At 71.1% G+C, this 54,632-nt stretch carries 58 protein-coding genes and 1 pseudogene; 34 read left to right on the top strand and 25 right to left on the bottom strand.

Going from position 1 to position 54,632, the window contains the following annotated elements; all coding sequences use genetic code 11:
• Both QM611_RS03540 and QM611_RS03535 read left to right on the top strand, forming a co-directional pair.
• Window positions 1-659: Fic family protein (locus tag QM611_RS03540; RefSeq protein ID WP_415078523.1), on the top strand; the 659-nt coding region annotated here is incomplete at its 5' end.
• 87 nt (window positions 660-746) lie between these two features.
• Window positions 747-1,097, top strand: coding sequence for a class I SAM-dependent methyltransferase (locus tag QM611_RS03535; protein ID WP_415078522.1), 351 nt, complete (start codon window positions 747-749; stop codon window positions 1,095-1,097).
• Window positions 1,098-1,163: 66 nt separating this feature from the next.
• Here the strand turns inward: QM611_RS03535 and QM611_RS03530 are convergent, their stop codons facing one another.
• The gene (locus tag QM611_RS03530; RefSeq protein ID WP_415078521.1) at window positions 1,164-1,265 is read right to left on the bottom strand and encodes a MarR family transcriptional regulator; all 102 of its coding nucleotides are present in this window, start codon (window positions 1,263-1,265) and stop codon (window positions 1,164-1,166) included.
• Here QM611_RS03530 and QM611_RS03525 point away from each other — a divergent pair.
• Window positions 1,258-1,962, top strand: coding sequence for an NAD(P)-dependent oxidoreductase (locus QM611_RS03525; RefSeq protein WP_415078520.1), 705 nt, complete (start codon window positions 1,258-1,260; stop codon window positions 1,960-1,962). The two genes, QM611_RS03530 and QM611_RS03525, sit on opposite strands and share 8 nt — an antisense overlap.
• A 191-nt stretch (window positions 1,963-2,153) precedes the next feature.
• Here the strand turns inward: QM611_RS03525 and QM611_RS03520 are convergent, their stop codons facing one another.
• On the bottom strand, window positions 2,154-3,704 hold the full coding sequence (locus QM611_RS03520; protein WP_415078519.1) for an MFS transporter: 1,551 nt from the start codon (window positions 3,702-3,704) through the stop codon (window positions 2,154-2,156).
• Window positions 3,705-3,789: 85 nt separating this feature from the next.
• On the opposite strand from QM611_RS03520, the gene QM611_RS03515 reads away from it, so the two are divergent.
• The 3 genes and pseudogenes from QM611_RS03515 to QM611_RS03505 all read left to right on the top strand — a co-directional run.
• Complete coding sequence (locus QM611_RS03515) at window positions 3,790-4,413, top strand: ABC transporter ATP-binding protein (RefSeq protein ID WP_415078518.1); 624 nt, start codon at window positions 3,790-3,792, stop codon at window positions 4,411-4,413.
• Complete coding sequence (locus tag QM611_RS03510) at window positions 4,410-5,921, top strand: hypothetical protein (RefSeq protein ID WP_415078517.1); 1,512 nt, start codon at window positions 4,410-4,412, stop codon at window positions 5,919-5,921. Before QM611_RS03515 ends, QM611_RS03510 begins: the two co-directional genes overlap by 4 nt.
• 43 nt (window positions 5,922-5,964) lie before the next feature.
• Window positions 5,965-6,710: pseudogene (locus tag QM611_RS03505) on the top strand (IS630 family transposase); the annotation flags it as partial.
• Window positions 6,711-6,751: 41 nt separating this feature from the next.
• On the opposite strand, the gene QM611_RS03500 reads toward QM611_RS03505, so the two are convergent.
• A complete protein-coding gene (locus tag QM611_RS03500) occupies window positions 6,752-8,287 on the bottom strand; it encodes an FAD-dependent monooxygenase (protein WP_415078516.1) in 1,536 nt (511 codons plus the stop codon).
• A gap of 76 nt (window positions 8,288-8,363) precedes the next feature.
• On the opposite strand from QM611_RS03500, the gene QM611_RS03495 reads away from it, so the two are divergent.
• A complete protein-coding gene (locus QM611_RS03495; RefSeq protein WP_415078515.1) occupies window positions 8,364-9,149 on the top strand; it encodes an IclR family transcriptional regulator in 786 nt (261 codons plus the stop codon).
• 7 nt (window positions 9,150-9,156) lie between these two features.
• Here the strand turns inward: QM611_RS03495 and QM611_RS03490 are convergent, their stop codons facing one another.
• Genes QM611_RS03490 through QM611_RS03475 form a run of 4 tightly spaced genes read right to left on the bottom strand, consistent with a single transcriptional unit; the run spans window position 9,157 to window position 13,086 of the window.
• Window positions 9,157-10,629: a phytoene desaturase family protein gene (locus tag QM611_RS03490; RefSeq protein WP_415078514.1), complete on the bottom strand. Its 1,473-nt coding sequence runs from the start codon at window positions 10,627-10,629 to the stop codon at window positions 9,157-9,159.
• A gap of 12 nt (window positions 10,630-10,641) precedes the next feature.
• A complete protein-coding gene (locus tag QM611_RS03485) occupies window positions 10,642-11,592 on the bottom strand; it encodes an alpha/beta hydrolase (RefSeq protein ID WP_415078513.1) in 951 nt (316 codons plus the stop codon).
• A complete protein-coding gene (locus QM611_RS03480; RefSeq protein WP_415078512.1) occupies window positions 11,589-12,476 on the bottom strand; it encodes a fumarylacetoacetate hydrolase family protein in 888 nt (295 codons plus the stop codon). The genes QM611_RS03485 and QM611_RS03480 overlap by 4 nt, the downstream gene beginning before the upstream one ends.
• Before the next feature lie 4 nt (window positions 12,477-12,480).
• Complete coding sequence (locus QM611_RS03475; protein ID WP_415078511.1) at window positions 12,481-13,086, bottom strand: VOC family protein; 606 nt, start codon at window positions 13,084-13,086, stop codon at window positions 12,481-12,483.
• A gap of 219 nt (window positions 13,087-13,305) precedes the next feature.
• On the opposite strand from QM611_RS03475, the gene QM611_RS03470 reads away from it, so the two are divergent.
• The 6 genes from QM611_RS03470 to QM611_RS03445 all read left to right on the top strand — a co-directional run bounded on the left by QM611_RS03470 (window position 13,306) and on the right by QM611_RS03445 (window position 20,128).
• The gene (locus QM611_RS03470; RefSeq protein ID WP_415078510.1) at window positions 13,306-14,844 is read left to right on the top strand and encodes an ABC transporter substrate-binding protein; all 1,539 of its coding nucleotides are present in this window, start codon (window positions 13,306-13,308) and stop codon (window positions 14,842-14,844) included.
• Window positions 14,845-14,920: 76 nt separating this feature from the next.
• Window positions 14,921-15,862, top strand: a complete 942-nt coding sequence (locus tag QM611_RS03465) for an ABC transporter permease (protein ID WP_415078509.1) — start codon at window positions 14,921-14,923, stop codon at window positions 15,860-15,862.
• The gene (locus tag QM611_RS03460; RefSeq protein ID WP_415078508.1) at window positions 15,859-17,811 is read left to right on the top strand and encodes a dipeptide/oligopeptide/nickel ABC transporter permease/ATP-binding protein; all 1,953 of its coding nucleotides are present in this window, start codon (window positions 15,859-15,861) and stop codon (window positions 17,809-17,811) included. Before QM611_RS03465 ends, QM611_RS03460 begins: the two co-directional genes overlap by 4 nt.
• Window positions 17,804-18,649: an ATP-binding cassette domain-containing protein gene (locus QM611_RS03455; RefSeq protein WP_415078507.1), complete on the top strand. Its 846-nt coding sequence runs from the start codon at window positions 17,804-17,806 to the stop codon at window positions 18,647-18,649. Before QM611_RS03460 ends, QM611_RS03455 begins: the two co-directional genes overlap by 8 nt.
• Window positions 18,650-18,814: 165 nt before the next feature.
• Window positions 18,815-19,318: a family 1 glycosylhydrolase gene (locus QM611_RS03450; protein WP_415078506.1), complete on the top strand. Its 504-nt coding sequence runs from the start codon at window positions 18,815-18,817 to the stop codon at window positions 19,316-19,318.
• A gap of 129 nt (window positions 19,319-19,447) precedes the next feature.
• Window positions 19,448-20,128, top strand: a complete 681-nt coding sequence (locus tag QM611_RS03445; RefSeq protein ID WP_415078505.1) for a metal-dependent transcriptional regulator — start codon at window positions 19,448-19,450, stop codon at window positions 20,126-20,128.
• Here the strand turns inward: QM611_RS03445 and QM611_RS03440 are convergent.
• From QM611_RS03440 to QM611_RS03415, 6 genes are all read right to left on the bottom strand, one after another.
• A complete protein-coding gene (locus QM611_RS03440; protein ID WP_415078504.1) occupies window positions 20,109-20,993 on the bottom strand; it encodes a metal ABC transporter permease in 885 nt (294 codons plus the stop codon). The two genes, QM611_RS03445 and QM611_RS03440, sit on opposite strands and share 20 nt — an antisense overlap.
• Window positions 20,990-21,760: a metal ABC transporter ATP-binding protein gene (locus QM611_RS03435; protein WP_415078524.1), complete on the bottom strand. Its 771-nt coding sequence runs from the start codon at window positions 21,758-21,760 to the stop codon at window positions 20,990-20,992. Before QM611_RS03435 ends, QM611_RS03440 begins: the two co-directional genes overlap by 4 nt.
• A 5-nt stretch (window positions 21,761-21,765) precedes the next feature.
• The gene (locus QM611_RS03430; RefSeq protein ID WP_415078503.1) at window positions 21,766-22,698 is read right to left on the bottom strand and encodes a metal ABC transporter substrate-binding protein; all 933 of its coding nucleotides are present in this window, start codon (window positions 22,696-22,698) and stop codon (window positions 21,766-21,768) included.
• Window positions 22,699-22,810: 112 nt separating this feature from the next.
• Complete coding sequence (locus tag QM611_RS03425) at window positions 22,811-23,893, bottom strand: VIT1/CCC1 transporter family protein (protein WP_415078502.1); 1,083 nt, start codon at window positions 23,891-23,893, stop codon at window positions 22,811-22,813.
• A gap of 194 nt (window positions 23,894-24,087) precedes the next feature.
• Complete coding sequence (locus QM611_RS03420) at window positions 24,088-24,546, bottom strand: hypothetical protein (protein ID WP_415078501.1); 459 nt, start codon at window positions 24,544-24,546, stop codon at window positions 24,088-24,090.
• Between the two features lie 174 nt (window positions 24,547-24,720).
• A complete protein-coding gene (locus QM611_RS03415) occupies window positions 24,721-26,556 on the bottom strand; it encodes a DEAD/DEAH box helicase (protein ID WP_415078500.1) in 1,836 nt (611 codons plus the stop codon).
• Between the two features lie 124 nt (window positions 26,557-26,680).
• On the opposite strand from QM611_RS03415, the gene QM611_RS03410 reads away from it, so the two are divergent.
• Window positions 26,681-27,538: an SGNH/GDSL hydrolase family protein gene (locus QM611_RS03410; RefSeq protein ID WP_415078499.1), complete on the top strand. Its 858-nt coding sequence runs from the start codon at window positions 26,681-26,683 to the stop codon at window positions 27,536-27,538.
• Here QM611_RS03410 and QM611_RS03405 read toward each other — a convergent pair.
• Complete coding sequence (locus tag QM611_RS03405) at window positions 27,462-28,289, bottom strand: TrmH family RNA methyltransferase (RefSeq protein ID WP_415078498.1); 828 nt, start codon at window positions 28,287-28,289, stop codon at window positions 27,462-27,464. The genes QM611_RS03410 and QM611_RS03405 overlap by 77 nt on opposite strands.
• A 64-nt stretch (window positions 28,290-28,353) precedes the next feature.
• Between QM611_RS03405 and QM611_RS03400 the strand changes: the two genes are divergently transcribed.
• The 3 genes from QM611_RS03400 to QM611_RS03390 all read left to right on the top strand — a co-directional run bounded on the left by QM611_RS03400 (window position 28,354) and on the right by QM611_RS03390 (window position 30,595).
• Window positions 28,354-29,217 carry a Sir2 family NAD-dependent protein deacetylase gene (locus QM611_RS03400; protein ID WP_415078497.1) on the top strand — a complete coding sequence of 288 codons (864 nt, stop codon included), beginning with the start codon at window positions 28,354-28,356 and terminating at the stop codon, window positions 29,215-29,217.
• A 9-nt stretch (window positions 29,218-29,226) separates the two neighbouring features.
• Window positions 29,227-29,832: a histidine phosphatase family protein gene (locus QM611_RS03395; RefSeq protein ID WP_415078496.1), complete on the top strand. Its 606-nt coding sequence runs from the start codon at window positions 29,227-29,229 to the stop codon at window positions 29,830-29,832.
• Window positions 29,833-29,998: 166 nt separating this feature from the next.
• On the top strand, window positions 29,999-30,595 hold the full coding sequence (locus QM611_RS03390) for a TetR/AcrR family transcriptional regulator (protein ID WP_415078495.1): 597 nt from the start codon (window positions 29,999-30,001) through the stop codon (window positions 30,593-30,595).
• Between the two features lie 93 nt (window positions 30,596-30,688).
• Here QM611_RS03390 and QM611_RS03385 read toward each other — a convergent pair whose 3' ends face one another.
• Window positions 30,689-31,681 carry an EamA family transporter gene (locus QM611_RS03385; RefSeq protein ID WP_415078494.1) on the bottom strand — a complete coding sequence of 331 codons (993 nt, stop codon included), beginning with the start codon at window positions 31,679-31,681 and terminating at the stop codon, window positions 30,689-30,691.
• A gap of 70 nt (window positions 31,682-31,751) precedes the next feature.
• Here QM611_RS03385 and QM611_RS03380 point away from each other — a divergent pair, with 70 nt between their 5' ends.
• Complete coding sequence (locus tag QM611_RS03380; RefSeq protein ID WP_415078493.1) at window positions 31,752-32,312, top strand: CGNR zinc finger domain-containing protein; 561 nt, start codon at window positions 31,752-31,754, stop codon at window positions 32,310-32,312.
• A 23-nt stretch (window positions 32,313-32,335) separates the two neighbouring features.
• Here the strand turns inward: QM611_RS03380 and QM611_RS03375 are convergent, their stop codons facing one another.
• Both QM611_RS03375 and QM611_RS03370 read right to left on the bottom strand, forming a co-directional pair.
• Window positions 32,336-33,220, bottom strand: coding sequence for an alpha/beta fold hydrolase (locus QM611_RS03375; RefSeq protein WP_415078492.1), 885 nt, complete (start codon window positions 33,218-33,220; stop codon window positions 32,336-32,338).
• A gap of 209 nt (window positions 33,221-33,429) precedes the next feature.
• Window positions 33,430-33,603: a hypothetical protein gene (locus tag QM611_RS03370; RefSeq protein WP_415078491.1), complete on the bottom strand. Its 174-nt coding sequence runs from the start codon at window positions 33,601-33,603 to the stop codon at window positions 33,430-33,432.
• Between the two features lie 100 nt (window positions 33,604-33,703).
• On the opposite strand from QM611_RS03370, the gene QM611_RS03365 reads away from it, so the two are divergent.
• Genes QM611_RS03365 through QM611_RS03350 form a run of 4 tightly spaced genes read left to right on the top strand, consistent with a single transcriptional unit; the run spans window position 33,704 to window position 35,301 of the window.
• The gene (locus tag QM611_RS03365; RefSeq protein ID WP_415078490.1) at window positions 33,704-34,441 is read left to right on the top strand and encodes a 3'-5' exonuclease; all 738 of its coding nucleotides are present in this window, start codon (window positions 33,704-33,706) and stop codon (window positions 34,439-34,441) included.
• Between the two features lie 25 nt (window positions 34,442-34,466).
• Complete coding sequence (locus QM611_RS03360; protein WP_415078489.1) at window positions 34,467-34,673, top strand: antitoxin MazE-like protein; 207 nt, start codon at window positions 34,467-34,469, stop codon at window positions 34,671-34,673.
• A complete protein-coding gene (locus QM611_RS03355) occupies window positions 34,670-34,996 on the top strand; it encodes a type II toxin-antitoxin system PemK/MazF family toxin (protein ID WP_415078488.1) in 327 nt (108 codons plus the stop codon). Before QM611_RS03360 ends, QM611_RS03355 begins: the two co-directional genes overlap by 4 nt.
• A gap of 20 nt (window positions 34,997-35,016) precedes the next feature.
• Window positions 35,017-35,301, top strand: coding sequence for a hypothetical protein (locus QM611_RS03350; protein WP_415078487.1), 285 nt, complete (start codon window positions 35,017-35,019; stop codon window positions 35,299-35,301).
• Window positions 35,302-35,489: 188 nt separating this feature from the next.
• On the opposite strand, the gene QM611_RS03345 is transcribed toward QM611_RS03350, so the two are convergent.
• The 3 genes from QM611_RS03345 to glgA form a co-directional block, all read right to left on the bottom strand.
• Window positions 35,490-35,747 carry a type B 50S ribosomal protein L31 gene (locus QM611_RS03345; RefSeq protein WP_415078486.1) on the bottom strand — a complete coding sequence of 86 codons (258 nt, stop codon included), beginning with the start codon at window positions 35,745-35,747 and terminating at the stop codon, window positions 35,490-35,492.
• A gap of 326 nt (window positions 35,748-36,073) precedes the next feature.
• The gene (locus QM611_RS03340; protein WP_415078485.1) at window positions 36,074-36,856 is read right to left on the bottom strand and encodes an ABC transporter ATP-binding protein; all 783 of its coding nucleotides are present in this window, start codon (window positions 36,854-36,856) and stop codon (window positions 36,074-36,076) included.
• Between the two features lie 9 nt (window positions 36,857-36,865).
• Window positions 36,866-38,050 carry a glycogen synthase gene (gene glgA, locus QM611_RS03335; protein WP_415078484.1) on the bottom strand — a complete coding sequence of 395 codons (1,185 nt, stop codon included), beginning with the start codon at window positions 38,048-38,050 and terminating at the stop codon, window positions 36,866-36,868.
• 46 nt (window positions 38,051-38,096) lie between these two features.
• On the opposite strand from glgA, the gene QM611_RS03330 reads away from it, so the two are divergent.
• Genes QM611_RS03330 through QM611_RS03320 form a run of 3 tightly spaced genes read left to right on the top strand, consistent with a single transcriptional unit; the run spans window position 38,097 to window position 40,753 of the window.
• A complete protein-coding gene (locus QM611_RS03330; RefSeq protein WP_415078483.1) occupies window positions 38,097-39,341 on the top strand; it encodes a glucose-1-phosphate adenylyltransferase in 1,245 nt (414 codons plus the stop codon).
• Between the two features lie 35 nt (window positions 39,342-39,376).
• Window positions 39,377-40,018, top strand: a complete 642-nt coding sequence (gene serB / locus QM611_RS03325; RefSeq protein ID WP_415078482.1) for a phosphoserine phosphatase SerB — start codon at window positions 39,377-39,379, stop codon at window positions 40,016-40,018.
• Between the two features lie 42 nt (window positions 40,019-40,060).
• Window positions 40,061-40,753, top strand: a complete 693-nt coding sequence (locus QM611_RS03320) for an alpha/beta fold hydrolase (protein ID WP_415078481.1) — start codon at window positions 40,061-40,063, stop codon at window positions 40,751-40,753.
• Window positions 40,754-41,637: 884 nt separating this feature from the next.
• On the opposite strand, the gene QM611_RS03315 is transcribed toward QM611_RS03320, so the two are convergent.
• Window positions 41,638-42,348, bottom strand: coding sequence for a beta-ketoacyl-ACP reductase (locus QM611_RS03315; RefSeq protein ID WP_415078480.1), 711 nt, complete (start codon window positions 42,346-42,348; stop codon window positions 41,638-41,640).
• A 126-nt stretch (window positions 42,349-42,474) separates the two neighbouring features.
• Here QM611_RS03315 and QM611_RS03310 point away from each other — a divergent pair, with 126 nt between their 5' ends.
• Genes QM611_RS03310 through QM611_RS03295 form a run of 4 tightly spaced genes read left to right on the top strand, consistent with a single transcriptional unit; the run spans window position 42,475 to window position 44,432 of the window.
• Complete coding sequence (locus tag QM611_RS03310) at window positions 42,475-42,993, top strand: DUF4190 domain-containing protein (RefSeq protein ID WP_415078479.1); 519 nt, start codon at window positions 42,475-42,477, stop codon at window positions 42,991-42,993.
• Between the two features lie 43 nt (window positions 42,994-43,036).
• A complete protein-coding gene (locus tag QM611_RS03305; protein WP_415078478.1) occupies window positions 43,037-43,381 on the top strand; it encodes a DUF3099 domain-containing protein in 345 nt (114 codons plus the stop codon).
• On the top strand, window positions 43,378-43,599 hold the full coding sequence (locus QM611_RS03300) for a hypothetical protein (RefSeq protein ID WP_415078477.1): 222 nt from the start codon (window positions 43,378-43,380) through the stop codon (window positions 43,597-43,599). Before QM611_RS03305 ends, QM611_RS03300 begins: the two co-directional genes overlap by 4 nt.
• Window positions 43,596-44,432: an SURF1 family protein gene (locus QM611_RS03295; protein WP_415078476.1), complete on the top strand. Its 837-nt coding sequence runs from the start codon at window positions 43,596-43,598 to the stop codon at window positions 44,430-44,432. Before QM611_RS03300 ends, QM611_RS03295 begins: the two co-directional genes overlap by 4 nt.
• Window positions 44,433-44,497: 65 nt before the next feature.
• On the opposite strand, the gene QM611_RS03290 is transcribed toward QM611_RS03295, so the two are convergent.
• Complete coding sequence (locus tag QM611_RS03290) at window positions 44,498-46,096, bottom strand: ABC-F family ATP-binding cassette domain-containing protein (protein ID WP_415078475.1); 1,599 nt, start codon at window positions 46,094-46,096, stop codon at window positions 44,498-44,500.
• 197 nt (window positions 46,097-46,293) lie between these two features.
• Between QM611_RS03290 and QM611_RS03285 the strand changes: the two genes are divergently transcribed.
• The 4 genes from QM611_RS03285 to QM611_RS03270 are packed head-to-tail and all read left to right on the top strand — an operon-like array spanning window position 46,294 to window position 50,256.
• Window positions 46,294-47,325 carry an iron-siderophore ABC transporter substrate-binding protein gene (locus QM611_RS03285; protein ID WP_415078474.1) on the top strand — a complete coding sequence of 344 codons (1,032 nt, stop codon included), beginning with the start codon at window positions 46,294-46,296 and terminating at the stop codon, window positions 47,323-47,325.
• Entirely contained in the window at window positions 47,322-48,377 is a 1,056-nt protein-coding gene (locus tag QM611_RS03280; RefSeq protein WP_415078473.1) for a FecCD family ABC transporter permease, read from the top strand. Before QM611_RS03285 ends, QM611_RS03280 begins: the two co-directional genes overlap by 4 nt.
• Window positions 48,377-49,429 (top strand): FecCD family ABC transporter permease, encoded by a 1,053-nt coding sequence (locus QM611_RS03275; protein WP_415078472.1) that lies wholly within the window; start codon window positions 48,377-48,379, stop codon window positions 49,427-49,429. The genes QM611_RS03280 and QM611_RS03275 overlap by 1 nt, the downstream gene beginning before the upstream one ends.
• Window positions 49,426-50,256 carry an ABC transporter ATP-binding protein gene (locus QM611_RS03270; protein ID WP_415078471.1) on the top strand — a complete coding sequence of 277 codons (831 nt, stop codon included), beginning with the start codon at window positions 49,426-49,428 and terminating at the stop codon, window positions 50,254-50,256. The genes QM611_RS03275 and QM611_RS03270 overlap by 4 nt, the downstream gene beginning before the upstream one ends.
• 1 nt (window position 50,257) lies before the next feature.
• On the opposite strand, the gene QM611_RS03265 is transcribed toward QM611_RS03270, so the two are convergent.
• The 3 genes from QM611_RS03265 to QM611_RS03255 all read right to left on the bottom strand — a co-directional run bounded on the left by QM611_RS03265 (window position 50,258) and on the right by QM611_RS03255 (window position 53,960).
• Window positions 50,258-51,190, bottom strand: coding sequence for a siderophore-interacting protein (locus QM611_RS03265; RefSeq protein ID WP_415078470.1), 933 nt, complete (start codon window positions 51,188-51,190; stop codon window positions 50,258-50,260).
• Window positions 51,191-51,393: 203 nt separating this feature from the next.
• On the bottom strand, window positions 51,394-52,791 hold the full coding sequence (locus QM611_RS03260) for an MFS transporter (RefSeq protein WP_415078469.1): 1,398 nt from the start codon (window positions 52,789-52,791) through the stop codon (window positions 51,394-51,396).
• On the bottom strand, window positions 52,788-53,960 hold the full coding sequence (locus QM611_RS03255; RefSeq protein WP_415078468.1) for a MalY/PatB family protein: 1,173 nt from the start codon (window positions 53,958-53,960) through the stop codon (window positions 52,788-52,790). The genes QM611_RS03260 and QM611_RS03255 overlap by 4 nt, the downstream gene beginning before the upstream one ends.
• Window positions 53,961-54,055: 95 nt before the next feature.
• On the opposite strand from QM611_RS03255, the gene QM611_RS03250 reads away from it, so the two are divergent.
• Window positions 54,056-54,632, top strand: a 577-nt coding sequence (locus tag QM611_RS03250; RefSeq protein WP_415078467.1) for a siderophore-interacting protein, incomplete at its 3' end; no start/stop codon positions are given.

Genomic DNA, 54,632 nt, shown 5'->3' with positions numbered 1-54,632 from the left:
GCAACGGCCGCACCGGACGCGCCCTCATCCACACCGTTCTGCGCCGCGCCGACGCACTGCGGAACGCGCTCATCCCGATCAGCACCGTCTTCGCCGCAGACACCGACGCCTACATCGCGGGCCTCACCGGCTACCGCGCCGATCCGCCCGCGCTCGATGGATGGGTGATCGGCTTCGCGCAGGCCGCGGAGAAGGCAGCCGGGAACGCGGTGAGGCTCGCGGAGGACATCGCCGCGCTGGACCGGGAGGTGTACGACCGACTCGTAGCCTTCCGTCGTGACCGGGGTCTGAACCCCGCGGCGCCGAGGCGCGATGCCGTCGTGCTGCGCATCCTCGAAACGCTTGCCTCCGATCCGATGCTCACCGCCGAATCCGTCAGCACACGCCTCGCTGTCTCACTGGCCGCAGCGCACCGGGCACTCACCGAGCTGGCCGAGGCGGGCATCCTCGGCCGCACGAAGGACCAGCGGGGCCGCCTGGTGTGCTGGACCGCCGACCGTCATCTCGCGCTCGTCGCGCTCACCGAGCGCAGCAACCGCGTCGGCGGTGGGGACACTCAAGGGCGTAAGCCGCGACTCGGGCCTGCGCTGCCCGACGTGAGCCAGTTCGGTGCACGGCACCCGGCATCCACCACACGACGCGACGCGCCGGGTCTGTGAGGCGACGAGGCGATGGTCGACTACTGGAACCACAACACTGCGTACCACGCGGAGTTTCTCGCCGCAGTGCCGCCGTAGGGCGAGGATGTGCTCGACATCGGTTGCGGGGATGGCTTCCTGGTGGAGAAGCTCGCAACGAAAGCCACGAGCGTCATCGGTCTGGACCCTGACCCACGCGCGATCGACCACGCACGACGCCGCCTGGCCGAGCTACCGAACACCCAGGTCGTCCTCGGCTCGTTCCCCACCGCACCGGAACTGGACGGGCGAAGCTTCGACCTCATCACCTGCGGGGACTGTCAGGAGAATGGTGGATCTGGGACTCGCCCAACCGACAGAATGGGTTCCCCTCGGGCACCCCGGCTACCTGACGCAGCAGGCGGGGCAACCTGTCCGTTCGCGAACACGACCTCGCGATCGACCGCACGGCGGGCGTGAGGTTCGCGTTCATCCCACTCGCGACCGGCGAGCACACGGGAGCTGGCGGCGCGGTGCGATCGCCGTCTACCGCTGCACGTACCCGGCGGACTCCAGGCGGTCGATCAGCTTGGCCACAGTGCTGGTCGGCATCCCGGTCGCGTCGCTGATCTGACTGGGAGTGCGCACGTCCTCACGAAGCACGAGCAGGTGCAGGGTCTGCAAATCCGTCACCAGCAGCCCGTGCGCGCGCGACCTCCTCGTTGCCGAGGACCGCTGCGACCAACTGCCGCTGGAGCGCCTGACGCACGCGCGTGACGGGATCGACGTCACCGCGATCGCCCGCCGTCCCGAGACGCTACGCACCAATCATCCACGGCTTCGCACGGTTGCAGCGGACATTCTCGACTCTGATGCGGTCGAGCCGCTGCTGGCCGGTGTCGATGCGGTCATCAGCACGGTGGGGATCGGAACCTCGAAGCAGCCGACGAAGCTGTACTCCGAGGGAACCCGCAACCTCGTGAATGGGTTGGCCCGTCACGGCGTCTCACGGATCGTGACCATCTCCTCGGAGGTCGCGGACCACTGGGCGCACCAGTCGCCGCTCAAGCTGTGGGTGGTGCTGCCGCTGCTGCAACACTTCCTCGGCGCGACGTATGACGACATGCGGCGGATGGACATCGTGCTATGGGAGAGCGCCGCTCAATGGACGACTGTGCGTGCGCCCTACATCCGGGACAAGACGGGCACGAGAAAATACCGGATCGCTACCGACAAGCCTCTGCAGAGAGGGTTCAGCATCACCGCGCCAGACATGGCGACCGCGTTGCTGGACATCGCCGAGCGACACGACCTCAACCGGAGGTTCGTGTTCGTCGCGAATTAGAACCTCACCGAAGCGTGATGACCAGGAGCCCTTCTCTCACATCGCGCCGTCCGACATTGCCGCGCTGCGCCCGAGCGCAGGAGAACGGCAGAGGAAAGGATGCCGCCCGCGGAATCAAGCCTGCGCAGCGCCAAGCTCATACGCTGGGCCGGACGCGTTTCTCGCCCCGAGCACCGGCCCGCTGCGACTGCTCAGGCGCGCGCGCTGTGGGCAGCGCGCGCCTCCTCCGCACGACTGGGCAGCCCGACGCGCACCGCGATCGCGCCGACGAGGATCACGCCTGTCCCGATGAGGAACGCGAGCACCGAGCCGTCGAGCAGGCTGGCCTTGGCGGCATCCAGAATCTCGTCGGAGAATCGCGGATGCTGCGCCGCAACGTGCGCGGCCGACGCGAACGACGACTGCAGGGCGTGGGTGACCTCGTCGCTCACCAGCGCAGCTTGAGGGCTCGCCGCGATGCGCGCCGCGAAGGCGGCGGCGAACCCGCTCGCGAGCACCGCCCCGAGCAGCGCCTGCATCACTGCGCCGCCCAGGTCGCCTTGCAGGTCGGAGGTCGCCGACGCCATCCCGGCGCGCTGCACCGGCGTGCTGCTGGTCAGAGCGCGGCGAGAGGGCGTCATCACGAACGTCACGCCCAGGCCGATCACGAAGAAGCCGATGCCGAGCAGCGGATACGGGGTGTGCTCGCGCCACAGCAGCATGCTGAGCATCGCGACCAGCAGGAAGCCGTACCCGACGAGCATCGTGCTGCGGGTGCCGAGCCGGTCGGTGGCGCGCGCCGACAGCGGCGCGGCCAGCAGCAGGCTTGCAACCGCCGGCGTCACGGCCAGGCCCGCCTCCAGCGGGTCGTAGCCCATGACGCTCTGCATGAACTGCTCGCCGACGAACAGCGCCCCGCTGAGCGTGCCGACGGCGAGCAGGCCGCCCACGGCGGGGAGCCAGAACAGGCGCTGCCTGCCCACTCGCAGGTCGAACAGCGGGAAACGGGCGCGAGCCTGGCGCCATGCGAACAGCACGAGCAGCACGACGGCGGTCGCCAGCAGCGCCGCGCCGACCGCGCCGCCTCCGGGCGCGAGAACGACGCTCACCCCGAGCACGAGGCTGCCGAGGGCGCCCGCCGACAGCACCCCGCCGATGTGGTCGACGGGGTCGCCGGACTCCCCCACGCGGGACGGCACGAACACGAGCACGAGCGCGAAGGCGACGACCGCGATCGGCACACTGAGCACGAACACCCACGGCCAGGAGGCGACCATGAGCACCGCGCCCGCGACGACCGAGCCGCACACGGTAGCCATGCTGGAGACGCTCGACCACAGCGCGATCACACGGGTGCGGCCCGGCCCCGCGGCCCACAGGGCGGCGATGAGCGAGAGCGTCGTCGGAAACGCCATGCCGCCGGCGATGCCGACGAGCACTTGGCCGACCACCAACGACTCGACCGACCACGACAGGCTGGAGAACACGCCGCCGCCAACGGTGAACGCAATGCCGGCCAACAGCATCTGCTTGCGGCCGTAGCGGTCGGCAAGCGCCCCAAGGTAGAGCACCGAGATCGACAGGCCGAGCCCGGTCGCCAGGGCGACGAGGCTGAGCGCGCTCTGCGACGCGTCGAACTGCGCGCCGACTTCCGGCACGGCGATCGCGGCGACCACGGTGTTGATGTTGCACACCACCGCGGCGAACAGCAGCGCCGTCAGCGTCCACCCGGCCCGTGGCGGCGCATCCTGCCCAAGCTCCATATCGGCCTCCCCCGGCACCATGCTATTGGGGCGCCGATCCCGCCGCCGAGCGCGGGACACCTGCAGGGCCTGAGAGAATTGCGGTGTGATCGAGGTGGACGGCGTCGGGGTGGAACATGGTGGCACGACCCTGCTCGCACCGGTATCTGCGAGGGTGGATCGGGGCGAGTCGCTCGTCGTGCGCGGCCGCAACGGCGCCGGCAAGTCCACGCTGCTGCGGGTGCTGGCCGGGATGCGCCGGCCGACGACCGGCGCCGCGCGCATCGGCGGCGAACGCGTGTCGCAGCGCGACCAGGGCTTTCGCCGGCGGGTCGCCGCGATGATCGGCATGCCGCCGCTCGCCCCCGACCTCACGGTGTTCGACCATGTGCTGTTGGTCGCGGCGACCTGGCACGACAAAGTTAGGGCCCGGGATGTCGCGCGCGACGTGCTGGCGGAGTTCGAGCTGGCTGCGCTCGGCCAGCGCTTTCCGCACGAGCTGTCGTCGGGCCAGACGCAGTTGTTCGGCCTCGCGCTCGTGCTCGCGCGGCCCTTCGACGTGCTCATCCTCGACGAGCCCGAGCAACGGCTCGACCCGGAGCACCTGGAGACGGTGGTGCGCGCGCTCCGCGCCCGGCTCGAGGCCGGCGCGACGCTCGTCGTCGCCACGCACAGCGCCACCCTCGCCGACCGTGTCGGCGACCGGACCCTCCTGCTGGACGCCGCGTGAGCACGGCCGCGGCGGTGGAGGTGTGGCGGGCCCGCACCGCGCGCACGGCCGGTGGCCGGGCCTCTGCCGCCTACATCGCGCTGCTGGTCGCGCTCGTCACCGCGGCGCCCGCAGCCCGCGCGGTGTGGCTGGCGGCGACGAGCGCCGAGGGTGTCGCGGCGCTCGCCTCGTCGGCGGCGCCGGCCGTCACCGCGCTGGTCGCCGCAGGACTGTGGGCGGTCGCGCTCCTGGCCGGGCTCGCCCGCGGGCCGGCTATCCTCCCGCCCTTCCTCGCGCACACCTTTGCCACAAGCGGCGCGCCGCGCTTGACCGCCTTCCGGGCGCCGGTGGCGCGCTCCGGCGCCGCGGTGGTGGCGACAACGACGCTGGCCTCCGGCATCGTCGCGGCAAGCCTTCTCGCGCACGGGCTGGCCGACCCGTGGGCAGCGGGCGCGTTCGTGCTCGCCTGGGCGCTCGTCGGCGTCGTGGCGACCGTTGCCTGGCTGGCCGGCCAGGCCCTTCCGCGCGCCGCAGTCCCGGGAGCCCTCGGCATCCTCCTCCTCGCGGCGATCAGCGTGGCCGCGCCCGCCGCGCTGCCGTACACGCCGTGGGGCTGGGCCGGGCTCGCGCACCCGGTCAGCGCCTCGGCTCCTGCGCTCATCGCGCTGGCCGCGACCGCGGTGGCGGCCGTCGCCCTCGCGCCCACGCTGTCGCACCGGCTCAGCGTCGACGTGCTGATCACGCAGGCCGTGCGGTGGGAGTCGACGACGATCCACGCGAGCGGGATGGAGCTTGCCGCGGCCGCCTCGCTCTACCAGCCGCGGCCGTCCGCGGGGCGGCGCCGACGTGCCATCCACCTCCGCGGGCCGCTGTGGCTCGCCTTCCTCGTCCGCGATGCCGTCGGCGCGGCGCGAACGCCCGGCCGGCTCGTCGCCGGCGCCATCGGCGTCGCCGCCGCCGGCGTGCTGCTCGCGCTTGCCCACCAGCCCGGAGGCGCCGGCGCCGCGCTCGCTGCCGTCGCCGGTGTCGTCCTGTTCGCCGGTCTCGGCCCCTTCACCGACGGCGTGCGGCATGCCGCGAGTGTGGCCGGCGACCTGCCCCTGTACGGGATCAGCGACGACCGGCTGCTCACGGCGCACGCGCTGTTCCCGTTGGTCGCAGCGCTGGCACTGGCGACGATCGCCACACTCGTGTGCGCGCTCGCGCTCGGCGTCACCGCCACCGGCACGGCCATCGGCGCGGCGGCGCTGGCTCTTCTCGCGGTCGCGGCACGGGTCGCCGGCGCGCTGAAGGGGCCGCTCCCGCCGGTGCTCTTGACTCCGATCCCGACGCCGGTGGGCGATCTCGGCGCCGCCGTGCGCCTCGTGTGGGCGCTCGACGGCGTCGTGGTCGCGGCTTTCGCGGGCGTGGGCTCGGCCCTCGTGCTGCAAGCGCCGCTGGTGCTGATCGGGGTGGCCGGGCTCGTCGGCGTTGTCGGGGTGTGGCGCTGGCGCGCTCGCGCAGGCTGGCCTCGCGGCCGCGCCAACTAGTGTTGTGCGTCATTAATTGATTGACAGTGTGGGATGATGAGTCATGTCTTCATCAGTTGTGGAGATTGACGACGCGCACCGTGCGCTCTTGTCGTTGCGGACGAGGTCTTCGACGGTGTCAGCGGGGCGCGTTGAGCGGGCGCGGATCGTGCTGGAGGTCGTGGATGGCGTCGGGACGTCGGAAGCCTCTCGTCGGATGGGGGTGTCTCGTCCGACGGTGATCAAGTGGCGGGACAGGTTCGCCGCTCACGGTGTCTCCGGGTTGTAGGACGTGCCGCGCAGCGGTGGCCCGAAGACGTTGGATGATGCGGCGATCCTGGCGGCCACGCTGGAGCCGCCGCCGGAGAAGCTCGCGGTCACGCACTGGTCGACGAGGCTGCTGGCCCGCCAGTTGGGTATCGCGGACGCAACGGTCGCGCGGGCGTGGCGGAAGTACGAGGTCAAGCAGTGGCGGCGGGAGACATTCAAGTTCTCCACGGACCCAGAACTGGAAGCGAAGATTCGCGACCTGATCGTACTCTGCCTGGCGCCACCGAAGAACGCGATCGTGCTGTGCGTGGACGAGAAGAGCCAGATCCAGGCGCTGAACCGCACCGCGCCGATTCCGCCGCTGCGTCCGGGGCTGCCAGAGAAGGCCACCCACGACTACAAGCGCAACGGCGCCACGCCCTGTTCGCCGCACTGGAGGTCGCCACGGAGAAAGTGGCCGACAAGTGTTACGACCGGCACGGGAAGGCCGAATTCCTCGACTTCATGAAGAGGGTCGCTCCCGCCTGCCGTCAACGAGAGTCAGACGCACGACACTAGGTCCTGCTGCCCGAGGATTGCGCTCAGGCAGACCCGTGCATCAGGACGGTGTCCACGATGCGAGAAGGATCCTCGACGGCGTCCCCCGTCCACGCGACGTGCTGGTCGGGTCGCACCAGGGTGGTGGTCGGCCCGCCGGCCGGACACTTCCGGTGCACGGTCGGCACGCCCCGCGACGAGAGCACCTCCGCCAGCGCGATCGCGTGGGCGGAGGAGCCCAGAACCGTCATGCCGACTCCCAGCTGATCGAAGAGCGAGGAGCCGTCGGCCAGGTCTTGATGCGGGAGGCGTTTACCCCGCGCAGGCGGTCGGCGTTCGGACTCCATCGCCGCCATCTCGCCGGCATTCGACGGATACCCGTAGTCCAGGACCAGACCGAGGCTGAAGAACTCGGGCCGCTTCGCCGCCACGATGTCGGCGGACGAACGGCCGGCGACGTCCGACGAGAGGGTCTCCATGTTGGCCGCCGCCGCGTCGATCGTGGCGCGCGCCACGGGGCGGCGCTCCTGCTCGTAGGACCCGAGGATGGCCTGCGGAGCCCATTCGTTAATGATGGCGGCGAGCTTCCATCCCAGGTTCGCGGCGTCGCCCACACCCGTGTTGAAGCCGTGCCCGCCCCACGGCGGGTTCTGATGCGCCGCGTCCCCGGCGATCAGCATCCGTCCCCGCGCGTAGTGATCGGCGAGGCACATCTGGGCCTGCCACGGATCGATCGCCAGCACACGGCAGTCGATCGGGGCGCCGACCATCCGTCGGACGATGGACGCCGCCTCCTCCTCGTCGGCGATCGTCTCAGCGCCCGTGGCGATCGCCCACCAGGTGCCCTCCAGGTCGAGCGGGCCGACGACGCCAGGGGCATCCGACCCGAGCACCCAGTAGTGGATCGAAGGGCTGCGGGCCACGAGCGCGACCAGATCGTCCGACCGGAAGGTGATGTTGACGTTCGGGTGCCCGCCCGCCTCGCCCTCGAGCCTCGCTCCGATCGATCGCCGGACGATGCTGCGCGCACCGTCGGCTCCCACGAGCCATCGAGCCGTCAGCGTCCTGGTGACGCCGAGAGCGTCGACACGATGGGCCTCCACCCGCACGCGGTCACCGAGGTCCTCGACCTCCGCCGCCCTCCATCCCTCAAGGAGCGTCACACCCGGCAGCGCGGCCACGTGCCGGCGGAGCACCGTCTCGAGGACGGGCTGCGGCATCTGCTGGCCGCTCTCGGCGACCAGGCCGGTGCCGGCGAGGTCGAGACCGAACGCACCGTCGAGGTGGGTGACCTCCGGACCCGTGACGGTCTCGCAGAACGTGATCCGGCTGGACCACCCGACGGGGATGGGGGCGGTGCGGCGAACGAGCTCACTGACGCCCCAGCGGCGGAAGAGCTCCATCGTCCGCGCCGAAATCGTCTTTGCGCGCGGACGCGACGGCTCGACATGTGCGCGCGCCTCGACCAAGATGACCGACACCCCGTGCAGCGCGAGCTCGAGCGCGACGCACAGTCCCGTCGGTCCCGCTCCCACGACGATCACCGACGCATCGGGAAGGTCACCATCGGTCGTCGTCACGGGCTCCCATCCTTCGTTGATTGGCACGTTCGATGGTCTCGGGCCGGGCGCGCATGGGGGATGATACTTTCAACGGATGGAAGTCTCGGCCTCTTCGAGCCCGCGTCGCGGGGGGCGACCCGCGGTCGGCGAGCCTCTGCTCGACCGCGCGTTCCGGCTCATCAGCACCTTCTCGGAGGAGCGGCCGAGCATGTCTCTGACGCAGCTCAGCGAGGCGTCCCAGATCCCGCTCAGCACCACATTGCGGCTCGCTCAGCATCTCAGCCGGCTCGGGATGCTCGAGCGCGATGCCGAAGGCAAGTTCCGGATCGGGCTCCGGCTCTTCGAGCGCGCCACACTGGCTCCTCGCGGACACGGCATCCGTGCGACCGCGCTGGCGTTCATGGAAGATCTGCACCGCGCCACCCGCCAGCACGTCCTGCTGTGCGTGCAGGACGGCGACGAGGCCGTACTCATCGAACGGCTCTCCACACCGAATGCCGGCAAGGTCGACTACCGCGTGGGCGGTCGGCTTCCCCTGCACGGGACGGGGGTCGGGCTCGCGCTCCTCGCGCACGCAAACCCACATTTCGTCGATTCGTACCTCGCGCAACCCCGAGAGTTCGAGGGCCGGCCCGTGGACGTCGGAGAACTGCGGCATCGGCTGCGACGCATCCGGGATACCGGCGTCGCGCGCAACGCGCGCGTGACGCCGGAGCCCGCCGTCTCGGTGGCCTCCCCGCTCCGACAGCGTGGCACCGTCGTGGCCGCACTCTCCGTGGTGGGGGCGGACGGCTCCCTCGACTCGATCTCGGTCGAGCCTGCGGTGGTCGCGATCGCCCGGGCGATCTCGCGGCAGCTGACGTCGCAGCCGCACACGTAGCCAGCGCTCACACGTGGCGGGCCTCGTCCTCCGCCCGGATGAGCCCGGCAACGATCGCAGCGGATCCACCGTGCACGCCGCCTCCCGGATGGACGCCGCTGCCGGCCCGCCAGAGCGAACGGGCGCTCGTGCGGTAGTGGCCGGCACCGAGGTCCAGACGCAGGTGCCGATCCCCGCGCCCCGGCGGCGCGACGTGGCCGGCGATCAGCTCGTCGCCCTCAGAGCCATACCCGGTCAGCGCCGAGAACGCGGCGGAGGGCAGCTCCCGGCCGATGACGGGCCCGTCTGCTGCGGCCCAGGTGTCCACGTGCGGAAACGCCGTGTCGACCATCGCCACGGCGCCCGTCCGACTCCGCTGCGCGGGGTCGGCGAGAACCGGTCTCAGCAGCACGCCGCCGGGCGCCGGGAACGCGCCCCGCCGAACGTCGGCCAGGCGTTCGAGCACAGCCACGGGGTCGTCGGCCCCGAAGAACGTCTGCACCGCGGGCGCATCATCCTGCGTTTCCGACCGCAGACGCAACGGCTCACGAAGCAGAAGATGCGTGCGCACGGTCGTCGTCAGCGGCGTGTCGAAGGGATGCCGGTGGGCGGCGCCGAGAAGCTCGTCTGTCTCCGCCTCGCCGAGCGTCGAGACGACATGGCGGGCCCGCAGAACTCGCTCCCCCCCGACCACGACGCCGTCGACGTTGGCTCCCCGGCGCGACAGGCCGGTCACCGCATGGCCGAGCAGCAGCTCGGCTCCCGCTGTCTCGGCGGCTCGCCGATACGCCCGCGCGACCGCTCCCATCCCGCTGCGCGGCACCGCACGGCGGCCCAGCTGCCAGAGCACCGAGCCCAGGAATCCGGCGGCGCTGCCCGGCACGGAGGGGTCGCTGCCCAACTCCGCGGTGAGAAGCAGGAGCAGAGCGCGCACCTCCGGCGTGCGGAATCGGGCCGTGATGAGATCCGCGGCGCTCATCCGCCCGTCGACGGGCGGCCTGAGGCCCCGGTAGACGCGACCGACTGCGGCGAGATGATCGGCGATGCTCGCCGTCGTGGGCGGTCGGGTGAGCAGCCGGCGCATCGCCAGGGTCATCCCGTCCGCCCGCTGCAGCAGGTCGACGAGCAGATCGGCGTCCGATCGCGAGTACACCGACAGCGAGGCGTGCGTCCGTGCGAGGTGGTCGCGACGCCAGATCGTCACCGCGGGACGGCCGTCGCGGAAGACAAGGGCGTGCTGAGACGCCGGCGTGACCGTCTCCAGTCCCACCGCCGCCAGCTCACGCCGCAGCGGCATCACGTCGGCGAATCCGAGCAGAACGGCATGTGGGTGGTGGACGATTCCGGTGCCCATGGCCTCATCGGTGCGGATCATGCCGCCGGCGGAGAGTTCCCGCTCCACGACCGCTACCCGATACCCGCCCTGGACGAGCAGAGTCGCCAGCGCGAGCCCGGTGTGGCCGGCGCCGACCACCACCACGTCGTACGAGCTCTGCACCACGACGACCGCGGTCTAGGTCGAGCCGACCGCGAACGCTTCGCGCAGTCGTGCGACCAGCCTCCGGCGCGGCAGGCCGGGATCGTCTCCGGGTCCGTGGCCTCGGCGAGGATCGACGTGGAGGTCGACGGGGATGCCGGCGTCGCGCAGCCGGTCGGCGTACTGCACGTCCTCGTCGCGGAGGATGTCCCATTCCCCCACGGAGACGTAGGCGGGAGCGACGCCCCGTACGGACGAGACGAGCAGGGGCGAGGCGCGCCAATCCCACCGCTCCTCGGGATCGCTCAGATACTGAGATACCACGAAGTCGTTGTCGGACTTGCGGAGCCCGTAGCCGGTCGCGAACTCGTGCTGCGAGCGCGTGTCGGCGCGGAGGTCCGCGGGCCACCCCTCCAGGAACTGCAGCGCCAGCCCCGGGCCACCGGCGTCCCGCGCCATGAGCGACAGCACGGCGGCGATGTTCCCGCCGGTGCAGCCGCCGCCGACCGCGATCCTGGCCGGGTCGGACTGCTGCCCGACACCGCCCGCAGCGACCCAGCGCAGAACCGCCCAGTTCTCTTCGAGCCCCACCGGGAAGGGATGCTCGGGGGGAAGCCGGAAGTCGGGGTGGACGACGATAGCATCGGCCTCCGCGGCGAGCGTGCTGTCGTGCCCGTTCCACTGGTCGAGGCCGCCGCCGGCGACGAAGCCGCCGGAATGGATGTGCACGACGATGGGGCGCGGACCGGCGGACCCCCGCCTCGAGCGGAAGACACGGACCGGGATTCTACCGTACGGGCCCTCGACCTCCACATCCTGCCAGTCGACATCCGCGGCGACCGCTACGCTCCTGTTCGACTCCTCGATGACGCGCCGCGTTCCCTCGACGCCGAGCTCCACCAGGTCGGGGAAGTCCAGCCGTCCGCGCTCGCCGTGCGCCAGCGACTGCATGCGCTGGCGCCGCAGCTCATCCCATACCGACGTCATGTCCGCTCCTGCCCACCCACGAACTCCTGGCGGATCGTGCCGATGCCCTCGATGGTGCTCACCAGCACGTCTCCTGCTCGAAGATATCGCTGCGGGTCGCGGCCCATGCCCACGCCGTCCGGAGTGCCCGTGAAGACGAGGTCGCCCGGGCGCAGCTCCACGATGCCGGACAGCGTCGCGATCAGGGTCGGGACGTCGAAGATGAGCTGACGGGTCCGGCCCTGCTGCAGCACCTCGCGGCGCTCCTCGGGCGCCACCAGCTCACACCGCAACGCGAGGTCGAGCGGGTCGTGGCCGGCGGCACGGAGCTCGCCCGGCGTCACGATCGTCGGTCCCACGGGAGTGAAGCCGGCGAACGACTTCGCGAGACTGAACTGGGCGGGCGGCCCCCACCACTGCACGGTGCGCTCGCTCAGATCCTGACCCACGGTCATGCCCGCGACGTGATCCCACACGCGCTCGGCGGGGATGTCTCGACCTCCCTCGCCGATCACGACAACTAGCTCGATCTCCCAGTCGACGGTGTCCGACGGAAGCGCGACAGTGGTCACTGGGCCCGACAAACTCGAGACGAACTTGGTGAACACGATCGGGTTCCCGGGCAGCGCGAGATCGGTCTCGGCGGCGTGGTCCGCGTAATTGAGACCGACGGCGAAGATCTGCTCGGGCCGGGGCGACGGCGCGCCGAACTCCCGCTCGTCGACCCGTCTCCCGCTGTGGGGCACGTCGGAGCCGTCGGCGACCCACGCGCACAGCTCATCCCATCGGCCGAAGGCCAGATGCGGGTCGGCGTCGAACCTTCCCCGGCTGATGTCCTCGAGGTCTACGATCCCGCCGTCGGCGACCACCAACGAGGCCCTTCCTGCAACGTTGGCGAATCTCATCGCGTCACCACAGTTCCGGCAGGTGCACGTCGGGGATGACGGCGGGCCGATACTCGCCCGCCGAGGCACGCGAGTGGATCTCCGCGAAGCTCAGCCCCTGAGCGCGCGCCTCGACGAGCTTCTCGGGGTCGAAGTGCTCGCCGATCGGGTTCTCGCCGAAGTCGCGCGACGCCCACATGTACTCCTTCGACTTCGCCCACGAGCCGAACGCGTCCACCTGGATCTCGACGCCGTTGCCCTCGGGGTCCTGGTAGTACATCGACACGGTCATGCCGTGGTCGAGGTTGAGGAACGGCACCACGCCGACTTCGCGGAGCCGGATGTAGTTGTCGAGCCACTGATCGAAGTTCGCGTACTCGAATGCCGTGTGGTGTAGCCCGACGGTGTGGCCCTTGTCCACCGGCTGCTTCAGCCCCGGCAGGGCGAGCAGGGCGATGCGATGGTTGGCCTCGTCGTTGGTGAGCCAGGCCCCCGACTCCGAGTAGTAGACCGGCTCGAGGCCGGCCACCGCCTCGTAGAAGTCGACCATCTCATCGAGCTTGAGGGTAGCGAACGTCGTGTGATGGAACGTCGGGCGTGTGATGGGGCGGGGTCTGCGCTGACTCGGCATCGTCGAACCTTTCATTGCGGTGGATCTCGTGGTGCCATTGTTCGAGCGGTCGTCGGAAGTGCCATCGCGTGCTGCCGATGGTTGAAAGTCGGTGCGCGCGCAGGCGCGTCTCGGGATCAGCATCTGTAGAGCGATTGCGTCCGTCGGAGGGATCCCGGTCCCATGCTTCTCACGGAGGCCGTATCGCCACCTTGCCCAACGTTGTGAAAGGCGCAACACGTGTCACATCCCAACCCGAAGAGGTTCCTCGCCGCCGCCCTGGCTGCGATCGCCATCGTTCCGACGATCGCCGCCTGCACCGCGACTCCCGAAGAGGGGTCGGCTCCCCAACTGACGATCGCGCTGCCGTCCGCCCCCACCAGCCTCGACCCGAGTCAGGGCAGTGGCGGTCAGAACTCGATCTTCCAGGTCCCCGCCTATCAGGGACTACTCCACATCTCGGGCAACGCCGACGTGGTGCCCAGCCTGGCCGACTCGTTCGAGTGGACGGACGACACCAACACGCAGCTGACGGTGAAGCTCCACCCGGACCTCAAGTTCTCGGATGGCACCGACCTGAACGCGGACGCCGTCAAGACGTCGATCGAGCACTTCAAGGAAGGACAGTCCGTCTTCTCCTACGTCGCCGCATCGATCGCGTCGATCGAGACGCCCGATCCGCTGACCGTGGTTTTCAACCTATCGGAGCCCACGCCCGCCCTGCCCACGTACCTCGCCGAGAACACCGGCATGGGCTCGATCATCAGCCCCCAGGCGCTCGACGACGGCGTGAACCTCGGCACGACCACCGTGGGAGCGGGCCCCTACGTGCTGGCAGAGAGTGAGACCGTGCAGGGGTCGGTGTACACCTACACCCCGAACGAGCACTACTACGACCAGGACGCGATCAAGTTCGGCGAGATCGAGATCCGCGTGATCGAAAACGCGAACACCGCGCTGAGCGCTCTGCAATCGGGTCAGGTCGACGTCGCGTACGGACAGACCGACACGTTCGAGACCGCCACCCAGGCCGGCCTGTCAACCGTCGCGTTTCCGACGAACATCAACGGTCTCTGGCTCCAGGACCAGAAGGGCGAGGTCGTGCCCGCGCTCGGCGATGTCCGCGTGCGTCAAGCGCTGCAGTACGCCGTGGACCGGGCGTCCATCGCCGACGCGGTGACGCTCGGCGCCGGTGCCGCCACCTATCAGTCCGTCACACCCGATTCGCTCGGCTACGACGCGAGCCTCGAGTTGATCTACGACTACGACGTCGCCAAGGCCGAGAGCCTCCTCGCCGAGGCCGGGTACCCCGACGGGTTCACCATGGAGATCACCGCCGCACCCGGACCGGACAACACCACGCTCGCGCAGGCGATCGCGGAGCAGTTCGGGAAGATCGGGGTCGTCGTGAACATCATCCCCAGCTCCACCTTCCCCGAATACGCCCAGCAGCAGGAGAGCGGCGCCTACTCGGGCACGGTCGTCGGGCTCGGCATGCAGGGAATGCTGGACGCCATGAGCAACGTGTTCGGTCCTTCGGCCCTGGTGAACCCTCGCCACACCGACTTCGCGGACGTGAACGCCGCCGCGGCGGCCGCGTCCTCGGAGTCCGGCGACGCCGGCGACGAGGCATGGCGCGATGTCAACCGGATGACAGTGGAGCAAGCGCTGGTGGTCCCCGTCACGACTATCCCCTCGCTGTACTACTGGGCGGACACGGTCACCGGCGTGGACGGCTCGTCCATGATGAACCCCGTGTTCTGGTCTCCCGCCGAATGAACCACGTGGCCGGGGCGGATCGCGACTCGCCCCGCCCCGGCCACGTCCCTATCCCGTACGGCCGAAGGAAAGTCCCATGCTCCGAATCCTGATGCGCCGCCTCGTGCTCTCGGTGCCGTTGGTGGTGGTCGTGTCGTTCCTCACCTTCGCGCTGGTGTCACTCACCCCGGGAGATGCGGTGTACACGATCCTCGGCGCACGCGCGACGCCGGAGCAGGTCGCGCAGCTGCGCGCGGAGCTGGGCCTGGACCAGCCGCTGATCGTGCAGTACGCGAACTGGATCCGAGGAGCGGTCCTGGGCGACCTCGGCCATTCGCTGCTCACCGGGCAGCCCGTCACCCAGGCGATCTCTCAGCGTCTCGCACCGACTCTCGCGCTGATCGTCGGCGCCATCATCGTCATCGCCATGATCGGCGTCGGCCTCGGCCTGATCGCCGCGACACGCGGCGGGGCGGTCGCCCGCGCGATCGACCTCCTCGGCTTCGCCGGGCTGGCCATCCCCGGCTTCGTGCTCGCCCTCTACCTGATCCCGTTCTTCGCGGTGCAACTGCGCCTCGTTCCGGTCAGCGGCTATGTTCCCTTCGAAGGCTCTCCCCAGCTTTGGTTCGCCTCGCTGGTGCTGCCGGTCATCGCTGTCTCCTTCGGGAGCGTGGGTCTCGTGGCCAAGCAGACGCGTGCCGCCATGGACGACGTGCTCTCCCGCGAGTTCATCTCAATGATGATCGCGAACGGATACCGCTCCCGGTCGATCGTCTACCGCCACGCGCTCAAGACCGCCGCGCTGCCCGTGGTCGCCCTCCTCGGCGTGGTCACGGTGGGCCTGCTCAGCGCGAGCGTGCTGGTCGAGAGCGTCTTCGCCTTCCCGGGCCTGGGTGGCCTGGCCGTCCAGGCATCCAGCCAGTCGGACCTCACCCTGGTCGTCGGGGTGACCGTGGCGTTCACCCTCATCGTCGTCATCATCAACGTCCTCGTCGACCTGACCTATGTCCTCCTGAACTCGAAGATCCGCACGGTATGAGCGTCGTCGACAGCACCCAGACCATCGCCGTCCGCACGCGCGCGGCGCGCACGCGACGAGGAGTCGCCCGAACCCTCCTGACGCGTCCGCTTCCCCTGATCGCCCTGAGCTGGCTCGTCCTCGTCGTCGGGGCGACGATCGCGGCGCCGTGGGTCGCACCGGGCGACCCGCTCGCACAGAGCCTCACGAACTCGCTGTCGGGCCCGAACGCCGAACATCCGCTCGGAACCGACGGGCTCGGTCGCGACATCCTGTCGCGTCTGCTCTTCGGAGGTCAGGTCAGCCTGATCGGCGTCGCGGTCGCCACGATCGTGGCGGTCGCCGCGGGCACCGCCCTCGGCGTCGTGGCGGGCTACCTGCGCGGCGCCGCCGACACCGTCCTGTCGATCTGCGCCGACATCCTGATGTCGATCCCGACGATCATCATCCTGCTGTCGGTGGCGGCGGTGGTCAACCGGGACCAGACGGTGCTGATGGTCGCGCTCGGACTGCTGATGTCCGCATCCGTCTTCCGGGTCGTGCGCGCGGCGACGCTCGACGTGCGGGCGGAGCTGTTCGTCACGGCTGCCCGCACCTCGGGCCTGGGCAGCGTGCGGATCCTCGCGACCCACATCATGCCGCGCATCGGCGGGGTGCTGGTCGTGCAGGCCACGATCGTCGCCTCGGTGGCGACCGTGACGCAGGTCGGGCTGGGATTCCTCGGCGTGGACGTGGCGCCCCCGGCACCGAGCTGGGGCGGCCTGATGCTCGAGGCGTCGACGACCGTGACGACGAGCTTCTGGCAGGTCGTCCCGCCGACGCTCGTGGTCGGTCTGAGCACCCTCGCGTTCTCGATCATCGGCGACTCGGTCCAGGAGTCCCTGACCGACCGGACGCGTCGAGGCAGCGGTGCCGGCCTGCTCCGCCGTTCCTCTGCCGGCCGCCGCGCCGCGGGCCGTTCGTCGGATCTCCCGCGGCGCACGGACCGCGGCCGGATCGTCTCAGCCGAGCACATGAGCATCTCGATGCCGACGAGCGACGGATCGCTCACGCTGGTCGACGACGTCTCGTTCCACATTGACGCGGGCGAGATCGTCGCCCTAGTCGGCGAGTCCGGTGCCGGCAAGTCGGTGACCGCCCGCGCGATCCTGGGCCTTCTGCCCGCGGGCGGGCGGATCGACGGGACGCTCCTGTTCGAAGACGTCGACGTGGCCGGCGCCTCCCCCCGAGACCTCCGCGCCATTCGCGGGTCGCAAGTCGCCTACATCAGCCAGGAGCCGATGGTCAGCCTCAGCCCCTCGTTCCGGGTCGGCGCGCAGCTCGTGGAGATCATCCGCACGCACCGGGGCGGCAGCCGTGCCGAGGCTCGTCGGATCGCCTGCGATCTGCTCACCGCCGTCGAGATCCGCGATGTCAACGGCGTGATGAAGAAGTATCCCCACGAGCTGTCGGGTGGGATGGCGCAGCGCGTCGTCATCGCTATCGCCCTCGCGGGCGAGCCGAAGCTCCTGGTGGCCGACGAGCCCACGACCGCGCTCGACGTGAGCGTGCAGATGCAGATCCTTGAGTTGCTGCGCCGACTGCAACGGACACGGGCCCTCGCCGTGCTGTTCGTCACGCACGACTGGGGCGTCGTCGCCGACGTCTGCGACCGCGCACTGGTGATGTACGCCGGCCAGGTGGTCGAGGAGGCCGACGTCGAGACGCTGTTCGCGGTTCCGCGCCACCCCTACTCGGCGGCGCTGCGCGCCGCCGACCCACACGCACTGGTGCGTCACATGCGACTGGCGACGATCGAGGGACAGCTGCCGCCCCCCGGGGAATGGCCCTCCGGATGCCGGTTCGCCGACCGCTGCACCTTCGCTCGCGCGGAATGCCGCATGGCACCGGTGGTGCTCGAGTCCGTCGGGGAGGGCCACGAGGTCCGCTGCCTCCGCGTCGACGAACTGGGCGTGCTGTCGCATGGCTGAGACCACTCTGCTCGAGGTCCGCGACCTCTCCATCGACTACGGCCGGGGAAAGAGCCGCACACGCGCCGTCCACGGCGTGTCTCTCGACATACACACCGGCGAGACCTTTGGCCTGGTCGGCGAGTCCGGATCGGGGAAGTCGACCGTCGGCCGAGCGATCCTGGGGCTGGTCAGCGCCGCCGAGGGGAGCATCCGCTTCGACGGCGAGGACATCACGCACTGCGGGCCACGACGGCGACGCGAGCTCACGGAGCAGATCCAGGTCATCTACCAGGATCCGTTCGGCTCGCTCAACCCCGCGCGCACGGTGGGCTCGACGCTCGCCGAAGGCCTGATCGCCCGACCGGGCAGAACGTCCTCCGCGGACGTCCGGCGGCGGGTGCTGTCGGCGCTCGACCACGTCGGGCTGCCCGCACGGGCGGCCGAGCGATACCCGGGCGAGTTCTCCGGCGGGCAGCGACAGCGGATCGCGATCGCCCGCGCGATCGTGCTGAAGCCGCGCTTCATCGTCTGCGACGAGGCGGTCAGTGCCCTCGACCTGTCCGTTCAGGCACAGGTGCTCAACCTCCTCGACGACCTGAGGACCGACCTGGGCGTCAGCTACCTGTTCATCTCCCACGATCTGGCCCTCGTCGGTCACATCTCCCGCCGCATCGGAGTGCTGTACCGCGGCGAACTGGTCGAGTCGGGAGAAGCGGACCAGATCTCGAGCCATCCGACCCACCCCTACACCGCCATGCTCCAGACGGCGGCGCCCGTGCCCGATCCGCTCGTGCAGGCGGACCGGCGCTCCCACTTCCTCGATCGGCTGAGCGAGCTTCGCGCGGCCTCCTCCTGACAGCGGCACCGTCCGCATCCCTCTCCCGCTCATCCCGTTCGAAAGAGACGACGTGACGACATCACCCCTGCCCGACGGCTTCCCCCCGCGGTGCGTCTCCGGGGTCGCCACGGCCGCGTACCGGTTCTCGATCGCCTGGCCCCGCGTGCAGCCGGCTTGGGTGCGGTGAACCAGGCCGGGATCGACTTCTACCGAAGCCTCGCCGACGGACTGCTCGACCGCGGGATCACCCCGTTCGCCACCCTCTACCACTGGGATCTCACCCAGGCCCTGCAGGAGCGGGGCGGCTGGCTCTCGCGGTATACCGCGCACCGTTTCGCCGACTGCGCCCGCAAGGTGGTCGCCGCGCTCGGGGACCGGATCTCGATGTGGACGACCCTGAACGAGCCGTGGGCATCGGCCTTCCTCCTCAGCGGCCCCATACTGCGTGGCGCCTACCCGTCGGACCTGATCAAGAACACCGCCGCGCTCACCGAGTGGTCGTTCGTGCACGACGGCGATCTGGAGCAGATCGCCCGACCCATCGACTCACTCGGCGTCAACTACTACTACTCGCTCGTGGCCTGGGAGAAGTCCCCGGATGCCCCGGCGGGCGGGCCGCACCCGATTCCAGCGTTCCCGGGTTGCGACGACCTCGAGTTCCTGTCCTCGCAGCAGCGGCTGACCTAGCCGGCAGAGGGCAGGCCGAGCGCAGAGAACAGGCGAAGGAAAGGATGCCTCGCCGGCATCCGTCCCTGCCTCCGCCCGGTTTCGTCCGCTCGGCCCGGCAGACGCGCGGCGCTTTGATAGCCTGCCCGCATGTCGGTGTCGCAGCTCTCGACGAGCACGCAGAACTACCTCAAGGCGATCTGGAGCCTCAACGAGTGGTCTGACGCGCCGGTGACCCCGTCGACCCTCGCCGCGAAGGCGGGGGTCAAGCTGTCGACGGCGTCGGACGCTGTGCGCAAGCTCACCGAGCAGGGCCTGCTCGAGCACGCGCCGTACGGCGCCGTGTCGCTGACGGCGAAGGGGCACGCATACGCGGTCGCGATGGTGCGCCGGCACCGCCTCATCGAGTCGTTCCTCGTCGGGGTGCTGGGCTATCGCTGGGACCAGGTGCACGACGAGGCCGAGTCGCTCGAGCACGCGGTGTCGGACTTCATGATCGATCGCATCGACGAGCATCTCGGCCACCCGACGCGCGACCCGCACGGCGACCCGATCCCGAACGCGGACGGGCACATCGCGAGGCCCGACGCGCGGCTGCTCTCGGAGCTCGAGCCAGGGTCGACGGCCCGCATCGAGCGCATCTCCGACGCCGATCCTGGACTGCTGCAGTTCTTCGCCGATCGCGGCGTCGGCATCGGCACGGTGATCGACGTGCGCAGCGGCGCGCCGTACTCCGACGCCGTCGAGGTCACCGCGAGCGGCGCGAAAGGCACGCTGTCGCTGGGCAGGGCGGCGACCGACGCCGTGTGGGTCACTGCGGTGCGGCCGTAGCCGACGCCCCCGCCCGCCGCCGCCGCGCCGCGACCCGCGTGCCGAGCAGCCCGTGCCGCGGGCTGAAGAGGTAGACGAACGAGAAGGCACAGCCCTGGACGACAACCACGAGCCCACCCGACGACGCGTCGACCCAGTAGCTCAGGTAGATGCCGACCACGGCGCACACCGCCGACACGAGCGGCGCGATGACCAGCATCCGCCCGAACCGGTCGGTGAGCAGATACGCGGTGGCGCCGGGGATGATGAGCATGGCCACGACCAGGATCACGCCGACGACCTGCAGCGCCACCACCGCCGTCAGCGCGAGCACGCCCAGCAACAGGGCCCCGAGAAGCCTCGGGTTCAGCCCGATGGCGTGCGCGTGCGTGGGATCGAAGGCGTAGAGGGTGAGGTCGCGGCGCTTGAAGAGCAGGATGGCGAACGCCACCGCCGAGAGGATGCCGATCTGCACGAGGTCGACGGTGGAGACGCCGAGGATGTTGCCGAAGATGATGTGGTTGAGGTCGGTCTGGCTCGGGGTGACCGAGATCAGCACGATCCCGAGCGCGAACAGCGTCGTGAACACGATGCCGATCGCGGCATCCTCTTTCACCCGGCTGCCGCCGCGGATCGCGCCGATCAGCGCCACCGCCAGCAGCCCGAAGACGAGCGCGCCGAGGGCGAACGGCGCGCCCACGATGTACGCGATCACGACGCCCGGCAGCACCGCGTGCGAGACCGCGTCGCCCATGAGCGACCAGCCGACGAGCACGAGCCAGCACGACAGCAGCGCGCACACGACCGCCGCCATGACGGTCGTCGCCAGCGCCCGCACCATGAAGTCGTACTGGAGGGGTTCCAGGATGAGGTCGACGGGGTTCATGCGTCGCCTTCCGGGGGCGTCGCGCCGTCGCCGTCGGCGCTGTCAGGGCGGTCGGGGCTGTCGAGGCCGAACGCGAGCGCGAGCTTCTCGGGCCGCAGGGCCTCGGCGACCGGCCCGCGGAAGAGCACCGTGCGCATCAGCAGCACCGCCTCGTCGGCGAGCTGCGGCAGCGCATGCAGGTCGTGGGTGGAGACGAACACCGTGCGGCCGGCGTCGGCGAGCTCGCGCAGGAGTCGGACGATCGTGGCCTCCGACCTCTTGTCGACGCCCGCGAACGGCTCGTCGAGCAGCAGGATGTCCGCGCCCTGCGCGATGCCGCGGGCGACGAAGGCGCGCTTTCGCTGGCCGCCGGAGAGCTGTCCGATCTGCCGGTCGGCGAGCGCCGAGAGCTCCACGCGGTCCAACGCCTCCGCGACGGCGGCGTGGTCGGCGGGCCGGTGCCGGCGCGTGGGGCCGAGCCGCCCGTAGCGGCCCATCATCACGACCTCTCGAACCGAGATCGGGAACGCCCAATCGACGTCTTCGCTCTGCGGCACGTACCCGATCATGCCGCGCTTGCGGGCCGCGGCCGGACCAAGGCTGCCGTCGATCACGACCCGCCCGCTCTCGGGCCGCACCATGCCCATGATCGTCTTGAACAGCGTGGACTTCCCCGAGCCGTTCATGCCGACAAGTCCCGTGACGCGCCCGGCCGCGACATCCAGCCCGACGCCGTCCAGGGCGAGGATCTCGCCGTAGCGCACCACGACGTCTCGCACCTGCAGCATCGCGGTCACGGCGCGCGCCCCGTGAGCCCGGCAACGATCGTGTCGGCGTCGTAGCGGATGAGGTCGAGGTAGGTCGGCACGGGACCGCTCGCGTCCGAGAGCGAGTCGACGAAGAGGATGCCGCCGAACGCCGCACCCGTGGCATCCACCACTTGCCGCATGGGCCCCGCGGACACAGTCGACTCGCAGAACACGGCGGGGACGTCGGCGGCGTTGACGAACTCGATCGCCGACACGATCTGCTGCGGCGTCGCCTGCTGCTCCGCGTTCACCGGCCAGATGTACTTCTCGGTCAGGCCCGCGTCGCGCGCGAGATACGAGAACGCGCCCTCGCACGTCACGAGCGCTCGCTCGTTCTCGGGAAGCGCCGACAACTCCGTGACGAGCTCGTCCTGGATCGCGTAGAGCTCGCCCTGGTACGCGGCGCCGTTCGCCGCGAACTCCGCGGCGTGCTCGGGGTCGAGGTCGCTGAACGCCGCCACCATGTTTTCGACGTAGGCCTGCACGTTCACCGGGCTCATCCACGCGTGCGGGTTGGGCTTGCCCGCGTACGCGTCCTCCGTGATGTCCATGGCCTCGACGCCGTCCGACACCACGACGTGCGGCACGTCGAGCGACTCGACGAACTGCGCGAACCACAGCTCGAGGCCCAGCCCGTTGTCGAGGATGAGGTCGGCATCGGACGCGCGGGCGATGTCGCCGGGGGTCGGCTCGTAGCCGTGGATCTCGGCTCCGGCCTTCGTGATCGACTCGACCGCGAGGTGGTCGCCCGCGACATTGCGCGCGATGTCGGCGAGCACCGTGAAGGTCGTGAGGACAACCGGCTTGCCGTCGTCGGGTGCGAGCTCCCGCCGCTTGTCGGTCGCGGCGCACGCGGCAAGCAGGCCCGCGACGAGCACGACCGCGACCGCCGTCGCCCAAGCCCTGCGCGCGCGCATCCCGAACCGCTTTCCGTCGCGAAGTGAGTGAACAACAGTATGCCGTATTTAAAACTACGTCGCGACGTAGTTTGTGGACGATGGAGGTCTCCCGGCCGTGTGGCGGTGTGCGCTACCCCAGCGTGACGCCGAACAGCAGTCCCAGCGCGTACGTGACCGCTGCCGCGCCGAATCCGATCGCGAGCTGGCGGAGCCCGCGCTTGAGCGGCGGTCCGCCGGAGAGCAACCCGACCATCGCCCCGGTCGACAGCAGGGCGACGCCGACGAGGGCGAGGGCGAGCGCGACCGCCGCCGCACCCGACAGGCCGAAGATCCACGGCAGCACCGGGATGATGGCGCCAGACGCGAAGAACAGGAAGCTCGACAGCGCCGCGCCCCACGCGTGGCCGACCACTTCGTGCTGGTCGACGACGTCGACAGGCGACGTGTCGGGCGCCGCGGAGCCGGTCGATTGCGCGGCGGCGACCACGCGGTGCGCTCGCGCGATCGCGTCCGCTTCGTCCATCCCGCGGGCGCGGTAGACCAGCGCCAGCTCGTTCGCGTCGAGGTCGAGGTAGGGCAGCGCGGCGTCGGCATAGCCGCTCGGCTCGGTCGCGGCCAGCAGTTCGCGCTGCGATCGCACCGAGACGAACTCGCCGGCGCCCATCGACAGCGCTCCGGCGAGGAGGCCCGCGAGGCCGCTGAAGAGCACGAGGGTCGAGCTGACCCCCGTCGCACCGATGCCCATCACGAGAGCGAGGTTGGAGACGAGGCCGTCGTTGGCGCCGAACACCGCCGCGCGGAAGCTGCCGGAGAGGCGGCGGCGGCCGCGCGCGGCAAGGCCTCGCACGACCTCGTGGTGCACCTTCTCGTCCGCCGCCATCGTGTGCGTCGCGTCGGGATCGGTGTCGTAGGGCGACCGCCCTTCGGCGTTCTGGGCGAGGGCGAGCACGAAAATCGAGCCGAACCGCTTGGCCATCCAGCCCAGCAGCAGCGTGCCGACCGAGGCGCGCGGGAGGGATGCCGGCTCACCGCCGAGCAGGCGGAGCCAGTGCGCCTCGTGCCGGCCCTCGGCGTCGGCGAGGGCGAGCAGGATGTCGCGCTCTTCCCCCGTGCGACGTGCCGCCAGCTCGCGGTAGACGTGCGCTTCGGCGCGCTCGTTCACGAGGTAGCGGGCCCAACGACGACGGTCGCGGGCAGTGGGCGGCGCGCTCAACGCAGACCTCCAGGGATGACGGGACGCTTCGAGGCTAGTCACGCGCCTGATGCCTCGCCGCCCCGCGACACCGATTGCCAGTGTTCCGGCGTGTCGAACACTGAAGCGCCCCCGGCCGCCTCGCGAGACGCAGGCGAGACGAAACGCGCACCCCCGGTCGTTGAGCGCGCTGAGCGAGACGAAACGCGTCGCGCTCAGCGCGCAACGGCGACCGCCGCCCGCAGCCCGCGTTCCCCGCGCGCCATCACCCGGGCGTGCGCGGCGGTGAAGAGCGGGCGCAGCACGGGAGCCGTGGCGTTCATCCAGCGGCGGGTGGTCTCGACATCCCAGTGGAACCAGACATCCGCGCAGTCAGCGGTCTCGTCGATCTCCACTCGCCCCGCGCCGCGCAGGTGCCCGGCGCTGGCCGCCTCGATCGAGCGCCCGGGGTCGACCCGCGTGATCTCGAGCGCGGCGCGCAGTCGGTACCCGAGCGGGCTGCGCACGCGCATCGCCACTCTCGCACCGGGTTCGACGCGGACGGCGGGCTCGGCGACCTCGACCCCCGGCCACCACTCGACGTCGCCGCGCAGCGCCCGCTCGAGCTCGGACCAGCAGCGCTCCGCGCTCGCCGGAACGCGCCACCGCGTGACGAACGAGTACTGCGCGCCCACGCTCCCACCCTAGAAGCCGCCGCCCGCCCACCCGGTCGTTGAGCGTTTCGCCAGATCAGGTGATTTCGCGTGGTCAGGACGTTTCGCGGCGGATCGTCCTGACTGCGCCAGATCAGGAGATTTGGGAGAAGGCGATCGGACGGGAGAGGAGGACTCGGGCTCGACGACCCTGCGCTACGAACGCACGCGCCGACGCAGCAGCTCGATGCGGGCCTGCAGCTGCGCGACGGTCGCCTGGGCGACGGCCGGGCCCCCGCACACGCGGCGCAGCTCGGCGTGCACCGACCCGTGCGGCTCGCCGGTCTGGCGCGCGTACAGCCCCACGAGAGAGTTGAGCAACTGGCGTTGCTCGCGCAGTGTGCGATGCAGCGGCACGGGCATGGCGTCGTTGGCGACATCCTCGGCCTCCCCGCCCGACCCCTGAGCTTGTCGAAGGGCCCGCATCCGCCGATGCCGGCTCTGCCGCTCCTGTCGGCGCATCAACAGATCGTGCACCTCCCCCGGGTCGAGCAGGCCGGGCAGGCCGAGGAACTCCTCTTCCTCCGGCGTGCCCGGCACGGCGAGCTGGCCGAACTCGCGCCCGTCGTAGAGCACGCGGTCGAAGTGGGCCACCGACTCCAGCGCCTGGTACGTGCCGTCCTCGACAAGCGCGTCCGAGGCCGGCTCCTCGCGCTCGGCCTGCTCGAGCAGCTCGTCGTCGAGCCCGCCCTCGTCGCCCGACTCGCGGTCGAGCACGTGGTCGCGCTCGCGCTCCAGCTCGTTGGCGAGCGCGAGCAGCTGCGGCACGTGCGGGAGGAACACGCTCGCCGTCTCGCCACGCCGCCGCGCCCGCACGAAGCGGCCGACCGCCTGCGCGAAGAACAGCGGCGTCGACGCGCTCGTCGCGTACACGCCCACCGACAGCCGGGGCACGTCGACGCCCTCCGACACCATGCGCACCGCGACCATCCAGCGCCTGGTCGAGTTCGCGAACTCCTCGATGCGCGCCGACGCGCCCGGATCGTCGGAGAGCACGACGGCGGGCTGCTCGCCCGTGATGTCGCGCAGCATCGCCGCGTACGCGCGGGCGGCGGTCTGATCCGACGCGATGACGAGCCCACCGGCATCCGTGACGCTCTCGCGCACCTCGCTCAGCCGGCGGTCGGCCGAGCGCAGGACCGCCGGGATCCAGTCGCCCGCGGGATCGAGGGCGGTGCGCCACGCCTGGGCCGTGACATCCTTCGTGTCGTCTTGGCCCAGCTGCGCCTCGTACTCCTCCCCGGCCCGGGTGCGCCACCGCATCCGCCCGGCGTACACGAGGAAGAGCACGGGCCGAACGACCCCGTCGGCGAGCGCGCGGCCGTAGCCGTAGTTGTAGTCCGTGCGGGACATGCGGATGCCGCGCTCGTCCGGGTGGTATTCCACAAACGGAATGGGCGCGGTGTCACTGCGGAAGGGCGTGCCCGACAGCAGCAGCCGGCGCGTCGCCCGGCGGTACGCCTCGCGCAGCGCGTCGCCCCACGACAGCGCGTCGCCGCCGTGGTGCACCTCGTCGAGGATCACGAGCGTGCGCCGCTGGTCGACGAGGTCGCGGTGGACGGATGCCTTGACCGCCACCTGCGCGTACGTCACCGCGACCCCGTGGAACTGCCGCGACGGGGCGGTGTGGCGGTTCGAGAAGCGCGGGTCGAGGCGGATGCCGATCCGCGCCGCCGCGTCCGCCCACTGCGTCTTGAGGTGCTCGGTCGGCGCCACCACCACGATGCGCTCGACCACGCCGCGGCGCAGCAGCTCGCTCGCCAAGCGCAGCGCGAACGTGGTCTTGCCGGCGCCCGGCGTCGCGGCGGCGAGGAAGTCGCGTGGTCCACTTCCCACGCCGTCCGGCCCGTCGGCGGCGAAGTAGGCGTCGAGCGCTTCCGCCTGCCACGCGCGCAGGCGCTCGGCGGTGCCCCACGGCGCGCGCTGCGGGAACGCCGGCGACAGGTGCTCGGCGGCGAAGCTGCCGAAGTGCGGCTGCGCGTGCGCGTCCATCGGCCTCCTTCCGCCGCGCCCCGGCGGGCGCACGAGTCCCCACCCTAAGCGCAACCGCCGACGCCCGCCGACAGCGACCGACGTACGCTGGAAAGCACGGTCACGAGCCGTGCAAGGAGCAACGATGTCGCACCACGATCCCGATTCGAACCGTAGTCCGTTCGTCCCCAACGACGGCCCGCTGCCCTGGCGCCGCTTCGTCGCCATCGGCGACTCGTTCACCGAGGGCATCGGCGACCCCGAGCCATCGCTGCCGGGCGGGCACCGAGGCTGGGCCGACCGTGTCGCCGAGGTGCTGGCGGGCAAAGTCGACGACTTCGCGTACGCGAACCTCGCGGTGCGCGGCAAGCTCATCCGCCAGATCGTCGACGGGCAGATCGACCCCGCGCTGCGGCTCAACCCCGACCTCGTGACGTTCTCGGCGGGCGGCAACGACGTGATCCGTCCGGGGGCCGACCCCGACGCGGTGGCGGAGCTCTTCGAGGAGGCCGTCGTGCGCCTGTCGAGCACCGGTGCGACGATCGTGGTCTTCACCGGCATCGACACGGAGTTCACGCCCGTCTTCCGCGGAATCCGCGGCCGCGTCGCGATCTACAACGAGAACCTGCGCGCGATCGCCGACCGCCACGATTGCATCGTCGCCGACCAGTGGGCGCTCAAGGAGGTGCAGGACATGCGCTTCTTCGACGACGACCGCCTGCACTACAACCCGCTCGGCCACCACGAGGTGGCCCGCATGGTGCTGCGGGCGCTCAACGTGCCCAACGACCTGCAGCCGATGCGCCCCGACCCGCTGCCGGCCAAGACGTGGCGCGCGGCGCGCGCGGAAGACCTCGTGTGGGCGCGCGAGTACCTCGTGCCGTGGGTGTTGCGGCGGCTGCGGCACCAGTCGTCCGGCGACAACGTCACCGCGAAGCGGCCCGACCCCCGCCCCGTGAGCGAAGCGCCCACAGCGCCACCGCCGACGCGGCAGCCACGTTGAGCGAGTCCACTCCCCCGGCCATCGGGATCGTCACGACGGTGTCGGCGGCATCCAGGGCCCGCCGGCTGAGCCCGTCGCCTTCGGCGCCCAGCAGCAGCGCGACGCGCGCGGGCGGGTCGGCCGCGAACTCGTCCAGCGGCACGGCGCCGTCGGCGAGTGCCAGCGCCGCGATCGCGAATCCGGCGTCGTGCAGGATGCCGCGGGCCTCGGGCCACTCGGGCAGCCGCGTCCACGGGGTCTGGAACACCGTGCCCATGCTGACGCGCACGCTGCGCCGGTACAGCGGGTCGGCGCAGCGCGGCGTGACGAGCACGGCGTCCGCGTCGAGCGCGGCGGCGCTGCGGAACGCGGCGCCCACGTTCGTGTGGTCGACGAGGTCTTCGAGCACGACGACCAGCCGCGCGTTGGCGAGGAGCTCGGCGACCGGCGGCGTCGGCGGGCGGTGCATCGCGGCGAGCGCCCCGCGGTGCACAGCGAAGCCGGTGAGCTCCTCGGCGATGCCGCTCGACACGACGTACACCGTGGCATCCGTCTGCCCCAGCAGCTCGTCGATCTCGGCCAGCCACTTCTCCTGCACGAGCACCGAGCGCGGCTGATGGCCCGCGGCCAGCGCGCGGGCGATGACCTTCGCCGACTCGGCGATGTACAGGCCGCCGGCAGGCTCGAGCACACGGCGCAGCGCGACGTCGGTGAGGTCGCGGTAGTCGGCCAGCCGCGCGTCATCCGCTCGATCCACTCGTTCCACGCGCATGCTGCCACTCTCGCAGACCGCCCGCCGTAACATGCCGGAAAACCGCACGGCCTAGACTCGCCCCGTGCCCGCCGTGATCGACTTGGACCCGACTGCGACCGCGCTCGTGGGTCGCGCGATCGACGTGCTGGCCGGCCGCCGGGTCGCGGTGGTCACCGGCGCCGGGGTGTCCACCGACAGCGGCATCCCCGACTACCGCGGCGAGGGCGCGCCGGCGCGCACGCCGATGACCGCGCAGCAGTTCCTCGGCGACGCCGCCGCGCGACGGCGCTACTGGGTGGGCAGCCACCTCGGCTGGCGCGCGTTCTCGGCCGCCGAGCCCAGCGCCGGGCACGCCGCGCTCGCGGAGTGGGAGGATGCCGGTGTCGTCGCCGGTGTCGTCACGCAGAACGTCGACGGGCTCCACCTGCGCGCGGGCAGCCGCCGCGTCGTCGAGCTGCACGGCACGATGCGCCGCGTCTTCTGCACGCGCTGCGGCCAGGTCTTCGACCGGCGCGACATCGCCGAGCGCGTGGAGCGCGACAATCCGTGGATGGCAACGCCCGAGAACGTCGCGCTCGGCCCCGACGGCGATGTGCTCCCCGCCTCCAGCGACGGCTTCGTGGTTCCGGACTGCACGGTGTGCAGCGGGCTGCTCAAGCCCGACGTGGTGTTCTTCGGCGAGTTCATTCCCGCCGAGAAGTTCCGTGAGGCCGAGGCGCTCGTGCGCTCCTGCGAGGCGCTGGTCGTCGCCGGGTCGTCGCTCGTCGTCAACTCCGGGTTGCGGCTCGTCGAGCGGGCGCGCCGCCGGCGCCTGCCCGTCGTGATCGTCAACCGCGGCGCGACCCGCGCCGACGCGAAGGCGACCGTGAAGATCGACGCCGGCACGAGCGAGGTGTTGCGGGCGTTCGCATCGGCTCTGCCTGCCCTCTCACGACGCGGGCATTAGGCTCGTCGGGTGACCGACCTCGTCCTCGTGCGCCATGGCGAGACCGACTGGAACAGCGCCCGGCGCATCCAGGGCACGACGGACGTCCCGCTGAACGACACCGGCCGCGAGCAGGCTCGGGATGCCGCGGCGGGCCTGGCGGCAGAGCTCTCGGCCGGCACACCCACGATCGTGGTGGCCAGCGACCTGTCGCGTGCCCGGGAAACGGCGGAGATCATCGCCGACGTGCTCGGCGCGCCCGTCCCGCGCGTCTACCCCGAGCTGCGCGAGCGCGACTACGGCGAGGCCGAGGGCACGCTCGTCGACGACTTCCGCGATCGGTGGGGCGACTGGCACATCGCCCAGGTGCCGGGCGCCGAGCCGTGGGAGCACGTGCGGGCTCGCGGCGTGCGGGGCCTGCGCCGCATCGCGCGAGACGCGCGCGCGATGAGCGCGCCGACGGCGGTCGCTGTCGTCGCGGTGTCGCACGGCGCGATGATCGGCGAGCTGATCCGGCACGCCAGCGGCGGCACGCTGCCGCTGGCCGGCGAGCGGATCGACAATGGATCGCGCCACCGGTTCCTCGTCGAGCGCGACAGCATCAGCCTGATGTCCTCCACCGCCGTCCCGGTCTGACGCCGTCAGCGAGCGGGCCCCGCGCGCCGCACGATCAGGCGCGCGTGATCTCCTTGCCGCCGTCGCGCTCCCCCGTCACAATCCGGTCACGCCCGTTGTCCCGCGCGTGACGCGCGGTTAGTGTTCCCTAACCGAGTGAATTTCAAGTTGGCAAGGATTAACCGAGTTGGCAACGGGCCCGACCGTGCGCGAACGCGCCAAGGCAAGCCGCCAGGCCGCCCTGTTGAGGGAGGCTGCGCGCCTGTTCGCCGCCCACGGATTCAACGGCGTCAGCCTCGAAGACCTCGGCACCGCCGTCGGCGTGAGCGGGCCGGCCATCTACCGCCACTTCGCGAACAAGCAGGCGGTGCTCGGCGCGGTGCTGCTGGGCGTCAGCCGGAGCTTGCGCGACGGTGGGCTGGCCGTGGTGGGAGAGGATGGCTCCCCCGAAGACGTGCTCGACCGCCTCATCGCCTTCCACGTCGACTTCGCGCTCGAGGGCGCCGACGTCATCCGCGTGCACGACCGCGACCTGCAGAACCTCGGCGACGACGACCGGCACACGGTGCGGCGCCTGCAGCGCGAGTACGTCGAGCTGTGGGTCGCGGTGCTCGCGCAGCTGCATCCGGGTGTGCCCGACAACGAGCTGCGCGTGCGCGCCCACGCCGCGTTCGGGCTCATCAACTCCACGCCGCACAGCGTGCGAGGTCTCCGCCCGATGCCGAAGGACGCCGACGTGCGCGGCATCCTCGCCTCGATGGCCCGCGCGAGCCTGCGAGCGTGAGGACACCTCCGACCACGTCGGAGGTGTGCAGCACGTCGTGCGGCGCGGCGTCGAGCACAGCGGCGTCGATCGACGGCCGGGACGACGGCGGATTCACCTGATCTCGGCAAACGCCTCCGGGCGGCGGGATGGCGCGGGGGCCGCCGTGTCGGCACGGACCAGCACGACCCCGACGAGGATGAGAACGCCCCCGACCAACTGGACCGGCGCAGGCCGCTCGCCAAGGAGCAGCCACGCGTAGCCGAGCGCGAACAGCACTTCCGACAAGCCGACGAACGACGCGACGCGCGACCCGATCCGCGGCACGGCCGACACGCCGAGCCCGTACCCGATCGTCGTCGCGCCCGCCGCAACCCACAGAATCGCGACGAGCCCGGGTACCTCGAACGACCCGAGCGAGATGACAACCCCGGGGGCCGCGAACGGCAAGACTCCGGCCGCGATGAGCAGGGCGATCGTGATCGCGCCGGCCATCAGTCCGCCGGAGGCGAGGGCCAGTGGCGGGAGGTCGTCGCTGGCGCGCTCGGCGACGAGGAAGTACACGCCGACGCACACCGCCGCCCCGAGCGCCAGGATCGTGCCCCACAGGTCGAAACGCGCACCGGCGATGTCGACGACGAGCACGAGGCCCACAAGGGCCACGAGCGACCCGGCCGACACCAGTCGCGAGGGACGCCGCCGCGTGCGCGCCCACGCGTGGACGACCAGCAGCACCGGCGCGAGGTACTGGATCAACAGCGCGACCGCCACCGGCATGCGCTGCATCGCAGCGAAGAAGAGCAGCTGGCAGCCCGCCACTCCGGTGAGCCCGAAGACGAGGATCGTCCGCCCGTGCCGGCGGAGAAAACCGCGCTCGCGCCGCAACGCCCTGACGAGGGCAGGCGAGAGCACAAGGCCGGCAATCGCCATCCGGATCACCAGCGCCGCCCCGAGCGACCAGCCTGCTTCCAGGAGCGGCTTGACGACCGGGCCGCTCGAGGCGAATGCCAACGCCGAGACGACCGCGAGCGCCAACCCGGTCGTGCGGCCGCGCTCGGCCGGCGGGGCGGGAACGACAATCGCAATGGGGGCGGTGGGAGTGAGCATTCGAACGGTCCGTCAGGAGTGCAAAGCGTTTACACTAATGACACTATTCAGCGGGATGTCAGGAGTCAATATGGTCTTCATACATGACACGCGGATGGCACTCGCTGCCGCGGCGGAACTCGTGAACACGCGCCCCGCGACATCCCTCGACGGCGGCGACCGCCTCGCGTCGAACGACGACCTGACCGCGTTCCTGCGCCGGTTCCCCTTCACGGGAACGGTCCGCCACGACGCCGCCGAGCTGGAGAGCGTGCGCGCCCTGCGCGGCCGGCTGCGCGAGCTATGGGGCACGGACCGCGAGGGGGCGGTGCCGCTGGTGAACGCGATGCTGTGGGATGGTCGCGCACTCCCCCAGCTCGTGATCCACGACGAGTACGACTGGCATGTGCACGCGACGCGCGGCGACGAGCCGCTCGCGACCCGCATCATGGTGGAGGCCGCGATGGCGTTCGTGGACGTGATCCGCGCCGACGCATACGAACGCGTGCGAGTGTGCGCCGCCGCCGACTGCGATGGCGTGTACATCGACTTCTCGCGCAACGGATCCAAGCGCTACTGCGACACCGGCAACTGCGGCAACCGCATGAACGTCAACGCGTACCGGCGCCGCAAGGCGGCCGATTCCTCGTAGCGCGTCGGCACTCGCCTGTCGCGTCAGTGCCGCTCGAGGAAGCTCGTGATCGCCGCCGCCGCGGGCCCGGGCGTCTCATAGTGGATGAGGTGGCCGACGCCGGGAATCTCGACGAGCTCGGCGTCGGGGAACAGCGTCGCCAGCTCGCGCTCCTTCTCGATCGGCGTGATGTCGTCTTTCTCGGCGGCGATCAGCAGCGTCGGCCGGTCGACGCGCGGGGCGAACTCGCGCACATCGTGCGAGACCGATGTGACGAACGCGTCGTGCAGCACGTCGCGGTCGGTGAAACGCGAGAAGTACGTGTCGTGCTGGTCGTGGACGAACGCGCGCAGCCGCTTGTCCTTCGTCTTGGCCATCGCCTGGCTCATCACGCGGACGATGAGGCCGTTGCGCAGCAACGCGGTGCCCACCCGCGCAGGCAGCTTCGCGCCGGCGGCGTAGTAGAAGATCGCGAGGCGGGTCATGACCCCCCGCGGACCTTCCAGCGCCGGCGCGCCGATGGGGTTCACGAGCACGACGGCCGGCGCGTCCAGGCCCTGCGCGACGGTCGCCGACACCACGATCGAGCCGAACGAGTGCCCGATGACGACCGCTCCCGGCGCGACCGCCTCGGCGAACGCGCGCAGCCAGTCGGTGTAGAGGCCGAGGTCGTGCTGACGGCCGGGGATCGGCGCGGTCTCGCCGAAGCCGGGCAGGTCGGGCATCACGACCCGCACGCCGGGAAGGTGCGCGACCACCGGCTCGAGCCCGTGGTGCTCGCCGCGGAAGCCGTGCACGGCGAGGATCGTCGTCGCGGCGTCGTCGGGGCCGTAGACCCAGTAGGCCGTTGTGCCGCCGAGCACGTCCGCCTCGTGGCGGGCCACCGGCACAGCGGCGATGCGGTCGGCGTAGTAGTCGGAGGCGGGCACCCCACGAGTCTACGGAGCGGCACGTTTCCGAGCCTGCATGTGGAGGTGCAACACTTCATCCGAGTCAGCCACCGCGGCAAAAGCCGTGGTCTCAAACGTCTCTCGTAGCGGAACCGCGATACCCCAACGCGTCCAGTCTTCGATGTCGGCCGATTCGGTGTAGGCGCGCCACAGTTCGTCTCCGACCACGCGGGGAACGGGCATATCGATCACGTACCGTACCGCCCAGGACGCAGGTCGTCAGCGTCGAAGCAGATGGTCAGGATGTCGTTGAGCTGACTTACGCCGACGAGCTGCAGCGGAGCAAGGTACTCGCCGACCCGAAACTCGCCGCGAACCGCGTCCGTGAAATCGAGTGAATCTGCGGCCGTCATGCTGCTCATACTGACGGCTACCGGCGCTTCGCCCAAACCTTGGGCGCTGGTCGTTAGATCGCGGAGCGCCTCGCGCGTAATGTCGGAGGCCGCTAATACCGTATGGGGCATGAACACCGACAGCTCACGCTCCCTGAGCTCGCCGAAGGGCGAGGCCCCGGAGTGGTCGCGGGTGGTCGGCGTGTTCGACCTCGAGACGACCGGGGTGGATGTCGCGCGCGACCGCATCGTCACGGCACACGTCGGGCTGCTCGACGCGTCGGGCACGGTGCTGCGCGCGCACGACTGGCTGGCCGACCCAGGCGTGGATATCCCCGAGGGCGCGGCCGCCATCCACGGCGTCACGACCGAGCACGCGCGCGCTCACGGCCAGCCCGCCGCCGAGGTGGTAGGCGAAGTGGTGGATGCCCTTCGCGCGCTGTTCGACCGAGGCATCCCGGTCGTCGCCTACAACGCGCCGTACGACTTCTCGCTGCTGAAGCACGAGGCGCTGCGGCACGGCGTCGCGCCCATCACTGACCCGTCGCCGGTCATCGACCCGCTCGTGGTCGACAAGCGCTACGATCGCTACCGGCCGGGCAAGCGCACGCTCACCCACGTCGCGCAGCACTACGCCGTCGCGCTCGACGGCGCGCACGAGGCATCCGCCGACGCGATCGCCGCCGGCCGCGTCGCGCAAGCCCTCGCCGAGCGCTTTGCGCCGTGGCTGCCCGAGACGGTTGAAGAACTCCACACCCGCCAGATCGGATGGGCCCGCGCGCAGGCCGAGAGCCTCACCGAGTACTTCGTCCGCATCGGCCGGATCGACCCCGACGACCCCGTCGACGGCAGCTGGCCCATCCGCTGACTACCGTGACATGTAACATGGGGCCATGGCAGTAAGAGACCGCGTCGACGACTACCGGCGCAGAATGCGGGAGCGCGGCTACCGTCCCGTGCAAGTGTGGCTGCCTGATGTTCGCTCCGAGCGCTTCGCTGCGGAGGCGGGCCGCCAGGCGCGGCTCGTCGCACGGGCGGATCGACGTTCCGACGAGCAGGAGTTCATCGAGGCCGTGTCCATCCCGTGGGATGACGCGTGAACCGTGGTGAGATCTGGACGGTCGCTGGAGGCGTCTACGCGGCAAAGCCGCGGCCGGCGTTGATCGTTCAGGACGATGTCTTCGCGGACTCTGAGTCGGTCACGGTCTTGCCACTGACGAGCACACTTCTCGACGCTCCGCTGCTGCGCGTCCGCGTGCCGGGCTCCGACCTGTCGGGACTGGATCGCGACAGCGACATCATGATTGACAAGCTCACCACCGTGCGACGCGCAAACGTCCACACGCGCGTCGGCCGTCTCACTGCGCCGCAACTCGTGGAAGTGGAGCGCGCGATGCTGACCTTCCTCGGATTGGCCCGCTGAGCCGGGCCTAGGCTGGCAGCGTGCGCGACGTGCTCCTGGTGTCGGCCCTCATCGCGATCCTCGCGACCGGGCCGGTTCTGATCGGCTTCGGACTCTGGCGCACGTTCACTCGCAAGCCCGTCGAGGAGAAGTACCGCGGCTCCGGCGGCGGACTGGTCGGCGTGTTTGACGCGGTGTGGTCGCCCTCCGCGCACGAGGCGGGCATGGAGCGCGACCGGCAGGCCGCATCCACCGCCCCTGCGCCGTCGCCGGGCGACCCGCCGTGGCAGATCGAGGGCGGCCGCATCCGCATCGACCGCGGCTGACGTCCTGCGCAGGCGCGGCCCGGCGCAGGAGATGGGCGGAGGGAAGGATGCCTAGGCCGATTCGGTCCTGCGCTCGGCACATCTCCTCCGGTCGGCACACCGCTTTTCGTCTCGCTGCGCTCGCGAGGCGACAGACGCCGCGGGCACGCGAAAAGGCCCCGCCGCAGCGGGGCCTTCGCGAGCGGGTGCTACTTGGAGCCGCCGCCGAAGTTCTTGAAGCGCTGGTTGAACTTCTCGACGCGGCCGGCCGAGTCGAGGATGCGCTGCTTGCCCGTGTAGAACGGGTGCGACGCCGACGAGATCTCGACGTCGATGACCGGGTACTCGACGCCGTCGAGCTCGATGGTCTTGTCGCTGGTCACGGTCGAGCGCGTGAGGAAGGTCTCGCCCGAGCCGAGGTCGCGGAACACGACAGCGTGGTAGTCGGGGTGGATGTCAGTCTTCATGAAAGTCCTTTGAGGATGGCGTTCCTGCTGAGAACCAGGAACCAGTGTCCGTAGTGCAAGCGCACCAAGGATCGATCCTATCATCTCGAGCTCCGGCAGCGTTTCGCCCCCGGGTCCTCGGGCCACGGGCCCCGCGACCCCACCCTGTGTTGCCGAGCCCACCTCTAATTCGCGGTGCGGACGCGGTGGGGTCGGCGGCACGGGGTGGGGTCGGCGCGTCGACCCAGGTACCTCAATCCTCGCCTCCCAGTTCTCACCAGGTGCTTGGGCGGCTACAACCTCATAAGAGTCATGTTCACGACACTGCCCTCGGCCCCCAGGCGAGGCTAGACAGCGCGCGCGGCGAACCTGCCGCCATCCATCGTCAGTGAGATCGGCAGGCCGAAGGTCTCGCTCAGCGCGTCGGCGGTGAGGGTCTCCCCCAGCGGCCCGGCCGCGACGACACCGCCGTCGCGCAGCAGCAGCACGTGCGTGAACCCGATCGGGATCTCCTCCACGTGGTGCGTCACCATCACCATCGCCGGGGTCGAGGGCGCTTGCGCGTAGCCGCCCAGCAGCTGCAGCAGCTCCTCCCGCGCGCCGAGGTCAAGGCTCGCGGTCGGCTCGTCCAGCAGCAGCAGCTCGGGGTCGGTCATCACGGCCCGGGCGATCTGCACGCGCTTCTGCTCGCCGTCCGACAGCGTTCCGAAGGTGCGGTCGGCGAGGTGGTCGAGCCGCCACTGCGCCAGCACCCGCAGCGCCCGGCGCTCGTCGACGTCCTCGTAGTCCTCGTTCCAGCGGCCCAGCACCGAGAACGCCGCGGTGAGCACGACGTTGAGCACGGTCTCGTCAGCGGGCACGCGCTTGGCCATGGCCGAGGACGCGAAGCCGATGCGCGGCCGCAGCTCGAAGACATCCGTCCGCCCGAGCTGCTCCTCGAGGATCGTGACCACGCCCGACGTCGGGTGGATCAGCGTGTCGGCCAGCTGCAGCACGGTGGTCTTTCCGGCGCCGTTCGGGCCGAGCACGACCCAGCGCTGGTCGTCCTCGACGGCCCAGGTGAGATGGTCGACGATGTTCCGGCTGTCCCGACGCACCACGACGTCGGAGAATTCGAGCACCTGAGCCATGAGCCCAGCCTAACCGGCGACCTCCCGGTACAACGCCTCGGTCGCATCGGCGATCGCCGCCCAGCTGAACTCGTTCGCGGCGCGCTCGCGCCCGGCGCGCCCGTACGCCGCCGCCCGCTCGGGGTCGCTCACCACCTCGGTGAGCACGGCGGCCAGGTCGTCGACGAATCGGTCGGGGTCGATGGGCGTCCCCGTGCCATCCTGCACTTGCTCGATCGGGACGATCCGGCCCGTCACTTCGTCGAGGACGACCTCCGGGATGCCTCCCGTGCCCGTGCCGACGACGGCGGCGCCGCACGCCATCGCCTCGAGGTTCACGATCCCGAGCGGCTCGTACACCGACGGGCACACGAACGTCGTCGCGGCGGTGAGGATGGCGCAGATCTTGTCGCGCGGCAGGAACTCCTCGATCCAGACCACGCCCTCGCGCTGGGCCTGCAAAGCGCGCACGAGCTCTTGCACCTCGGCCATGATCTCGGGCGTGTCCGGCGCACCGGCGCACAGCACGAGCTGCACCTCCGGCGGCAGCTTCTCGGCGGCGCGCAGGAAGTACGGCAGGCCCTTCTGGCGAGTGATGCGCCCGACGAAGACGACAGAGGGCCGCGACGGGTCCATGCCGATCGAGTTCAGGAACTCCGGGTCCTCGACGGGGCGCCACGACTCGACGTCGATGCCGTTGTAGATGACCTTGACCTTGTCGGGGTCCAGGGCCGGGTAGCTGCGCAGGATGTCCTGCCGCATCCCCTCGCTCACCGCGACGACCGCCGCCGCGCCCTCGTACGCGGTCTTCTCGATCCAGCTCGACACGGCGTAGCCGCCGCCGAGTTGCTCCGCCTTCCACGGCCGCAGCGGCTCGAGCGAGTGCGCGGTGACGATGTGCGGGATGCCGTGCAGCAGCGACGCGATGTGGCCCGCCATGTTGGCGTACCAGGTGTGGCTGTGCACGACGTCGGCGCCGGCGACATCCGGCACGACCTCGAGATCCGTGCCGAGGGTCTGGATCGCGCCGTTCGACGTGGCGAGCTCGGCGGGCACCCCGTACGCGCTGGTTCCCGGCTCGTCGCGCTCCGCGCCGAACGCGCGCACCCGAACGTCGATGCTCTGGCGCAGGGCCTTCACGAGCTCGGTGACGTGCACACCCGCGCCCCCGTAGATCTCCGGCGGGTACTCCTTGGTGACAATGTCGACGCGCATGTCGTGAACGCTAGTACAGGGTGCGAACGGGGCATAGTGTGTTGGCATGCCTGCAGCGCCGAAAGTCTTCGGAATCGTCCTCGCCGGCGGCGAGGGAAAGCGCCTGATGCCCCTCACCGCCGACCGTGCCAAGCCCGCCGTGCCGTTCGGCGGCCAGTACCGATTGATCGACTTCGCGATCTCGAACCTCATCAACTCGGGATTGCGTCAGATCGTCGTGCTGACCCAGTACAAGTCGCACAGCCTCGACCGGCACGTCTCGCAGACGTGGCGGATGTCGGCGCTGCTGAACTCGTACGTGGCGTCGGTGCCCGCGCAGCAGCGGCTGGGCAAGCGGTGGTTCTCGGGATCGGCCGACGCGATCCTGCAGAGCCTCAACCTGATCACGGACGAGAAGCCCGACATCGTCATGGTGATCGGCGCCGACCACGTGTACCGGATGGACTTCCAGCAGATGCTGGACTCGCACATCGCCTCCGGCGCGCGGGCGACCGTCGCCGGCATCCGCCAGCCGCTGTCGCTGGCGAACCAGTTCGGCGTCATCGACATCGACCCGGACAGCGATCTGCGGATCCGCGAGTTCCTGGAGAAGCCGCAGAACCCGACGGGGCTGCCCGACGCGCCCGACGAGGTGCTCGCGTCGATGGGCAACTACATCTTCAACACCGACGCGCTCATCGAGGCGGTCGAGACCGACGGCGAGGTGCCGACGTCGAACCACGACATGGGCGGCGACATCGTGCCGTACTTCGTGGGCCGCGGCGAGGCCGGCTTCTACGACATGAGGCGCAACGACGTGCCCGGGTCGACCGAGCGCGACCGGTCGTACTGGCGGGATGTCGGAACCATCGAGTCGTTCTTCGACGCGCACATGGACCTCATCTCCACGCTGCCGGTGTTCAACCTGTACAACATGGACTGGCCGATCCACTCGCAGACGGTGAACTCGCCGCCCGCCAAGTTCGTGCGCGACTCCGTGGGCCGCATGGGCAACGCGATCGACTCGATCGTCTCGCTCGGGTCGGTGCTGTCGGGCACGCACCTCGAGCGCAGCGTCGTGGGCCCGTGGACGCGGGCAGGCGGCGGCTCGACGATCACCGACTCGGTGCTGTTCGACCATGTCGTCGTCGGGCCCGGCGCCCGCGTGCACCGCGCCATCCTCGACAAGGACGTCGTGCTCGACGCCGGCGCCACGGTCGGCGTCGACCGCGAGCGCGATCTGGCCCGCGGGTACACCGTCACCGACACCGGCATCACGGTCGTCGGGAAGGGCATCCACGTCACCGAATGACGCGGGCAGGCGCCGGCGAGCCGTAACGTAGGCGTGTGCTCCCGACATCCGCGCGCTTCCTCGTCGTGCTCGACGCGGACTCCACCCTGATCCGCAACGAGGTCATCGAGCTCATCGCCGACGAGGCCGGGCGAGGGGCGGAGGTCGCGGCGGCCACCGAGGCCGCGATGCGCGGCGAGGTGGACTTCGCCGCCAGCCTGCGCTCGCGCGTCGCTGCGCTGCGCGGCGTGCCGGTGTCGGCGTTCGCCCGCGTGCTGGCGCGCGTGGAGCCGACCCCGGGCGTGCGCGAGCTCGTCGACGCTGCGCACGCGCGAGGCGGCGCCGTCGGCGTGGTCTCCGGCGGGTTCCACGAGGTGCTCGACACGGTCGCGCCGGCGCTCGGTGTGGATGTCTGGCGCGCCAACCGCCTCGCTGTCGCCGGCGCCGCGCTCTCCGGTGTCGTCGACGGCGACATCGTCGACGCGGACGGCAAAGCCGCCGCGCTGCGCGAGTGGGCGGGCGAGCTCGGCGTGCCGCTGGCGCGCACGATCGCGATCGGCGACGGCGCGAACGACCTGCGCATGATGGCCGTGGCAGGTCTCGCCGTCGGCTTCAACGCCAAGCCCGCCGTGCGCGCCGCCGCCGACGTCGTGGTGGCGCGCGTCGACCTGCGCGAGGTGGTCCCTCTCCTCCCCTGACGTGCCACGGCCACGTCGGAGGCCGGGCGTAGCGTCGAGGGCATGAACGTCATTCTGGTTCCCGGCCTCTGGCTCGACGCGTCGTCATGGAACGGCATCACCCCGGCGCTGGAGGCCGCCGGGCATTCGCCGCATCCGCTCACGATGCCGGGCACGGGCGCTTCGGCGGCCGAGTCCGCCGACATCGGCATCGCCGACTGGATCGCCGCCGTGGTCGCCGAGATCGACCGTCTCGACGAGCCCGTCGCGCTGGTCGGCCACTCCGGAGGGGGCAACGTCGTGTGGGGCGCGGCGGACGCGCGGCCCGACCGCGTGGCCCGCGCCGTGTTCGTCGACACGATCCCGCCGCACGACGGCGGCCAGATCTCCGAGTTCGAGGTCGTGGACGGCGTCATCCCGTTCCCCGGGTGGGACTACTTCGATGACGAGGAGGTCGCCGACCTCGACGCCGAGACCCGCGCGCGCACCGCCCCGCTCACGCAGAGCGTTCCCGCGCGCGTCCCCACCGACGAGGTCACGCTCGGCGACGACCGCCGCCACGCCGTGCCCGTGACCCTGCTCATGGGCGGCATGGACGAGCCCGCGTTCCGCGGGGCGGTGGCGCAGTGGGGCCCGTACGGCGCCGAGTTCGAGGCGATTCAGGACGCCGAGGTGGTCAAGCTCGGCTCGGGCCACTGGCCCCAGTTCTCAAAGCCGGCCGAGCTCGCCGCGGCGATCGTCGCCGCGCTCCGCTGAGGCGCGGGCGCGCGGCTCTGAGGTCGGGCCCCGCTCGTCGAGGCGATGTCGGACCCCCTGACCAAGATGGAGACATGGACGAGATCATCGATCGGCGACACCAGTCGTTCAGCACCGCCGAGACCGCGATGCTCGACTCGATCGTGGTCTCGCTCGTGGAGGCGCGGAAGGCGATCTCGTCGTTCCAGGCAATGGAAGCCGCTCTCATGAACTCCGCGCTGGCGCTGGCGCTCGAGCACCTCGACACCGCCGCGTTCGGGAGCGAGCTGCCGATCCGCGAAGTGGCCGCCGAGATCGCCGCGGCGTTGCGGGTGTCCGACCGCACGGTGCAGCGGCAGTGGGAACAGAGCCGCGTGCTGGCCCAGGAGTTCCCGGCGACGCTCGGCGCCTTGACGGAAGGCACGATCAGTCGTGCCCACGCGACCGTCATCGCCGAGGCGGGCGCGCACGTGGCCGACCCCGACGTCCGCGCCGAGTACGAGACGCAGGTGCTGGACCTCGCCCGGGTGGGATCGCGTGCTCACGCATCCGGTCACCGGCGCCGTTCTCGCCGTGGACAGATACCGGCCGTCTGCCGAGCTGAAGCGCTTTCTCAAAGCGGTCGACCAGAGATGCCGGTTCCCCAGCTGCACCATGTCGGCTCGAAGATGCGACCTCGATCACGTCGTCGACGCCGCTCTGGGCGGCCCCACGGAAGCGCGGAATCTGGGCGACACGTGCCGAAGACATCACGTCCTCAAGCACCACTCCCGATGGCGATCGGAGAAGCAACGGGACGGGACGCTGCTGTGGACGAGTCCCACCGGCCGGCAGTAGCCCGACCGCACAGCACCGCGCGTCGTGTTCGCGCCGGCGCCCTTCTGAGTCCTCGCGCGCGAGGCCCCTCAGTGCCCCATGCCAAGGCCGCCGTCGACCGGGATGACCGCGCCCGAGATGTAGGCGGCGTCGTCCGAGGCCAGCCACTCGACGACGCCGGCAACCTCGTCGGGCGTCGCGAAGCGCCCGACGGGGATGCTCTTCTTGTACTGCGCCTGGGTGTCCTCAGGGAGGGCAGCGGTCATGTCCGTCTCGATGAAGCCGGGGGCCACGACATTCGCCGTGATCCCCCGCGCGCCCAGCTCGCGGGTGAGCGAGCGGGCGAAGCCGACGAGGGCGCTCTTCGAGCTCGAGTAGTTGATCTGGCCGGCCGAGCCGTACAGGCCCACGACCGAGGAGATGAGGATGACGCGGCCCCAGCGGGCACGCAGCATCCCCTTCACCCCTCGCTTCACGACGCGAAACGCGCCGCCCAGGTTCGTCGCGACCACGCTGTCGAAGTCGTCTTCCGACATGCGCAACAGCAGCGTGTCCTTCGTGATGCCGGCGTTCGCGACAACGACGTCGACCGGGCCCAGCTGCTGCTCCACCTCGGTGAAGGCGGCGTCCAGCGACGCGGCATCGGTCACATCCGCGCGCACCGTGAGGGCCCCCTCCGGCCCTTCTCCCGATCGAGCCGTGACAGCAACGCGGTGCCCGGCGGCGACGAAGCGCTCCGCGATGGCACGGCCGATGCCGCGGTTTCCGCCAGTGACCAGGACGACACGATCGGTGGACATTCAGGCTCCTCGGGTGGTTCGACGCGCGCCTCCAGCCTACGGCGTGCACTGTCGCCGCCGCGGCGCGTTTGACACTCGCGAGAGCCTCTGTGACGCTGGAGTGCACCCCACGAAAGGCACGTCCCCATGAGCGACAACACGCCCGACAACGCGGCCCCCAACGTTCCGCCGACTCCGGCGGGCTACCCCGGCGGCGCATCCGAGGCTCCCGGTGCGCAGGGCGCGCCGGAGGCCGCCCCCGCCTACGGAGCCCCGCCCGCCGCTCCGGCATACGGAGCGCCTGAGGCGGCTGCCGCCTACGGCTCGGCGCCCGCGTACGGCGCGGCGCCCGCGTACCCGACGGCGCCCGGCTATGCCGGGTATCCGACCGCACCGAAGACCAACACGCTGGCGATCGTGTCGCTCGTGTCGTCGTTGGCCGGCCTGTTCGTCGTTCCGGTGATCGGCCAGATCGTCGGCATCATCACCGGCCACATGAGCCTCAGCCGGCTCAAGACGAGCGGCGAGAACGGGCGCGGCCTGGCGCTGGCCGGAACGATCATCGGCTGGGTCGGCCTGGTCCTGGCGATCATCGGCATCATCCTTGTCATCTCGTTCATCGCGTGGGCCGCGCAGAACGGCGAGCGCTACTCGACATACGGCTGACGGATCCGTCGTCGTGCCCCCGGCGTAGGCTGGGGGCACGACCATGTTCACCCGCAAGCGCCAATCCACCACGTCGCTTCCGCCCTCGCCGCGCGACGACGAGTCCACGCGTTTCCGCAAGTACATGCTCACGATGGGCATCCGCGTCGCGTGCCTCATCCTGATGGTCGTCGTGCACCCCTACGGCTGGTACACGTGGATCTTCGCCACGGGCGCGATCGTGCTGCCGTACATCGCGGTCGTGATCGCGAACGTCGGGAAGGACGCGCACGAGACCCGCGCGATCAGCCCCGAGCTGGCACTGCCCGAGCCGCCGCGGGCTCCGATCGCGAACGACACGCCGCAGGTCATCCGCATCTCAGAGTCGCCGACAGAGGACAAGACGTGATCGGCGACGAGGTCGACGGCGCGGTCTGCTCGCGGGCAGGATGCCGCGCCGACGCCGTGTGGCTCGTGGAATGGCGCAACCCCCGCATCCACTCCGCCAACCGGGTCAAGGCGTGGGCCGCGTGCGACAGCCACGTCGCCTACCTGCGCGACTTCCTCGCCGCACGCGACTTCCCCGTCGCTGTGCGCCGGCTCGACGCCCTGCAGAGCGCCTCGTGAGCAGGCGCCAGACGGCCCCGGCCGCCGTGCGGTGGACCGCGTACATCGGGATCGCCGTGGTGTTCGCCGCCGCGTGCGCCTTCTTGTCGCACTGGCAGTTCTCCCGCAACGCCGAGCGGTCGCAGCAGCTCGAGCTCGTCGCCGCGAACTACGACGCGAAGCCTGTCTCGCTCGAGACTCTGATTCCGGAGGGCGCGGCCCTCTCCCCGGGCGACAAGTGGCATCCGGTCCAGCTCACCGGCGAGTACCTCGTCGACCAGCAGCTGCTGGTGCGCAACCGGCCCCACGGCGGCACCGTCGCGTACGAGGTGCTCGTCCCGTTCCGGCTCGACAACGGGCGCGTCTTCCTCGTCGACCGCGGCTGGGTGTCGCCGAGCGACGACGCCGAGCGCCCCGGCGACATCCCCGCCGCGCCGACCGGCGAGGTGACCGTGGTCGCCCGTCTGCAAGAAGGCGAGCCGCTGCCCGTCTCCGGCCGCGGGGCGCCCGAAGGACAGGTCCCCACGATCAACCTGCCGCTGGTGGCCGAAGCGCTCGGGGCGGACGGCGAGCGGCTGGAGACCAGCGCGTACGGCCTCCTGGTGTCGGAAGACCCAGCCCCGGCGTCACGGCCGAACGAGCTCGCGTCGCCGTCCGACGACCCGGGGCCGTACCTCTCGTACGCGATCCAGTGGATCCTGTTCGCCACGATGGGCTTCGTGTTCATCGGGTACGTGATCCGCTCCGAGCGCAAGCACCGTCGCGAGGACGCGCAACCCGAGCACAAGCCAAAGCGCCGCGACCGCGACATGGAGGACGAGGACGCGCTCCTGGACGCGGCCCCCCGTCGTTGAGCGAGCGAAGCCCCCGGTCGTTGAGCGAGCGAAGCGAGACGAAACGCCGGGACCCCACGCCCGGTCTACGCGAGGGCGACGAGGTCTGCGTAGTCGCGACCCCAGATGTCCTCGACGCCGTCGGGAAGGATGAGCACCCGCTCGGGGTGGAGCGCCTCGACGGCCCCCTCGTCATGCGAGACGAGCACGACAGCGCCCTCGTAGTGCGCGAGCGCGCCGAGGATCTCCTCCCGCGAAGCGGGGTCGAGGTTGTTCGTCGGCTCGTCGAGCAGCAGCACGTTCGCGCTGGAGACGACGAGGGTCGCCAGGGAGAGCCTCGTCTTCTCCCCGCCGGAAAGCACGCCCGCCGGCTTGAGCACGTCGTCGCCGGTGAACAGGAACGACCCGAGCACCTTGCGCGCCTCGGTGGCCGTGATCTCCGGCGCTGCCGACATCATGTTCTCGAGCACCGACCGGTCGACGTCGAGGTTCTCGTGCTCCTGCGCATAGTAGCCGATCTTCAGGCCGTGCCCGGGTTCGACGCCACCCGTGTCGGGGCGGTCGACGCCGGCCAGGATGCGCAGCAGCGTCGTCTTGCCGGCCCCGTTCAGTCCCAGCACGACGACCTTCGACCCGCGGTCGATCGCGAGGTCGACGTCCGTGAAGATCTCCAGCGACCCGTACGACTTCGACAGGTTCGACGCAGACAGCGGCGTCTTGCCGCACGCGGCCGGTTTGGGGAAGCGAAGCTTCGCCACGCGGTCCTGCTGGCGCACGTCCTCCAGCCCCGACAGCAGCCGATCGGCGCGCGCCATCATCTGGTGGGCGGCGGCGGCCTTGCTCGCCTTCGCCCCGAACCTGGCTGCCTGCTGCTGCAGCGCGGTCGCCTTCTTCTCGGCGTTGGCGCGCTCTTTCTTGCGACGCTCCTCGTCGGCCACGCGCTGGCGCAGGTAGTGCTTCCAACTCATGTTGTAGATGTCGATGACCTGGCGGTTCGCGTCGAGGTAGAAGACGCGGTTCACCGTCTCGCCGACCAGGTCGACGTCGTGCGAGATCACGATCAGCCCGCCCCGGTAGCCGCGCAGGAACTCGCGCAGCCACACCACGCTGTCGGCGTCGAGATGGTTGGTCGGCTCGTCGAGGATCATCGTGCCCGCGTCGGAGAACAGGATGCGGGCGAGCTCGATGCGCCGGCGCTGGCCGCCGGAGAGCGTGCGCAGCGGCTGGTCGAGGATGCGGTCGGGAAGGGCGAGGTTGTGCGCGATCGACGCCGCCTCGGCCTCCGCCGCGTACCCGCCGAGCGCTTCAAACCGCTCGGTGAGGCTCGCGTACGCCCGCATGGCCCGCGCCGCGGCATCCGTGTCGTCGTCCGCCATCGCCTCCGACGCCTCCCGCATGCCGATCGCGAGCGTGCCGAGGCCCCGCGCGTCGAGAATGCGCGTGCGCGCGAGCATGTCGGGGTCGCCCGAGCGCGGGTCCTGCGGCAGGTAGCCGATCTCACCGGAGCGGTCGACGCGCCCCTCCGAGGGCAGCACGTCGCCGGCGAGCACCTTCGTCAGCGTCGTCTTGCCCGCGCCGTTTCGGCCGACGAGGCCGATCTTGTCGCCGTCGGCGACCCGGAACGAGACATCCGACATGAGCACGCGAGCGCCCACGCGGATCTCGAGGTCGTGCACGGCGAGCACAGCGGACGTCCGTTCTGGAGGGGGGATGCGGCCGAGCGGCCGATCTCCCAGTCTACCCGCGCGCCGTCCGCCCCCGGCGAAGTCGGCCCGCGCGCATCGGCGCACCTCGCAACATGTCTCACACACCCCCGCTGATGCGGATAAGCTAAGGCTGTCCTAATAACTGTGCCACACAGACTCACCCCCGGAGGTCTCCCTTGTCCCGTGCCCACACCGTCGCCGGCCTCACCGCCGTGACCGCGCTGCTGCTGGCCGGATGCGCGTCCAGCAGCACCCCGTCGACGTCCTCGTCCGCCCCCGCTAGCGGGGCAGACGCTTTCCCCGTCACGATCGAGCACGCCCTCGGGGAGACGACGATCGCTTCCAAGCCCGAGCGGGTCGCGACCATCGCGTGGGGCAACCAGGATGTCCCGCTCGCCCTCGGCGTCGTTCCCGTCGGCATGGACTCCCAGGTGTGGAGTTGGGACGGCGGGGACGAGCCGGGCCTCTACCCCTGGACCACCGACGCGTTGGCGGAGCTCGGCGGCGACGAGCCGGTCATCTTCGACGTCAGCGACGGCGTCGACTTCGAAGCCATCGCCGACACCAGCCCGGATGTCATCCTGGCCGCCCTGTCCGGCATCAGCGAGGAGGACTACGCCACCCTGAGCGAGGACATCGCCCCCGTCGTGGCCTACCCGGAGGTCCCCTGGTACACGTCCTGGCGCGACCAGATCCGCTACAACTCGAAAGCGCTCGGGCTGTCCGCGGAAGGCGACACGCTGATCAGCGACATCGAACAGCAGATCGCGGACGCCACCAGCGACGCCGGCTTCGAGGGCAAGACCGCGGCGTTCTTCTACGCGACCGCGTCCGACCTGTCCACGATGTCCATCTACACGGGCGGCGACCCGCGAACCGCGTTCCTCGAGGATCTGGGCTTCGACCTGCCCCAGGTGGCCGTCGACGCGATGGAGAGCGGGTCGTTCTACCAAGAGTTCAGCGCCGAGAACGCCGACCAGCTCGCAGGCGTGGACGTCATCGTCAGCTACGGGGATGAGACCCTGCTGCCCGCGCTGCAGGCGGACCCGTTGTGGAGCACCCTTCCCGCGGTGAAGGCGGGCGCTGTGGTCGCCGTTGGAAACGGCGACGCGTTCAGCGCGGCGGTGAGCCCCACCGCGCTGTCGATCCCCTGGGTGCTGGAGGACTACGTCGCCGTGCTCAAGGACGCAGCCGCCAAGGCGCAGTGACACAAGCCCCGACCGCACAGCGTCGCCCGCCCGCCCGCCAGGCGGGCGCGCGGCGCCGTGTGGCCATCCTCCTCGTCGGCGTCGCCGCCGTCGCGGTCGCCCTCGCCCTGTCGCTCGCGTTCGGCTCGCGTCCCGTGAGCCCGGGCGAAGTGGCCGAGGCCGTCGGGGCGTGGCTGCGCGGCGAGCGCGTCGAAGACATCGGCGCGCTCGCCGTGCAGAGCCGCATCCCCCGCACCGTGCTCGCCGCGCTCGCCGGCGCCGCGCTGGCCCTGTCCGGAGCCCTCATGCAGGCGCTGACCCGCAACCCGCTCGCCGACCCCGGGATCCTCGGAGTGAACACCGGCGCAGCGCTGTTCGTGGTCTGCGGGATCGCGTTCCTCGGCGTCACGAGCCCGTTCGGCTTCCTCGGGCTCGCGCTCGCCGGCGCCAGCCTCGCCGCCGTGTTCGTCTACGCCGTCGGCTCGGTGGGCCCGGGCGGCGCCACTCCCATCAAGCTCGCCCTGGCCGGCGCCGCCACCACGGCGGCGCTGTCGTCGCTGGTCGCGGCCATCCTCCTTCCCCGAGTGTCGGCGATGAACGAGTTCCGCTACTGGCAGGTCGGCAGCGTCGGCCGGGCGGACTGGGACACGATGGCCGTGATCGTCCCCGTTCTCGCCGTGGCGGCGCTCGTCGCTGTCGTCAGCGCCTCGTCGCTGAACGCGCTGGCGCTGGGCGACGAGGTCGCCGTGGGCCTGGGCATCCACGTCGGCCGAACGCGAGTGCTCGCGGCGTGCGCCGGGGTCGCGCTCTGCGCGGCGGTGACCGCGGTCGCCGGGCCCATCGCGTTCGTGGGCCTGATGGTGCCGCACGCGGTGCGCCTGCTGTCCGGCCCCGACCAACGCTGGCTCCTGCCCCTCTCTGCCATCGGCGGAGCCGTGCTCGTCCTGCTCGCCGACACGATCGGCCGCGTGATCGGCCATCCCGGCGAGGTGGAGGCGGGCGTGATCACCGCGTTCCTCGGAGCGCCGGTGCTCGTGCTGATCGCGCGCACGACGCGAATGAGGGCACTGTGATGGCGACCGCGGACGCGGCTTTCGCGGGGCACCTCGAACGAGTGGGCGCCGGGCGGCGCCGACGCGCGCGGCGCCGCGCGATCGCGCTCGTCGCGATGTGCGCCCTGCTGGTCGCGCTCATGGCCACGATGCTCATGCTCGGCAACACGATCTACCCGGTCTCCGACGTGGTGGCCGTCCTCGCCGGGCACGACGTTGCGGGCGCGTCGTTCACGGTCGGCAAACTGCGCCTTCCCCGCGCGCTCACCGGGGCCCTCGCCGGCATCGCCTTCGGCATCGCCGGCTCCACCTTCCAATCCATGCTGCGCAACCCGCTGGCCAGTCCCGACGTCATCGGCATCGCCTCCGGCGCGAGCGCTGCCGCCATCCTCTCCCTTGTCGTCCTGCACTGGAGCGGCACGGCGACGATGCTCGCGTCGCTGGGGGCGGGCATCGCGACGGCCGTGGTCATCTACGTTGCCGCCCGCGGCGGAGAGTCGACGGGCGGACGGCTCATCCTCATCGGCATCGGAGTCGGCGCGATGCTCGACGCTGTCGTCGCCTACCTTCTGCTCGGCGCCGCGGAGTGGGACCTCGCCGTGGCGGCGCGATGGATGACCGGCAGCCTCAACGGCTCGCGGATGGACGACATCCCGCCGCTCGCGATCTCCATCGCCATCCTCCTCCCCCTCGTGCTCCACCTCGTCAGAGACCTGCGCGCCCTCGAACTCGGCGACTCCGCCGCCACGGCGCTCGGCGTGCGTGTCGACCGCTCCCGCCTCCTGCTTGTCGTCGCGGCCGTCGCGCTCGCGTGCTTCGCCACCGCGACCACGGGGCCGATCGCGTTCGTCGCTTTCCTCGCCGGTCCCATCGCCGCGCGCATCGTCGGCCCCGGATCGTCGCTGGCGATCCCGGCGGCCCTGATGGGAGGATGCCTCGTGCTCGCCGCGGACCTGCTCGGGCAGTTCGCGTTCGACACGAAGTTCCCGGTCGGCGTGATCACCGGCATCCTCGGAGCGCCCTACCTGCTCTATCTCCTCATCCGAACCAGCCGCCGCGGAGGCTCGTCATGACCACTCAGCACCTGCTGCGCGCCCACGCCCTGGTCTCCGGATACGGCGATCTCACAATCGTCGACGGCGTCGACGTGGAGATACCGGCCGGCCGCATCAGCGTGATCGTCGGCGCCAACGCGTGCGGCAAGTCGACGCTGCTGAAGACGCTGTCGCGCCTGCTGCCCGCGCAGAGCGGCAGCGTGATCCTCGACGGCAAGCGCATCGACCGGATCCCCACCAAGGAGCTGGCCCGCACGCTGGGCCTGCTCCCGCAGCAGCCTGTCGCGCCGGAGGGGATCGTCGTGGCGGACCTCGTCGGCCGCGGGCGCCATCCGCATCAGAAGCTGTTCCGCTCCTGGACGCGGGACGACGACCGGGCCGTCACCGAGGCGCTGCTGGCCACCGGCGTGGTCGAGCTCGCCGACCGGTCGGTCGACGAGCTCTCCGGCGGCCAGCGACAACGCGTCTGGATCGCGATGGCGCTCGCCCAGGAGACCGACATCCTGCTGCTCGACGAGCCGACCACATTCCTCGACGTGTCGCACCAGGTGGAGGTTCTCGACCTGCTCGCGGACCTGAATCACCGCCGCGGGACCACAATCGTCATGGTGCTGCACGACATCAACCTCGCGGCACGATACGCCGATCACCTCTTCGCGCTGCGGCAGGGGCGGCTGGTCGCCAGCGGCGCCCCGGCCGAGGTCGTCACCCGCGAACTGGTCCGGGACGTGTTCGGACTCGACGCGCTGATCATCGACGACCCGGTCTCGGGGACCCCCCTGGTCATCCCGCGCGGACGCCATCGCGTCCTGCCCGCAGCGGCCTCCGGCGAGGATGCGCCCTGAGTCAGTTGCGCTCTGACTGCCCGTCGCGCCAGTAGCCCATGAACGCGACGCGCTTGCGATCGACGCCCTTTCCGCTGACCAGCATCCGCCGAATCGTCTTGATGGCCGCCGCCTCCCCCGCGATCCACGCGTAGAACTCGCCGTCCGCGTCGTCGGGGCTGTCCCAGATCAGCTCCTGGTCGACGTCCACGTCGGCCAGCTCCTGCGGGCGGGGAGCCGCCGCGCGAGACAGCACCTCTTCAGCCGAGTCGGCCCACGCCTGCACCGCCGCGACGAGCACGTCGCCGTGTGGCCTGTCGCCACGCGCCAGCCAGGCGACTCGGAAGCGCTCGGCGCACGCGATCGGCAGCGCGTCGGCCTCGGTGGGCACTTCGATGAACGCGTCCACGTCGTGCCCGTCGTCGAGAGACTCCAGGATCCCCGCGATCGCCGGCGCCGCGGTCTCATCTCCGGCCAGCAGCAGCCGACGGGCCGTGCCGGGATGCCAGTCCAGGCCGAGGCGCGAGTCCGGGCTGCGCTGGTCGGGGCCGACGATGATGAGCTCCCGGCCGGGCGCCGCCTGCTCCGCCCACGCCCCCGCCGGCCCGGCATCGCCGTGCACCACGAAGTCGACGATCAGCTCCCGGCGGGCGGGGTCGACGCGGCGCACCGTGTAGGTACGGAGCGGATTGCGTTCCGCGTCGGGCAGCGCGCGCCATCGGTCGTACCACGACGCGGCCTCGGGCGAGTCGTGCGGTCCGAAGTCGGCGAATCCGCCGTCCGCCCGCGGGAACAGGAGTTTGATGCGCTGATCGAGGCCGGCGGTGCCGAAGTGCCGAAGCTCCTCGTCGGTGAACGCCACCCGCACGAAGTGGGGGCTGAGCCGCTCCACCGCCGACACGGTGACACGGTATGGACGGTAGGCGGGGCGAACGGCGGTCTCCGCGGTAGACATGAGATAAGGCTACCCTTACCGATGTCGGCGCGCGAACCGGCTCGCCCGGTGCGATCGGGTGTGCACAAGGCGCGCCGCTCGCCAGGCGGCGCGCCGGCAGATCGCGCTCGCGCTCGCGAAACCTGCACCCGCGCGTGTCTGCCGCACGCGCGACTGCGGGTTCCTGTAGCGCGAGAGCGGGCCTGCGCAGCGCGGAGGAACAGTCAGCGAGACTCGCGCGCGTGCCCGAGCCGCATGCCCGGCACGAGCGCGAGCAACGCGAGCACGGCGGCTAATGCGAAGACAGCCGGGTAGCCGGCATCCGTTCCCGCCAGCGTCGTGAACACGAGGCCCATCACGGCGATCGACGTCGCCGCGCCGACGGCGTCGAAGATCGACAGTGCGGCTGAGTTGAACCCCTGGTCCTGCGGCGTCGAGTAGGCAAGGGCGAGCACGCCCTGCCGCGGGTACATGAGGCCCATGCCGCCGCCGGCGAACGCCCACCCCGCAATCGCCACGACGGGGTACAGGCTCCACAGTGCCGTGGCGGCGACCGCGGACGACGCGACGGCGAGCTGCGCGACGCCGAGCACGGCGATGCGGGCGTTGCCGATGCGGTCGCCGAACCTGCCGGAGACATCCGCTGCGGCAGCCCATGCCACAGCGGCCGCGGTCAGGCCGAGGCCTGCCCACACCGCCGAGAAGCCGTACCCGTCAATGAGCAGGTGGGGCAAGTAGACCTCCCCGCCGAACAGCGCGCCCGCGACCAGCCCCCGCATCAGGATCACGCTCGGAAGCCCTCGCCCGGCGGTCAGCGTGCGCCGAGGGAGCAGGGGCCGCACGGCGACGAGGATCACGAGGAGGGATGCCGCCACGACCGCCCACGACCACTCCCCCGCTTGCGCGGACAGGCTCAGTGCGACGCCGCCCGCCGCGACCGCCACGGCGCACCAGAGCCGGCGCGCGACCGGGTCGGATGCCGGGTGCTCGGTGCGCAGGCCGAAGCCGCTGAGCTTGACCGCGACGACCGCGTACGCCGCGACGGTCAGCACCGCGACTCCGAGGAAGACCCAGCGCCAGTGCACGTACTCGGTGACCGCGCCGGCCAAGAACGGCCCGACGAGCGACGGCACGACCCACGCCGCCGAGAAGGCCGCGAACACGCGCCCGTGCAGGCTCGGCGGGTACGCACGGGCGACCACGACGTAGAGCGCGACGACCTGGCCTCCCGTGCCGAGACCCTGGAGCAGCCGGCCGGCGACGAGCACCTCCATCGTGGGCGCGAGCCCCGCCACGACAAGGCCCGCCGCGAACAGCGCGACGCACGTCGTGAGCGGCGCGAGCGGGCCGGTGCGGTCGCACCACGCGCCGGTGGCGACCATGCCGATCACGCTCGTGGCGAAGATGCCCGCGAACGCGACCGCGTAGAGCGCGTCGCCGTCGAGGTCGCGGCTCACCACCGGCATGACCGTCGTGACGGCCAGCGCCTGCATGGCGGCCAGGAAGATGAGAGCGACGCAGCCGCCCGTCGCCCACACCCAGCGCGGGCGCCAGATGCCTTCGACGGCGCCGCGCGCGGTCTGCACCGGGCCTGTCGGCGCCGGCTGGTGCGGCGCGCTCACGAGCGGTCGGTCGACTCCGCCAGAGCGCCGATGCGCCGCACGGCGTCGGCGAGCACTTCTTCCCCGCACGCGAAGTTCAGTCGTGCGTGGCCGCGCCCCTCTGCGCCGAAGTGCGGCCCGAAGTGCAGCGCGACCTTCGCGTCGCGCAGGATGGCGCGCGCCGGGTCGCCGCCCCAGCCGAGCGCGGAGAAATCGATCCACGCCAGGTAGCCGGCATCCGGCTCACGGTACCGCGCGCCGGGCACGTGCGCGGCGAGCAGGCCCGAGAGCAGGCGCCGATTGCGGTCGAGGGTGAGCAGCACGCCGTCGAGCCACGAGTCGCTCTCCTCGGAGAACGCCGCCGATCCGGCGATCACCCCGAACTGGCCCGTGCGCCATTCGACCTCAGCCGGAAGCGACCGCACGAGCGCGGCGGGCCGCTGCCCTGCCGTGATCATCAGGGCGCACTTCAAGCCGGCGAGGTTGTACGCCTTGCTCGCGCTCGTCACCGCGAACCCGATCTCCGCCGCGGCCGGCGCGGCCGCGAGGAACGGAGTGAACGCCGTGCCGGGCTGGGTCAACGGGGCGTGGATCTCATCGCTGACCACCGCCGCGCCGTGGCGCGCGGCGAGCGCGGCCAGCGCGGCCAGCGTCTCAGCGGGATGGACGGTTCCCGTCGGGTTGTGCGGGTTGCACAGCAGCACGGCGCGCGCGCCGGCCGACAGCGCGGCGTCGATGCCCGCAAGGTCGAGGCGCCACCCGGCATCCGTCTCCACGAGCGGCACGCGCTCGCAGGCCGCGCCCGCCTCGGCGACGAGCTCGTAGAACGGCGGGTACACCGGCGGCGTCACCACGACCCGGTCGCCCGGGGTGGTCAGCCGGCGCAGCAGCTCGACGACGCCCATGCTCACGTCGGCGGTGGTGCGGATGCGGGAAGGGTCGACCCGCCACCCGAACCGGCGCTCGGCGAACCCGGCGTACGCGGCGCCGATCGGCGTGCGCGACGCGGTGTACCCCGTGTCGCCGCGGTCGACCGCGGCGTGCAGCGCAGCGGTGACCGCGGGCGCGAGGGGGAAGTCGCTCTCGGCCACAAAGAGGGGCAGGATGTCGTCCGGGTACTCCCGCCACTTCTCACTGGTGCGCTCCCGAAGACGGCTGAGCGGCAGGGGAACGACGGGGGCAGTGCTCATCGTTCGAGCCTACCCACCGCGCAGGAGGGCGGGCCGAGGCGGCGCGCATCCCGGTTAGGCTTGCCTAAGCCACTCGCCGCCCCAAGGAGCAGAGTTTGTCGAACCCCGCGCCCACGTCCCCCCGCCCGTCCGGGCGACCCCCGCGCCCGACCGTCGACCTCGTCGTCGTCGAGACCTCGTGGCTGAGCCCCCATCTCGTGCGCGTCCGGCTCGGAGGCGACGGGTTCGCCCAGTTCGAGGATCGGCCGGAGACCGACAAGTACGTCAAGCTCAAGTTCACAACCCCGCCCCCCGAGTCGCACCCGGTGACCCGCACCTACACCGTCCGGCGCGTCGACCACGACGCGCGAACGATCGACCTCGACTTCGTCGTGCACGGCGACGAAGGCCTCGCCGGGCCGTGGGCGGCGACCGCGCAGCCCGGCGCCGCGTTGAGCCTTGTCGGGCCGGGCGGCGGCTACCGCCCGAACCCCGACGCCGACTGGCACCTGTTCGCGGGCGACCTGTCCGCCGTGCCGGCCATCGCCGCCGGCCTGGAGGCGCTCGCCGAGGACGCCGCGGGCGTCGCGGTCATCGAGGTGGACTCCGACGACGCCGTGCTCGAGCTGTCCTGCCCCGCCGGTGTCGAGGTGCGCTGGATCGTCGATCCAGCGCACCAGACCGCTCGCGTGG

The organism is Microbacterium sp. (assembly GCF_047606685.1).
GTDB lineage: Bacteria > Actinomycetota > Actinomycetes > Actinomycetales > Microbacteriaceae > Microbacterium.
The sequence above is the reverse complement of the archived record's forward strand: the minus strand, read 5'-3'. Positions and strand labels throughout refer to the sequence as shown.

Bases quoted from the DNA above. Each gene is read 5' to 3' on its own strand.
- QM611_RS03520 (WP_415078519.1), bottom strand. From the start codon at position 3,704: ATGGAGCTTGGGCAGGATGCGCCGCCACGGGCCGGGTGGACGCTGACG.
- QM611_RS03495 (WP_415078515.1), top strand. From the start codon at position 8,364: ATGGAAGTCTCGGCCTCTTCGAGCCCGCGTCGCGGGGGGCGACCCGCG.
- QM611_RS03485 (WP_415078513.1), bottom strand. From the start codon at position 11,592: ATGACGTCGGTATGGGATGAGCTGCGGCGCCAGCGCATGCAGTCGCTG.
- QM611_RS03480 (WP_415078512.1), bottom strand. From the start codon at position 12,476: ATGAGATTCGCCAACGTTGCAGGAAGGGCCTCGTTGGTGGTCGCCGAC.
- QM611_RS03475 (WP_415078511.1), bottom strand. From the start codon at position 13,086: ATGCCGAGTCAGCGCAGACCCCGCCCCATCACACGCCCGACGTTCCAT.
- QM611_RS03465 (WP_415078509.1), top strand. From the start codon at position 14,921: ATGCTCCGAATCCTGATGCGCCGCCTCGTGCTCTCGGTGCCGTTGGTG.
- QM611_RS03460 (WP_415078508.1), top strand. From the start codon at position 15,859: ATGAGCGTCGTCGACAGCACCCAGACCATCGCCGTCCGCACGCGCGCG.
- QM611_RS03455 (WP_415078507.1), top strand. From the start codon at position 17,804: ATGGCTGAGACCACTCTGCTCGAGGTCCGCGACCTCTCCATCGACTAC.
- QM611_RS03445 (WP_415078505.1), top strand. From the start codon at position 19,448: ATGTCGGTGTCGCAGCTCTCGACGAGCACGCAGAACTACCTCAAGGCG.
- QM611_RS03440 (WP_415078504.1), bottom strand. From the start codon at position 20,993: ATGAACCCCGTCGACCTCATCCTGGAACCCCTCCAGTACGACTTCATG.
- QM611_RS03435 (WP_415078524.1), bottom strand. From the start codon at position 21,760: ATGCTGCAGGTGCGAGACGTCGTGGTGCGCTACGGCGAGATCCTCGCC.
- QM611_RS03430 (WP_415078503.1), bottom strand. From the start codon at position 22,698: ATGCGCGCGCGCAGGGCTTGGGCGACGGCGGTCGCGGTCGTGCTCGTC.
- QM611_RS03415 (WP_415078500.1), bottom strand. From the start codon at position 26,556: ATGGACGCGCACGCGCAGCCGCACTTCGGCAGCTTCGCCGCCGAGCAC.
- QM611_RS03410 (WP_415078499.1), top strand. From the start codon at position 26,681: ATGTCGCACCACGATCCCGATTCGAACCGTAGTCCGTTCGTCCCCAAC.
- QM611_RS03405 (WP_415078498.1), bottom strand. From the start codon at position 28,289: ATGCGCGTGGAACGAGTGGATCGAGCGGATGACGCGCGGCTGGCCGAC.
- QM611_RS03385 (WP_415078494.1), bottom strand. From the start codon at position 31,681: ATGCTCACTCCCACCGCCCCCATTGCGATTGTCGTTCCCGCCCCGCCG.
- QM611_RS03380 (WP_415078493.1), top strand. From the start codon at position 31,752: ATGGTCTTCATACATGACACGCGGATGGCACTCGCTGCCGCGGCGGAA.
- QM611_RS03370 (WP_415078491.1), bottom strand. From the start codon at position 33,603: ATGAGCAGCATGACGGCCGCAGATTCACTCGATTTCACGGACGCGGTT.
- QM611_RS03365 (WP_415078490.1), top strand. From the start codon at position 33,704: ATGAACACCGACAGCTCACGCTCCCTGAGCTCGCCGAAGGGCGAGGCC.
- QM611_RS03360 (WP_415078489.1), top strand. From the start codon at position 34,467: ATGGCAGTAAGAGACCGCGTCGACGACTACCGGCGCAGAATGCGGGAG.
- QM611_RS03345 (WP_415078486.1), bottom strand. From the start codon at position 35,747: ATGAAGACTGACATCCACCCCGACTACCACGCTGTCGTGTTCCGCGAC.
- QM611_RS03340 (WP_415078485.1), bottom strand. From the start codon at position 36,856: ATGGCTCAGGTGCTCGAATTCTCCGACGTCGTGGTGCGTCGGGACAGC.
- glgA (WP_415078484.1), bottom strand. From the start codon at position 38,050: ATGCGCGTCGACATTGTCACCAAGGAGTACCCGCCGGAGATCTACGGG.
- QM611_RS03330 (WP_415078483.1), top strand. From the start codon at position 38,097: ATGCCTGCAGCGCCGAAAGTCTTCGGAATCGTCCTCGCCGGCGGCGAG.
- QM611_RS03320 (WP_415078481.1), top strand. From the start codon at position 40,061: ATGAACGTCATTCTGGTTCCCGGCCTCTGGCTCGACGCGTCGTCATGG.
- QM611_RS03315 (WP_415078480.1), bottom strand. From the start codon at position 42,348: ATGTCCACCGATCGTGTCGTCCTGGTCACTGGCGGAAACCGCGGCATC.
- QM611_RS03310 (WP_415078479.1), top strand. From the start codon at position 42,475: ATGAGCGACAACACGCCCGACAACGCGGCCCCCAACGTTCCGCCGACT.
- QM611_RS03305 (WP_415078478.1), top strand. From the start codon at position 43,037: ATGTTCACCCGCAAGCGCCAATCCACCACGTCGCTTCCGCCCTCGCCG.
- QM611_RS03275 (WP_415078472.1), top strand. From the start codon at position 48,377: ATGGCGACCGCGGACGCGGCTTTCGCGGGGCACCTCGAACGAGTGGGC.
- QM611_RS03270 (WP_415078471.1), top strand. From the start codon at position 49,426: ATGACCACTCAGCACCTGCTGCGCGCCCACGCCCTGGTCTCCGGATAC.
- QM611_RS03265 (WP_415078470.1), bottom strand. From the start codon at position 51,190: ATGTCTACCGCGGAGACCGCCGTTCGCCCCGCCTACCGTCCATACCGT.
- QM611_RS03255 (WP_415078468.1), bottom strand. From the start codon at position 53,960: ATGAGCACTGCCCCCGTCGTTCCCCTGCCGCTCAGCCGTCTTCGGGAG.